Origin of the sequence: Halomonas sp. KHS3 (assembly GCF_000830495.1) — a bacterium.
GTDB classification, from domain to species: Bacteria; Pseudomonadota; Gammaproteobacteria; order Pseudomonadales; family Halomonadaceae; genus Vreelandella; species Vreelandella titanicae.
This window is the reverse complement of sequence record NZ_JWHY01000003.1, coordinates 398,763-450,680: the sequence shown is the minus strand read 5'-3', so window position 1 is coordinate 450,680 and position 51,918 is coordinate 398,763. Positions and strand designations below refer to the sequence as shown.

General features: G+C 54.5%; 41 protein-coding genes and 1 tRNA gene (1 of these 42 cut by a window edge). 21 read left to right on the top strand and 21 right to left on the bottom strand.

Annotated features, from left to right (window positions below):
* Nucleotides 1–189: 189 nt before the first annotated feature.
* From RO22_RS10865 to RO22_RS10845, 5 genes are all read right to left on the bottom strand, one after another.
* Nucleotides 190–1,827 carry a BCCT family transporter gene (locus RO22_RS10865; RefSeq protein ID WP_009288362.1) on the bottom strand — a complete coding sequence of 546 codons (1,638 nt, stop codon included), beginning with the start codon at nucleotides 1,825–1,827 and terminating at the stop codon, nucleotides 190–192.
* A 40-nt stretch (nucleotides 1,828–1,867) separates the two neighbouring features.
* A complete protein-coding gene (locus RO22_RS10860; protein ID WP_027958618.1) occupies nucleotides 1,868–2,290 on the bottom strand; it encodes a universal stress protein in 423 nt (140 codons plus the stop codon).
* Between the two features lie 155 nt (nucleotides 2,291–2,445).
* Complete coding sequence (locus RO22_RS10855; protein ID WP_009288361.1) at nucleotides 2,446–3,321, bottom strand: glycine betaine ABC transporter substrate-binding protein; 876 nt, start codon at nucleotides 3,319–3,321, stop codon at nucleotides 2,446–2,448.
* A gap of 167 nt (nucleotides 3,322–3,488) precedes the next feature.
* Nucleotides 3,489–4,319: an ABC transporter permease gene (locus RO22_RS10850; RefSeq protein WP_009288360.1), complete on the bottom strand. Its 831-nt coding sequence runs from the start codon at nucleotides 4,317–4,319 to the stop codon at nucleotides 3,489–3,491.
* Nucleotides 4,319–5,521 carry a glycine betaine/L-proline ABC transporter ATP-binding protein gene (locus RO22_RS10845; protein ID WP_009288359.1) on the bottom strand — a complete coding sequence of 401 codons (1,203 nt, stop codon included), beginning with the start codon at nucleotides 5,519–5,521 and terminating at the stop codon, nucleotides 4,319–4,321. The genes RO22_RS10850 and RO22_RS10845 overlap by 1 nt, the downstream gene beginning before the upstream one ends.
* Before the next feature lie 396 nt (nucleotides 5,522–5,917).
* Between RO22_RS10845 and RO22_RS10840 the strand changes: the two genes are divergently transcribed.
* On the top strand, nucleotides 5,918–6,355 hold the full coding sequence (locus tag RO22_RS10840) for a hypothetical protein (protein ID WP_035538192.1): 438 nt from the start codon (nucleotides 5,918–5,920) through the stop codon (nucleotides 6,353–6,355).
* A 161-nt stretch (nucleotides 6,356–6,516) separates the two neighbouring features.
* Here the strand turns inward: RO22_RS10840 and RO22_RS10835 are convergent, their stop codons facing one another.
* The 5 genes from RO22_RS10835 to RO22_RS10815 all read right to left on the bottom strand — a co-directional run bounded on the left by RO22_RS10835 (nucleotide 6,517) and on the right by RO22_RS10815 (nucleotide 12,564).
* Nucleotides 6,517–7,917 (bottom strand): sigma-54-dependent transcriptional regulator, encoded by a 1,401-nt coding sequence (locus RO22_RS10835; RefSeq protein WP_027958616.1) that lies wholly within the window; start codon nucleotides 7,915–7,917, stop codon nucleotides 6,517–6,519.
* Between the two features lie 11 nt (nucleotides 7,918–7,928).
* Nucleotides 7,929–9,374, bottom strand: a complete 1,446-nt coding sequence (locus tag RO22_RS10830; RefSeq protein ID WP_022522398.1) for an ATP-binding protein — start codon at nucleotides 9,372–9,374, stop codon at nucleotides 7,929–7,931.
* 50 nt (nucleotides 9,375–9,424) lie between these two features.
* Nucleotides 9,425–10,639: a PQQ-dependent sugar dehydrogenase gene (locus RO22_RS10825; protein WP_411906307.1), complete on the bottom strand. Its 1,215-nt coding sequence runs from the start codon at nucleotides 10,637–10,639 to the stop codon at nucleotides 9,425–9,427.
* A gap of 56 nt (nucleotides 10,640–10,695) precedes the next feature.
* Nucleotides 10,696–11,571, bottom strand: coding sequence for an AEC family transporter (locus tag RO22_RS10820; protein WP_027958614.1), 876 nt, complete (start codon nucleotides 11,569–11,571; stop codon nucleotides 10,696–10,698).
* Between the two features lie 78 nt (nucleotides 11,572–11,649).
* Nucleotides 11,650–12,564, bottom strand: a complete 915-nt coding sequence (locus RO22_RS10815) for a LysR family transcriptional regulator (protein WP_035538178.1) — start codon at nucleotides 12,562–12,564, stop codon at nucleotides 11,650–11,652.
* 214 nt (nucleotides 12,565–12,778) lie between these two features.
* Here RO22_RS10815 and RO22_RS10810 point away from each other — a divergent pair, with 214 nt between their 5' ends.
* Nucleotides 12,779–14,743: a ligand-gated channel protein gene (locus tag RO22_RS10810; protein ID WP_027958613.1), complete on the top strand. Its 1,965-nt coding sequence runs from the start codon at nucleotides 12,779–12,781 to the stop codon at nucleotides 14,741–14,743.
* Nucleotides 14,744–14,897: 154 nt separating this feature from the next.
* Here RO22_RS10810 and RO22_RS10805 read toward each other — a convergent pair whose 3' ends face one another.
* A complete protein-coding gene (locus RO22_RS10805; RefSeq protein ID WP_027958612.1) occupies nucleotides 14,898–17,030 on the bottom strand; it encodes a TonB-dependent receptor domain-containing protein in 2,133 nt (710 codons plus the stop codon).
* Nucleotides 17,031–17,275: 245 nt separating this feature from the next.
* Between RO22_RS10805 and RO22_RS10800 the strand changes: the two genes are divergently transcribed.
* From RO22_RS10800 to RO22_RS10780, 5 genes are all read left to right on the top strand, one after another.
* Nucleotides 17,276–18,232, top strand: a complete 957-nt coding sequence (locus RO22_RS10800) for an ABC transporter substrate-binding protein (protein WP_035538179.1) — start codon at nucleotides 17,276–17,278, stop codon at nucleotides 18,230–18,232.
* 53 nt (nucleotides 18,233–18,285) lie between these two features.
* Complete coding sequence (locus RO22_RS10795) at nucleotides 18,286–19,254, top strand: FecCD family ABC transporter permease (RefSeq protein ID WP_027958610.1); 969 nt, start codon at nucleotides 18,286–18,288, stop codon at nucleotides 19,252–19,254.
* A 38-nt stretch (nucleotides 19,255–19,292) separates the two neighbouring features.
* Nucleotides 19,293–20,390, top strand: a complete 1,098-nt coding sequence (locus tag RO22_RS10790) for an iron ABC transporter permease (protein ID WP_051430522.1) — start codon at nucleotides 19,293–19,295, stop codon at nucleotides 20,388–20,390.
* Entirely contained in the window at nucleotides 20,387–21,202 is an 816-nt protein-coding gene (locus tag RO22_RS10785; protein WP_041158299.1) for an ABC transporter ATP-binding protein, read from the top strand. The genes RO22_RS10790 and RO22_RS10785 overlap by 4 nt, the downstream gene beginning before the upstream one ends.
* 246 nt (nucleotides 21,203–21,448) lie before the next feature.
* Nucleotides 21,449–23,281: an ABC transporter ATP-binding protein gene (locus RO22_RS10780; RefSeq protein ID WP_027958607.1), complete on the top strand. Its 1,833-nt coding sequence runs from the start codon at nucleotides 21,449–21,451 to the stop codon at nucleotides 23,279–23,281.
* A 17-nt stretch (nucleotides 23,282–23,298) separates the two neighbouring features.
* On the opposite strand, the gene RO22_RS10775 is transcribed toward RO22_RS10780, so the two are convergent.
* Nucleotides 23,299–23,889, bottom strand: coding sequence for a hypothetical protein (locus RO22_RS10775; RefSeq protein WP_035538182.1), 591 nt, complete (start codon nucleotides 23,887–23,889; stop codon nucleotides 23,299–23,301).
* Nucleotides 23,890–24,001: 112 nt separating this feature from the next.
* On the opposite strand from RO22_RS10775, the gene RO22_RS10770 reads away from it, so the two are divergent.
* The 8 genes from RO22_RS10770 to avs3b all read left to right on the top strand — a co-directional run bounded on the left by RO22_RS10770 (nucleotide 24,002) and on the right by avs3b (nucleotide 36,677).
* A tRNA-Ile gene (locus RO22_RS10770) sits at nucleotides 24,002–24,078 on the top strand.
* A gap of 216 nt (nucleotides 24,079–24,294) precedes the next feature.
* Entirely contained in the window at nucleotides 24,295–26,685 is a 2,391-nt protein-coding gene (locus RO22_RS10765; protein WP_027958593.1) for a DNA/RNA helicase domain-containing protein, read from the top strand.
* Nucleotides 26,686–26,792: 107 nt separating this feature from the next.
* Nucleotides 26,793–27,149 (top strand): nucleotide pyrophosphohydrolase, encoded by a 357-nt coding sequence (locus RO22_RS10760; RefSeq protein ID WP_027958592.1) that lies wholly within the window; start codon nucleotides 26,793–26,795, stop codon nucleotides 27,147–27,149.
* A 220-nt stretch (nucleotides 27,150–27,369) separates the two neighbouring features.
* Nucleotides 27,370–28,146 (top strand): type IV toxin-antitoxin system AbiEi family antitoxin domain-containing protein, encoded by a 777-nt coding sequence (locus tag RO22_RS10755; RefSeq protein ID WP_027958591.1) that lies wholly within the window; start codon nucleotides 27,370–27,372, stop codon nucleotides 28,144–28,146.
* Nucleotides 28,136–29,056 carry a nucleotidyl transferase AbiEii/AbiGii toxin family protein gene (locus RO22_RS10750; RefSeq protein ID WP_027958590.1) on the top strand — a complete coding sequence of 307 codons (921 nt, stop codon included), beginning with the start codon at nucleotides 28,136–28,138 and terminating at the stop codon, nucleotides 29,054–29,056. Before RO22_RS10755 ends, RO22_RS10750 begins: the two co-directional genes overlap by 11 nt.
* A 6-nt stretch (nucleotides 29,057–29,062) precedes the next feature.
* Nucleotides 29,063–29,458 carry a hypothetical protein gene (locus tag RO22_RS10745; protein WP_152618905.1) on the top strand — a complete coding sequence of 132 codons (396 nt, stop codon included), beginning with the start codon at nucleotides 29,063–29,065 and terminating at the stop codon, nucleotides 29,456–29,458.
* 291 nt (nucleotides 29,459–29,749) lie between these two features.
* Complete coding sequence (locus RO22_RS10740; RefSeq protein WP_041158298.1) at nucleotides 29,750–36,010, top strand: NACHT domain-containing protein; 6,261 nt, start codon at nucleotides 29,750–29,752, stop codon at nucleotides 36,008–36,010.
* Nucleotides 35,988–36,677: an AVAST type 3 anti-phage proein Avs3b gene (gene avs3b, locus RO22_RS10735; RefSeq protein ID WP_027958587.1), complete on the top strand. Its 690-nt coding sequence runs from the start codon at nucleotides 35,988–35,990 to the stop codon at nucleotides 36,675–36,677. Before RO22_RS10740 ends, avs3b begins: the two co-directional genes overlap by 23 nt.
* A 312-nt stretch (nucleotides 36,678–36,989) precedes the next feature.
* On the opposite strand, the gene RO22_RS10730 is transcribed toward avs3b, so the two are convergent.
* Both RO22_RS10730 and RO22_RS10725 read right to left on the bottom strand, forming a co-directional pair.
* A complete protein-coding gene (locus RO22_RS10730) occupies nucleotides 36,990–37,301 on the bottom strand; it encodes an AzlD family protein (protein ID WP_027958586.1) in 312 nt (103 codons plus the stop codon).
* A complete protein-coding gene (locus RO22_RS10725; protein WP_027958585.1) occupies nucleotides 37,298–38,020 on the bottom strand; it encodes an AzlC family ABC transporter permease in 723 nt (240 codons plus the stop codon). Before RO22_RS10725 ends, RO22_RS10730 begins: the two co-directional genes overlap by 4 nt.
* A gap of 174 nt (nucleotides 38,021–38,194) precedes the next feature.
* Between RO22_RS10725 and RO22_RS10720 the strand changes: the two genes are divergently transcribed.
* From RO22_RS10720 to RO22_RS10700, 5 genes are read left to right on the top strand one after another with little or no spacing between them, the layout of a single operon-like run.
* Entirely contained in the window at nucleotides 38,195–39,331 is a 1,137-nt protein-coding gene (locus RO22_RS10720) for a C4-dicarboxylate TRAP transporter substrate-binding protein (protein ID WP_027958584.1), read from the top strand.
* A 56-nt stretch (nucleotides 39,332–39,387) separates the two neighbouring features.
* Nucleotides 39,388–40,017: a TetR/AcrR family transcriptional regulator gene (locus RO22_RS10715; protein ID WP_022522413.1), complete on the top strand. Its 630-nt coding sequence runs from the start codon at nucleotides 39,388–39,390 to the stop codon at nucleotides 40,015–40,017.
* The gene (locus RO22_RS10710) at nucleotides 40,014–40,514 is read left to right on the top strand and encodes a TRAP transporter small permease (RefSeq protein ID WP_027958583.1); all 501 of its coding nucleotides are present in this window, start codon (nucleotides 40,014–40,016) and stop codon (nucleotides 40,512–40,514) included. Before RO22_RS10715 ends, RO22_RS10710 begins: the two co-directional genes overlap by 4 nt.
* A gap of 10 nt (nucleotides 40,515–40,524) precedes the next feature.
* On the top strand, nucleotides 40,525–41,832 hold the full coding sequence (locus tag RO22_RS10705; RefSeq protein WP_022522415.1) for a TRAP transporter large permease: 1,308 nt from the start codon (nucleotides 40,525–40,527) through the stop codon (nucleotides 41,830–41,832).
* Nucleotides 41,833–41,867: 35 nt separating this feature from the next.
* Nucleotides 41,868–43,094, top strand: coding sequence for a metal-dependent hydrolase family protein (locus RO22_RS10700; protein ID WP_027958582.1), 1,227 nt, complete (start codon nucleotides 41,868–41,870; stop codon nucleotides 43,092–43,094).
* A gap of 131 nt (nucleotides 43,095–43,225) precedes the next feature.
* On the opposite strand, the gene RO22_RS10695 is transcribed toward RO22_RS10700, so the two are convergent.
* Together RO22_RS10695 and RO22_RS10690 are read right to left on the bottom strand one after the other, a co-directional pair.
* Nucleotides 43,226–43,939 carry a Crp/Fnr family transcriptional regulator gene (locus RO22_RS10695; protein WP_027958581.1) on the bottom strand — a complete coding sequence of 238 codons (714 nt, stop codon included), beginning with the start codon at nucleotides 43,937–43,939 and terminating at the stop codon, nucleotides 43,226–43,228.
* 199 nt (nucleotides 43,940–44,138) lie between these two features.
* A complete protein-coding gene (locus RO22_RS10690; protein ID WP_027958580.1) occupies nucleotides 44,139–44,849 on the bottom strand; it encodes a Crp/Fnr family transcriptional regulator in 711 nt (236 codons plus the stop codon).
* A 577-nt stretch (nucleotides 44,850–45,426) separates the two neighbouring features.
* Between RO22_RS10690 and RO22_RS10685 the strand changes: the two genes are divergently transcribed.
* Complete coding sequence (locus tag RO22_RS10685) at nucleotides 45,427–47,487, top strand: TonB-dependent siderophore receptor (RefSeq protein ID WP_027958579.1); 2,061 nt, start codon at nucleotides 45,427–45,429, stop codon at nucleotides 47,485–47,487.
* 99 nt (nucleotides 47,488–47,586) lie between these two features.
* On the opposite strand, the gene RO22_RS10680 is transcribed toward RO22_RS10685, so the two are convergent.
* The 5 genes in view from RO22_RS10680 to RO22_RS10660 are tightly spaced (at most 10 nt apart) and all read right to left on the bottom strand, a layout consistent with a single transcriptional unit that may run on beyond the window.
* On the bottom strand, nucleotides 47,587–48,615 hold the full coding sequence (locus RO22_RS10680; protein WP_027958578.1) for a trans-3-hydroxy-L-proline dehydratase: 1,029 nt from the start codon (nucleotides 48,613–48,615) through the stop codon (nucleotides 47,587–47,589).
* An 8-nt stretch (nucleotides 48,616–48,623) separates the two neighbouring features.
* Nucleotides 48,624–49,346: an amino acid ABC transporter ATP-binding protein gene (locus tag RO22_RS10675; RefSeq protein ID WP_027958577.1), complete on the bottom strand. Its 723-nt coding sequence runs from the start codon at nucleotides 49,344–49,346 to the stop codon at nucleotides 48,624–48,626.
* Nucleotides 49,339–49,989 carry an amino acid ABC transporter permease gene (locus RO22_RS10670; protein WP_027958576.1) on the bottom strand — a complete coding sequence of 217 codons (651 nt, stop codon included), beginning with the start codon at nucleotides 49,987–49,989 and terminating at the stop codon, nucleotides 49,339–49,341. Before RO22_RS10670 ends, RO22_RS10675 begins: the two co-directional genes overlap by 8 nt.
* Nucleotides 49,990–49,999: 10 nt before the next feature.
* Nucleotides 50,000–50,665 (bottom strand): amino acid ABC transporter permease, encoded by a 666-nt coding sequence (locus RO22_RS10665; RefSeq protein ID WP_027958575.1) that lies wholly within the window; start codon nucleotides 50,663–50,665, stop codon nucleotides 50,000–50,002.
* Nucleotides 50,666–50,668: 3 nt separating this feature from the next.
* Nucleotides 50,669–51,918, bottom strand: the 3' portion of a protein-coding gene (locus RO22_RS10660; protein ID WP_027958574.1) for an aconitase X. The gene runs 529 nt beyond the window's last position; only the last 1,250 of its 1,779 coding nucleotides appear in the window; its start codon lies beyond the right edge, outside the window — the gene reads right to left on this strand; its stop codon occupies nucleotides 50,669–50,671.

Genomic DNA, 51,918 nt, shown 5'->3' with positions numbered 1-51,918 from the left:
TAGCGTTGCACTACTAGTAACTTGAACGCTTCATTATGTTTCGTCATGAAAAACACCCCAATCGTTGGATGAGCGTCCAACTTTTGGGGTGCAGTTCATTGGGTTGCCCGTTTACTAGCTAAATTTGAACAGTACCAGCAAGCTTTAAACTTATGATTGGTTTAAAACCATGGTCGGTTCAAAGCATCGCTAGACGGCTTTAGGTTCGCTCATCAACCCCTTGATAATGGCATAGCAGGCCACTAGCAGAATGATGGTGAACGGGAAACCGGTAGAAACAGCCATGGTTTGCAGCGCTGTCAGGCCACCGCCTAGCAGTAGCGCAATGGCAATCGCGCCTTCGATGATCGCCCAGAAAACGCGCTGTGGCGTCGGTGCATCGACCTTACCGCCAGCGGTGATGGAGTCAATCACCAACGAGCCAGAGTCAGACGACGTCACGAAGAACACGATGACTAGCACAATGGCCACGAATGAGGTGATTTGTGATAACGGCAGCTGCTCGAGCATTATGAATAGCTGCAGATCAACGCCTGCATCGCGAACGGCCTCAATGCCTTGGCTGACGTACTGATCAATGGCTGTGCCACCAAACGTGGTCATCCATAGTACTGATACAGTGGACGGCACCAGCATCACCGAGACCAGAAATTCACGCACTGTACGACCGCGGGATACCCGCGCAATAAACATACCGACATACGGAGACCAGGAGATCCACCAGGCCCAGTAGAAGGCTGTCCAGCCCTGGCTGAAGTTGGCATCTTCACGACCAAAAGGATTCGATAACGCAGGTAGATGAACCGCATAGTTCCAAAGGTTTTCAAAGAAGCCCGTGGCAATCATCAGGGTAGGGCCAACAGCAATCACAAAGAAAAGTAGCATTGCCGCAAGAATAATATTGATTTTGGAGAGCAGCTGTACGCCCTTATCAACGCCTGCCACGATTGAGCCGATGGCGATCATCGTAATACCGATGATCAACAGGATCATGGTGATATCACTTTCCGGCGCACCAAACAGGTAAGTGAGTCCTGCTGCTGCTTGGGTTGCCCCTAAACCAAGGGACGTAGCCAAACCAAATAAAGTGGCAAACACTGCCAAAATATCAATCACGTGGCCTGGCCAGCCCCATACGCGCTCACCCAAAATGGGGTAGAACACAGAACGCATGGATAGCGGCAGGCCCTTATTGAACGAAAACAGTGCCAGTGAAAGCGCCACTACAGCGTAAATTGCCCAGGGGTGCAGGCCCCAGTGGAAGATGGTTGCGGCCATAGCTAACGCTTCAGCACCGGCAGCATTGCCTTCCGCACCCGCAAGCGGCGCCCAGCTGCCACCGTCAAATGAAGTGCCAAAGTGCGTCAGCGGTTCGTTAACGCCGAAAAACATCAAGCCAATGCCCATGCCTGCGGCAAATAGCATTGAAAACCAACCCATATAGGTAAAATCAGGCTTGGCATCGGCGCCACCAATGCGGATTTTACCTAAAGGAGAGAAGATCAGACCAATGCACAAAATGACGAATATATTCGCCGCTAGAATAAAGAACCAAGACAGATTTCCGGTCAAGAAATCGAAAATGTTTTGATAAATCGGTGCGACGGTCTCTTGCAGTGCCAGAGTTAACACCACAAATAGCAGCACGATAACGGCCGATATACTGAACACCTTACCGTGCAGGTCAAGATTGAGACCCATAGTATTCGTGGTGATGTTGTCTTGGCCGATAACGTAATCGGTATCGATCAGGTTAGCCGGGCCATCTGGGGCGGGTATACCCTCAGAGACCGGCTCATCAGGCTCATTTTTCGGTGTTTTGTCCATAAGTTTACTCCCTTAATTATTTTAAAAACGAAAGGCGGTTTTATTGAGCCAGACGAATTAAGAAGACAGAGGCGTTTGTGTGGGTTGCTACTTTGCCACCATGCGAAGGCATGACAATATCCAAATGCCGCGGCAGATGAGTTGCCATCATTACTAAGTCAGCCCCTACTTCGTCAATAGCTTTCTCAAGCAGTGTGTCGATATTCGCCATAGGGTCTGTTGAGCTATATACCTTGCTGCTTACCGGTTGGCCATGAACCTTATGTCGCTCTTGCGCAAAAGCCTCGAGCTTTTGCGCATACTCCTGGGGAGTGCGGGCGACGCTTGTGGGTGTATTGGCCGTGACGCTGACATAGGTGATATGGGCGTCATATTGTTTGGCAAGGTCGGCTACAACGCTTAACGCGGGTTCAAGTGCTTCAAGGTGGGCAAGGTCTACCGGCACCATAATGTTATTAAACATGCCAAGCTCCCGAAATGACCTGTCACACTATCAAACTGCTTATAGTAGTGTGCTCATAACAATAGGTTGTACAAACTTAAGCAGTTGGGCTGGGGCTTACGAAAGCCCCAGCCCAACCATTGCTAACAAATACAACTTACCTAATCAAAATGGCATTAGCTATCGAGCCATTCTGCTACTACATCTTGGTTATCTTCAACCCACTGCTTCGCGTTCTCATAGGGGTCACTGCCATCTTCCTGGTTCATCAGCATGACCTCGCCCATCTGCTCAGGCGTCCACTCGAAAGCGTCGAGAATGGCATAGGCTCCTGGCATGTCGTCTTCCAGGCCTTGGCGAACTGCGGTGTGAATCTGCTCTGCACCGCCATAGACGTTTTCAGGGTCTTCTAGATATTTGAGATCAAAGCGGGCAAACATCCAGTGGGGCGTCCAGCCAGTAACAACGACATCTTCCTCGTTATTAATTGCACTCGACAGTGCCGCCGTCATGGTGGCACCGCTGCCACTACGCAGATTCAGCTCAAGGTCATAGGTATCCACAACCTCTTCGGTGAGGCTCATTAAACCTGCACCAGGGTCAATACCGATGATCTCGCCGTTAAAGCTGTCGGCGTTATCGTTAAGGTCTGCAATCGAGTCGACGTCAGTATACTCTGGAACCACAAGGCCCAGCTTGGTGCCGTCCAGGTTGGGGCCAAGGTCTTCAATACTATCGCCCAGGCGTTCCATGTAATCGGCGTGAGTGGTTGGCAACCAAGCAGCGACGATGGCATCCGCATCGCCAGTGGAGAGCGCCTGGAACATAGCCGCCGCTGAGAGTGAGGTTAGCTCGACGTCATAGCCCGCTTGCTCAAGTACTGCAGCGACCACGTTAGTTGAAGCGACTTCGGAAGACCACTCTACGTAGGCCAGGTTAACCATGCCTTTCTCTTCTTCAGCCTGCGCCGCGCTGCTGACGGTCACACCAGCACCTGCTAGCAGTGCCAGCGAAGCAAGACGGATACGGAGGTTCAATGTGCGATGTTTCATTCACTTTCTCCCTTGTGTATTAAAATATAAATGTACTGGTTATTAACGTGCATGATGCTTAACGAGCACGGTTGCTGCAAAACACAGCATGGTAAGCAAAGAGCGACTTAGCAAGCTAATGGCTCAACGCAGCCGCTTCTGCTGTTTTACTCTATCGCGCGTTTTCGCTATTGCCGGGTTTTTCTAAGCGATTGCGTCAGGCGGTCAAGCAGCATGGCCAGGATGACCACCGCGATGCCTGCTTCAAAGCCGTCGCCAGGGCGCAAGCGTTGAATTGCGCGCCATACTTCGCTGCCCAAACCATCTGCACCAATCATGGCTGCGATGACTACCATGGAGAGAGCGAGCATTATCGTTTGGTTGATACCTGCCATTACTGTGGGCAATGACAGCGGTAGCTGTACTTTGAATAACTTCTGGCCACGGGTGGCACCGTAGGCATCGGCGGCCTCAATCAGCTCCACCGGTACTTGACGAATACCCAGAGTGGTAAAACGAATAGCCGGGGGCATCGAGAAGATCACCGTGGCAAAAATCGCCGACACCGAGCCAATACCGAAAAATGGAATGGCTGGGATCAAATAGACGAACGCTGGCATGGTCTGCATAAAGTCGAGAATTGGCATAATGACCCGGTAAAGCCGGTTAGACAGCGCCGCGGCAATACCCACAGGTAACGCGATGACAACTGCCACCATGGTAGCGAACACTACCAGCGTGAGCGTTTCAATCATCGGGTTCCAGAGCCCCAGGTTCCAGATCAGTGCCAAGCCCGCAGCAGCGCCTATGGCTAGGCGAGTGCCCGCCAGCTTCCAGCAGAGCAGGGCGATCAAGCCAAGCAGCGCCCACTCGGGTAACCACATCAAGCCGTCATTTAAAACATCGATACCGGTTTGAGTGAAACGAGAGATGCCGCGGGTAACCAAAGAGTATTCGCTGGTCAACCAAGTCAGGCCGCCTTCAATCCAATCACCTAGCGGGATGCGTGGGATATCCATTATTGCTCTCCTGCTCGTGCCAGTTCGTCGAGTACTGCGCCTTTAACCACCACGCCTAGCAGTTGCTCTTGCTTATCAATAACGGCGATAGGGAAACTCTTTTCACTAAACATGGCAAACAGGTTATGCAGTGGCTCATCCATGGGGACTTTGCGGAAATCCTGGGTTAAGTAGGGAATAATCGAATCAGCACCCTCTTCAATGGCCCGGCTGGCGGCATCGGCCTCGAGTAGCCCGATAAGGCGGCGGTTGCGATCAACCACATAAATAGAGTCGATAGCATGGTCGCGCATGCGGTGTAGCGCCGTGCGTGGGCCATCGCTTTCCCGAGCTGTGGAGCGCAGTGGCCGCATGGCGCTCTCGGCGGTCAAGATACGTGCCCGGTCAACGCCTTCGATAAAGCGACGCACGTAGTCATCCGCAGGCTTGGTCAGAATCTCTTCCGGCGTGCCGATCTGCACCACTTCGCCATCTTTCAGCAACACGATACGGTCGCCAATGTTGAGCGCCTCATCCAGATCGTGGGTGATGAAGACCGTGGTTTTTTGCATTTTGGATTGCAGCTGCAAAAGCTCTTGCTGCATGTCTTTGCGAATTAGCGGGTCAAGTGCTGAGAAAGCTTCATCCATTAACAGTACGGTGGCATCGTTTGCCAGAGCACGGGCGAGGCCAACGCGCTGCTGCATACCGCCGGAAAGTTGATTCGGGTAGGCGTCTTCCCAGCCCTCCAGGCCCACTTGCTTAAGCGCATCATGGGCAATTTTATGGCGCTCTGTTTTCTCTACGCCGCGAATTTCCAAACCGAACTCGGCATTTTGCTGCACAGTGCGGTGGGGAAATAGCGCGAAATTTTGAAATACCATAGAGAAGTGACGGCGGCGGCACTCCAGTAACGCTTTCTCTTTTAGCGTCGGGATGTTTTCGCCGTCGATAATGATCTCACCTTCGGTGGTCTCAATTAGACGGTTAAGACAACGGATCAAGGTCGATTTGCCTGACCCCGAGAGACCCATGATGACCAGCAGTTCGCCTTCATAGACATCAAACGAAATATTGGATAGCCCCAGCGTCTGGCCGGATTTCTCCAGAATTTCGGGGCGCTTCATTCCTTGATCACGTAGCTCAATGGCTTTTTGTGGGTGCTTACCAAAGACTTTGCTTAATCCGCGCACTTTAATTTTGACGGGTCGTGTCTCGTCCATCGGCGATGCCTTTTTGTTGAGCTGAATGGGCGTGTGTCGTTATTGCGCCATTCATAAAGAAATAAGAGCTTGAGTCGGATAATTTATTAAAAATTATTATACATAGGTGGGGCCTGTGTGTCACAACGGCTCGCTCAACGGGGCAATTAACGCTACATGTGTCATTTTTTACCCACTCGCGCGGGCTGCCTATAAGTACATAATGGCATTGCTAATGTTTTATAAGACATTGATTATTAATTGTTTATATTGGTTTTTTATGTTTTTGGCACGTAAAGTGATTGTAGTTTAAGTAGAGTGTTGTGAATAACTTGTATGCGTGTACGGAAAGCTGACTGTCGATTTTTCCAGTGAAATGTTTAGAAACAAGCAGCGTAAGTAATGGAGGTGGGTATTATGGATAAGCAACACGACCACATTGAGAGCAAGCAAATTTCCAATCGCCCACGCTGGTTAACGCTGTGCATGATGGCGACAGCGGCAAGTGTAATTGTGTTAGCTGGTTGCGGTGATAACGAAGAAACAGCGCCACCTGCTGAAGAGCCTTCACCATTAGAGCAGGATGCCACCACTCAGCCGGAACCGGGTATGAGTGAAGAGTCAGCGATGGAGCAGGATCCAGGCTTAAGTGAAGAGCCAGCAGCAGAAAACAGCATGACGCAATCTGAAGAAACGATGTCAGAAGATCCTATGTCAGAAGAGTCCATGCCGGATGACACCATGGACGAGCCCGCAGAGGGCACTATGAACCCTGACGACGAGCCTGGCTTTGGTGAAGGAACCGAACCTATGCCTGGCGCTGAGGAAGAGGATGAAAATTCGACCAGTAACTAGTCTTTAGCAAGTGTACCGCTCCCTACGATGGTAAATCGCCTCAGCTGTTTGTTCCCTGCGGCTGCTCCACACGATTTGCCATCCTTTCCGCCCCCGCGCCCGCGGGGGTTTTTTTGTTTGCTTTCTAGCTAGCGCATCCCGCCTTATCAGTATCCTGGTAGTTACTCTTCACTGTCTTCCAGGCGGCGATAGAGCGTCCGACGAGCAATGCCCAGCACTTCTGCGGTGCGTCGTTTGTTGCCACCCGTTGCTTCTAATACCTTGTTAATATAGCGCTTTTCAACTTCTTCTAGGCTAGGCCAGCGGATTGGCGTTGCCGAGGGCACCTGGCTCCCTGCCAGCACTTCGCCACTGACGGTAGGCACCAGTGGGGTACCGCTTTCCACCGTTGATTGTTCGCGCAGCCGTTCGGGCAGATCTTTATGGCTGAGCGAGCCATCTTCGCTCAGGGTAACTGCCCGCATGATGGCGTTTTCCAGTTCGCGAACGTTACCGGGATAGGCATAGTTGAGCAGGTTGTTGAGCGCTTCTGGCTCGATTTGCTCGATCTGCTTGCCCTGGGCCTCGGAGTGCTTGTCGATAAGGGCAAAAACAAGGTGTTCAATATCGGTACCGCGCTCGCGTAGCGGGGGAATGCGCAGCGAGAACGTTTCCAAACGGTAGAACAAGTCGCTGCGGAAATTCTCCTGCTCGATTTCCTTCTCCAGGTTGCGGTGAGTTGCAGCGATGATGCGGACATCTACTGGCTCTTCGCGCTCGCCGCCCACTGGGCGCACGGTTTTCTCCTGCAAGGCCCGCAGTAGTTTAGCCTGCAGATTGATGGGCATTTCACCAATCTCATCTAAAAACAGGCTGCCGCCCTGAGCGCTTTGAAAGAGCCCTTTGCGCGCCTCATTAGCCCCGGTAAAGGCGCCTTTTACATGACCAAAGAACTCACTCTCCATCAAATCTGCGGGAATGCTCGCACAGTTAACCGGCACAAAGGGTTGGTCATTGCGAGGGCTTTCCTGGTGAATGGCGCGGGCGAGTAACTCTTTGCCGGTACCGCTTTCCCCTAAGATCAAAATGGGGGCATCGCTTTTGGCAAGGCGGGAGGCGTCATGAAACAGTGTCTGCATGACCTGGCTTTTACCCACAATGCCGTGGAAATGGCTGATATCCGTGTCGTGGAAAACCGCCAGGCGTTGGCGTTCCAGCACACGAAATACGGCATCGCGGATGGCATCAAGGTCTAACGGCTTGGTTAAAAAGTCGTCAGCCCCTAGCTTAAGTGCCTCAACCGCCTGATCGATGGTACCGAAAGCGGTAATCACAATAATGCCCAGCTCACTGCCTGCTTGGCGGAGCTGCTGGAGTAGCTGAATGCCGGTCATACCCGGCAGTCGCACGTCGGTAATTACCAGTGAGACGGTGGTGTGGCTTAGTAAGGCGATCGCCTCTTCAGCGCTAGGTACGCCGAGCGTCGTGTAGCCTGCATCCTGCAGTTCTTCTTCTAATAACTCACGTATAGCGGCGTCATCTTCAACCACCAACAAAGGTAAAAGGGGATCCTGTTGGGTCACAAACGTTGTCCTCACGCGGATGCGGTTTCACTAATAGGTAGTGTGATTTCAAATCCAGCGCCGCCAAGGGCGCTGTCAAACACGCCGATCGTACCGCCGTGGTCGTTAATAATGCGATGTACCATAGAGAGTCCCAAACCGCTGCCTTGACCGACCGGTTTGGTGGTGAAAAATGGGTCGAACACTTTGTGATGATGGGCACTGGGTATCCCTGGGCCATCATCTTCCACCCACAGTATTAATTCGTGCTCTTGCTGCTGGGCGCGCACTCGAATTCTGTTCACTTCGGGGGCTTGCGCTGCATTGCGCAGCAAATTGGTCAGCACCTGCACAATTTGTTGGCCGTTGGCGAGTAAGTTGGGTGTCGGCGACGGTAATTCAATGTCTAAACGAATATTGCGTGGCTCCAGCTCGTCTTCAACCAAATCGCTGGCATTCATAATAAGCTGATCAAGCGCCAGTTCGCCTTTCTCTACGTTATGTTGGCGGCCTAATTCCATCAACTGGCGCACAATTTCAACGATGCGCTCGACTTCGCCACGAATACGCCCTAGTCGTGCGCGTTCGTCATCGCCAATCACATCGCGGCGAGCCAAACGCTGGGCCTGGCCATTGATCACCGTTAACGGCGCACCTATCTCATGGGCAACGCCGGCTGCCAATACGCCCAGTTCAGCCAGCTTTTTCGATTTGCGCAGGCGCTTTTCAAGCTCAATTTCGCGCCGTTGGCGATTTTCGATCTCTTGGTCTTTTTCGGCCATCGCATCCAGCATGCCATTCAAACCGGAGGCAAGGTGGCGATATTCGATAGGGCCGTCTTCGGTGGCGCGTTGGCTGCGGTCACCTTTTTCTACCAACTGCATTACGTGCAGCAGCCGGTTAAGCGGGCGCTCGATATGGCGGCGAAACCCCCACCAAATACTAAACACGATTCCGGCGGCGCCAATCACAAACACCAACACGGCCACAATACTGATAAAACCCGTGTAGTTCTCAATACCGGTATTTAGCCGATTAACCTGCAGTACCCCATATACAGTGCCATCTTGTGAGCGCAAGGGTGTCAATGCAGAGTAGTAATTCCATCCATCGTGTTGGCGATAGTTGCTATATAAGTCATCGCGCTCAATGATTTGTTGAATCTCTTCACGGCTGAAAATATCTTTGCCTAGGCCCAGCCCGTAAATATCGCGACCTTGGGTATCGAATACATAGGCCCCGTAAATTCGATGGAAGGAGAACGCCGACTGTAGCGCTTCTTCAAGCGGCGTGTTGCTATCTGGCGTAACCGCGTAGCTGAGCGACGAGCTCAGCGTCCGGGTAATAATCTCAACTTCCGTTTGTAGCTTTGAGCGTACGTTATCTTCGAGCGACTTGATTGCCACTAAGCTAAAAACCACCAGGATGACAAACAGCGGCACAATCACAGTCAAAATAATCAAATTGCGTAGTCGCATGGGGCATCCATGGTGGTTTTAATACGTTTTAATATCAGCCAGTGAAAGCGCTACTGGTTCGTTGGCGCTAGGCGGTACAAGCCGCCCTGGGGGGCGTCAGTGAGTAAGTAAATGGCATCATCAGGGCCTTGGCGAACATCGCGAATGCGACCCACTTCGCCTTGTAAAATCAGCTCTTCCTCGGCGACACGGCCCTCTTCCAAGCGCAGGCGCAACAGCTTCTCGCTACCTAGCCCACCGGCTAATAAGTTGCCTTGCCACTCACCAAAGGCGTCGCTAGTCACTTCGGCAAGCCCGGCGGGGGCGAAGCGGCCTTCAAATACATACACTGGGTCAACCATGCCGGGGAGCGAATCTTCGCCAATCGGCTCGTTGGTTGCATAGTCATTGCCCTGGCTGACCTTTGGCCAGCCATAATTATTGCCCGCTTCGATATGATTCAGCTCGTCGCCGGTGCGGGGGCCATGCTCTGACGCCCAGGCTTCGCCGTTACTGAGCACGGCCATGCCTTGAATATTGCGATTACCCATGGAGTAAATTTCATCCAGGGTGGTGTCATCACCAACGAAAGGGTTGTCATCGGGAACGCCACCAGTAGCGGTAAGGCGCAGGGTAGAGCCCGCGTGGTCATCGCTTGCCTGGGCGCGGGGCGGTTCACTGCCGCGATCCCCAAGACTCATTAGCAGGGTACCGTCGGGCAGCCACGCCAACCGCGAGCCGTAATGGCGGCCCGGCCCAGAGGCGCGATCTTGTTCAAACAAGTGTTCGACCTCTCCTAGCTGGGCATTGTGCCATTTTATTCGCGATAATGCTGAACGGCTGTTATTGCCCTCGGGCTTGCTCCAGGTGAAATAGATCCAGTCGTTATCACCCTCGCCATTTCCGCCTTCAAAATCAGGATGTAACGCTACGTCTAGCAAACCGCCCTGGCCCTGAGTACTCACTTCGGGCATGCCTTCCAACGTACTGGCTTCACCGCTTTCGGGGTCGACAAGTTTCAGTTGCCCGCTGCGTTCGCTCACCAAGTAGCGGCCATCGGGTAAAAACGCCACCGCCCAAGGGTGCTCAAAACCATCGGCGATACGCTCAATGGAAAGGTTTAAATGGTCGGTTTCCAGCGATTCCTGGACGATTTCCGCATTTGCCGTGTTAATAGCGCCCGCCAGCACTAGTCCACTGATCCTTGCCCAAGCCCCAGGGGGCAGTGGGCGTTGGGTATGGTTGTTCATGTGAAGCATAGCGTGCCCTCTGGTGACGTTAATCATTGGCATCCTTGCCAGTAGTCTAGCAGTGACCTTTTAGTCACGTGTGGGTTCCACTATTACATGAGCAGGGCGAGTAGCACGGGTAGGTAAAACAGCGCTAACAACGTTGAGCAGAAGACCAAACTGGCGACATAAACGGGTTCGCGCTGGGCACGCTGAGCAAAGAGATAATTGAATACCGCCACCGGCATACACATTTGCAGCACTAAAATGCTCTGTGCCAGTGGCGGAAGGCCCACCCAGCCAGCGATCAACCAGGCGACCATGGCAGCGAGGGGCACGCGCACCAGGCTAAATCCGAGCCCTGAACGCAGGTTCTTCACCTGAATGCTGGCTAGCGATACGCCCAGAGTAATGAGCATGAGCGGTACCGTGAACCCTGACATTAAGTCCACCGTATTCGCCAACCAGGGCGGCAGGGAAGTGTCCGTCAGCAGCAGCGCCATGGAAATCGCAATAGCGTAAACCGTGGGCGTTTTGGCAAGCGTTTTGAGCGGGTTGCCCTGGCTATTAAGCACCGCGCCTAAGGTGAACTGAAACAGCGAGACAGTCACCATCACCGTGATGCCGTAGGCAAACCCGGCACTGCCAAAGGCGTAAAGCACCACCGGTAAGCCCATATTGCCGGTGTTGGGGTACATCATGGGGGCAAGCAGCACTCGCCAACTGCGGCGCAACAGTTTTGCCACCACAAAAGTAGCGGCCCCCATGGTGATAATCACCAGCGCGGCGGCCAACATCGTCTGGCCAAAGGTGGTGGCATCGATATCGGCACCCGCCAGGGATGCTAATACCAGTGAGGGTGTGCCAATGTTAAACACTAGCCGGGTAATGAAGTCGACCGGGTAGGGATGGCCTAGGCGTACCCACAGGTAGCCGAGCCCTGCACCCGCCAGCACGGGCGCCATGACGGCAAAAAGTTCGGCAAGCATTGGCTGTCCTTGGCAATCGTTAGCCGCCCATTGTCGTTAATAAGCGGGCTAACTGGCAAGGCAAACACTCGAATTAACCTAGACGGCGGCGGCTGACGTGCGCCACGGGGCGGGCACCTGGCTGCGTAAAAACTCTAACAGCGCGTGGGTACGGCGTGATTGATGGCCGTAGGCGTAGAGCAACGTGATGGGGAGAGGCACCGGCTCCCAGCCCGGCAGGCAGTTAACCAGTTCGCCTGGATGATGCTGTTCGCGTTTTGCAGTTAACCAGTGTGAGAGCAACCCGATCCCCTGGCTGCGCGCGATGGCATCAATATGCAGGGCAGTAAGGTCTACTCGCAGCCGGGAACGGGGCGGGTTAAAAGCGTACTGGCCATGCTCTTGATGAGTGAGCAGCAGCCCATCAGAGGCAGAACCCAACAGATCTATCCAGGCGTGCTGGTTCAGTTCGTCGGGGTGTTGAGGCGTGCCAGCCGCCGCTAAATAGTGTGGGCTGGCATAAAGCCCGCGGGTTAAATGCCCCAAGCGCTCCTGGTTTAGCCCGCACTCGTGCGTTGGCCCAAGCCAGACATGAACGCTATTGCTGTGCATTTTAGTGGGTGGTGTTTCCCTGGTGTGTAGCGTTAACTCTACCTTGGGGTGGCGGTTTAAGAAGGCATCAATCGTGCCGGGTAACCAGCTGCGTGCCAGGGCACCGTGTACCTCAAGGGTTATTTCGCCGCTAATCTCCTCACGCAGCTCTGCCAGCGCCTCCTGGCTATGGGCCGCCATTGCCAAAAGCTCGGTGCAGTAGTTGTGAAACAGTAACCCCGCCTCGGTAGGAATCAAGCGGTTGGCCTGACGGCGCAGCAGTGGCTGGTTAAGCCGGGTTTCGAGCTGGCTGATACGGCGGCTAAGGGTCGATTTGGCTAATCCGAGCTTTTGAGCGCTGCGAGTCAAACTGCCCGTGGTCATCACATCGGCAAAGGCGGTAAGTTCGTCAAAGTCATACATGGTCAGGCCCACGGAAAAGGGTGAGCGCTAATTGTGCCATTTTTCGGTGCGAATGAAAATAATAGGCATTTGTGTTCCGGTATGCTGAACGTACCGTCTCACCCCAGTGTGCAAAGAGTGTGTAAAAATATTAATGCTAATAATTCGCATTTAATAGAGCGAATGCTGACCCACATTGCTCACACACATTGAACACACTATGAAGGACGAAGTTATGTCTCCCTGTTTGCGCCGAACGCTGCTGGCCAGCGCCATCTCTTCCCTTGCCAGTAGCGCATTATGGGCACAAGAAGCACCCCGTTTAGACGATATGGTGGTCACTGCGTCGGGGTTTGAACAGCAGATTACCAATGCGCCTGCCTCTATCAGTGTGGTTTCCCGGGAAGAGTTAGAGCGGGGCCACTATCAAAGTGTCACCGATGCGCTGCGTGACGTGCCCGGTGTGATTATTACTGGCGGGGGCGCTGGGGATAACGGTCAAGATATCTCCATTCGTGGTATGCCTTCCCAGTACACGCTTATCTTGGTGGATGGGCGCCCGCAGAATTCCCGCGAGTCCCGTCCCAACGGTAGCGCCGGGTTTGAGCAAGACTGGCTACCGCCACTACAGGCCATTGAGCGTATTGAAGTAGTGCGTGGGCCAATGTCGACGCTCTACGGCTCCGATGCAATCGGCGGGGTCATTAACGTGATTACCCGCAAGGTTGCGCAGGAGTGGCACGGTAATGTGCAACTCGACACCATGCTTCAGGAAGACAGCGACTCCGGCGATAGCCGTCAGGCTAATTTTTACCTCAGTGGCCCGCTGGTAGGGGATCGTTTAGGTCTTCAGCTCTATGGTCGCGCCTCTCAGCGCGATGAAGACAATATCCTCAACGGCTATGAAGATAAAAGCCTACAAAGCCTTACCGCACGATTTAGCCTTGCCGCATCAAAAAACCACGACTTCACGTTTGAGGCCGGTATCACGGAGCAGGAGCGCGAATCGCTGGTGGGCAACTCGGCGCCATCAGAGGGCTGTCGCGGTGGTTGTGAGGATAGCTTCAACGACTATACCCATCAGCACGTTGCGCTAACCCACAGTGGCCGCTTCGATTGGGGTACCAGCGAAACCTACCTGCAGCGTGAGCGCAGCGAAAATAAATCGCGGGATATTGAAATCACCAACACCACCGCCAAAACCAGCACGGTCATTCCGCTAGGCATGCATATGGTGACGGTAGGCGCTAACTACGAGGAAGAGTCGCTTGACGATAGTACGACGAATCAATTGCCTGGTTCTGATCGCAGTGAGATTGAGAATAGCCAATGGGCACTCTTTGTTGAAGATGAGTGGATGCTTACCGATTCCTGGGCATTGACCGGCGGTTTACGTGTTGATGATGACGACAATTACGGTAGTCATTTAAGCCCGCGTCTTTACAGCGTGTGGAATATGACGCCTGATTGGACGTTGAAAGGCGGCGTTTCAACCGGTTATCGAGCGCCTAACCTGCGCGAGATTACTCCCGACTGGGGACAGGTCAGCCGTGGTGGCAATATTTACGGTAATCCTGACCTTGAGCCAGAAACCTCGCTCAATAAAGAGCTGGCGCTGTTATATGCTAATGATACCGGGTTGAGCGGCGGTATCACGCTATTCCATAATGATTTCAAAGATAAAATTACCCGTATTGCTTGCCCTATCGATATCTGTACGGATGGCGCTAACGATTATGGTAGCGACCCGACTTACCGCGTCAACGTGGATGAAGCCGTAACCCAGGGCGCCGAGGTCAGTATCACGGCGCCGCTGAACGATGCGCTAGCGCTAACGGCCAGTTACACCTTTACTGATAGCGAGCAAAAAAGCGGTGAGTATGCCGGCGAGCCGCTAACTCAACTGCCACGCCACCAAGTATCGGCCACGCTGAATTGGCAAGCCTCGGCCAAGCTCAGCCAGTGGACAAAAGTGACCTACCGCGGCGAAGAGAGCCAACCGACTACCGGCCCTTCGCAAAGCTCAATCGTGGCCCCTTCCTACACCTTTGTAGATGCAGGTATTGGCTACCAGCTAAATGAATCGACTCAACTGAACGCGGGTATCTACAACCTGTTCGACGAAGCGATTGACTACGACGAGTACGGCTATGTGGAAGATGGCCGCCGGGTTTGGCTAGGTCTCAACGTCGCCTTCTAAACGCTAGGTTCCCGTTATATACGCAATACAGCAGCGGCTATCCAGCGATAGCCGCTTTTTTGGTCGTCCGCAAAGGAGAGAGTAGTCAACAAAAAAGCCCCAGCGCATGGCCGGGGCAGAAATCAGCATTGAAACAGTAGCGAGCTGAGGTCGATTAGAATTCGTAGCGGGCGGATAGCCACAGACGGCGGCCCTCTTCGCTGTTGGCGTACACATTGCCAAAGCTGGTGCCATCGCCGTAGGCGCGGTAGTCGACAAAATCTTTATCAAACAGGTTATAGATCGTCGCGCTCAGATTAAGCTGATTGGTGACCGCATAGTTACCGCCTAAGTGAAACAGTGAATAGGCTTTAAAGTCGCCCAAATCATCAAACGAGGGGGCACCGCGGACGCTTTCGCGGTTACGGTAGCGTTCGCTGCGGTACTCAGCTGAGAGCCAAGTATCCAGCTTTGCCGTTGCCTGCCAGCGTAGGGTGGCGTTAATGGCGTGTTCCGGGGTATCTGTCAGCGGCTCGCCCTTGTTATCGCCACTCTTCTGTTCGCTATCGGTGTAGGTGTAATTGGCGTTGACGCGCCAATCGGGAGCGAACTGGTAGCCAGTAGAGAGCTCAACCCCTTGGGTGATCGCTTCATCGATATTGATATCCTGGCTATACAGGCCGTCAGGAATCAGCGGGTCGTTTTCCACCAGGATATCGCTGCCACTGGCAATCTTATCGTCAAACTGGTTGTGGAAAAGTGTGGCGCTGGCGGTAAAGCCTTGCTGGTTATCGTAATGGGCGCCGATCTCGCTGCTGGTGCTGGTTTCAGGCTCAAGATCTGGGTTACCAATGGTCAGCACGGTGCCTTGGCCGGTGACGCCGTTGATGCCATCGTGCAAGTCATTAAGCGTGGGCGTTTTATAGCCGCGGCTCACGCCGCCTTTTAATGTCCAGTTGGGCGTCGTGTTCCACACCAAGTAGCCGCGCGGGCTGAACTGGCTGCCAAAGGCGTCGTGGTGATCGTAACGGCCGCCTAGGGTCAGGGCCAAGTCGTCCCGCAGCATCCACTCATCTTCAGCAAACAGCGACCAGGTGGTTTGGGCAAAGGTCTCACCGGCCAAGCCGTCGTCAAGCTCTGCATCCCACCACTGCAGGCCCAGCGTGGTCATGTGGTTGCCCAGCGGCATGATGAATTTGCTGTCGAGCACAGTATTGGTGGTTTCCAGCTCCCGCGGCGCACCGCCGATAATGCTGGGAAAGCCTTCGTAAGCAACGCCCACATCACCAGGAATCGTGCGTCCTTTGGTTTCGGTGGTATTGCGCATCAGGCTGGATTCCAACGTACCCGAGGCAAAACGTCCGGTGTGGCCAATGGCGATTTGCTCGCGCTCAAAACGGAGTTCATTCGAATAGCCGGTGGCGCTGCCAGGGTCAGGCGCGCAGCTGCGGGTGCGGCCATCCAGGGTGCCTAGCTGGCACTCATCGTTGTTGTAGCGCTGACGATTGACTTCACCATCCAGCCACAGGTCATGGCTGTCAGAGGGCGTCCAGGTTAGCTTACCGCCGATGTTGTAGGTATCGCCTTCCACCGGGCTGGGGCCGCGCTGGCTAACCTCGATAGGATTGCCGTCACCGTCGGTGTAGGTGAGTTCAGAAGCATCGCGCTCATAAACCCGGCCACGCAGTTGAAGGCCAAGGGTATCTTCCACCAAAGGGCCGCTGGTATACAGGTTGATCTCGCGACGATCGCCAAAATCGCGATCTTCGTTAACGGTGTTTTCGACCCCGATAGAGCCAGTCCACTCGCGGCCAACCCGGCGGGTAATAATGTTGATTACCCCACCCATGGCATCAGAGCCATACAGTGTCGACATGGGGCCGCGGATAACTTCAATGCGTTCAATGCTGGAAACCGGCGGAAAGAAGCTGGTGGAGGTTTCGCCAAACCCATTGGGGGTCACGCTGCCAGCGGTATTCTGGCGGCGGCCGTCAATCAGGATCAGCGTGTAGTCGCTGGGCATGCCACGGATACTAATATTACTACCACCGGTTTTGCCCACTGAGCCGCCGACATCCACTCCCTCAACGTTGCGCAGGGCATCGGCAATACTGGTAACCCGTTGACGCGAGAGCTCTTCGCGGGAGATCACTGAAATGCTGGCGGGGGCATCGACCATCGCCTGTTCAAACCCGCTGGCCGAGACAACGATATTGTCCAGCTGTTGATCTTCTTGAGCGGTGGCTGTGCCTGAAGTAACAGCAAGCGTGACGGCGCTAGCCAGAACAGAGCGAGTAAAGCGTGGCATGTCATTCCCTCTTGGTTACGATAATTATTAGCTAATGATATTAATTATCAAATAAAGGCGGGAGTCTAAAAAGAAAAGTTCCCAAACGCGAGGGGATGATTGAGGAACATTACGTTGCGTGAACTGAAACAGCGGGGTGGTGGAGAGGTTGCAAGAAATGGAACACGCCATTCGATGGAATAGTAGTGCAAGCGCTTTTGAGAATCGTTATTATCCTTGTCAAAGTACCGTATCGAGAGAAACTTATGCTGGTTCAAACGACACCAAGGGTAGCCACCCTCATTAAACGCGGGCGTTTAGGCATGATGGGCATATTGCTAAGTGCCTTAGTGGTAGGCACTGCACAAGCGCGCACGCTGGAAACCGCCTTTGGCGACGTAGACGTTGAGGGAACCCCAAAGCGGGTTGTAACACTTTACGAAGGCGCTTTGGACGCTGCCGTAGCGGCAGGTGTCAACCCGCTAGGCGCTGTGACGACGCGTGGTGGTGACAATGTGGCAAGCTACATTGAAGCGCATCTTGGTGAAAACCCGCCTGCTATTATGGGCGTGGTGCGCGAGATCAATATCGAGGCCGTGCTGGCGCAGCAGCCGGATCTGATTTTGGCGCCCGCCCAGCTTTCTGATGAGCAGTATCAACTGCTGTCACGTATTGCGCCCACGGTGGTGCCACTGACCCAGCCACTGGCACCGGATAACTGGAAAGACGAAGCCCGCCTTTACGGTGAAGCACTTAATCGCCAAGCTGCCATCGCAGAAGCGATTGAGGCCGTTGAGCAACGCGCCGTCGAGGTCGCCGAGGCAGTGGAAGAGGCCGGTGTGGGGGGAAGTGCCTTCTTGGTACGCTGGATGCCCGGTGGCCCCATGGTGATGTCGGAAAACCTTTTTTCTGCAGGTTTGTTAGCCCAAGCGGGTCTGGATGTTCAGGACGCTGGCCTGGTCGGCGAGCGCGGTGTGCATAGCGATGTACTGAGCCTGGAAAACCTTTCCCAAGTGGACGGCGACTGGCTGTTCCTGGCAACGCTCAACGAAGATGGTCAAGCGGCGGTGGACGCCGCCAAGCAGAGCAGCGCCTTTACGCGCCTAAACGTGGTGCAGCAAGACCACGTAGTGCCGGTGGATGGTCAGCTATGGACAAGCGCCAATGGCCCGCTGGCCGCTCAGGCGATTCTTGATGATATAGAGGCAGCGCTGTTGCCGTGACGGTTCCACGTTTTGCAACGCCTAACGTTAGGCGTGCTACGCCCCGAACGCTAATGCTGCTACTACTCACCGCCCTTGTGGCGGTGAGTCTCGTTAGTCTATTAATCGGTGCGGGTAGCGTTGGCCCGGGTAGGGCCCTGGCGCTACTGAGCGGTGCCCAGGACAGTGAAGCACGCTTCATCGTCTGGGAACTGCGCGCACCGCGCACCTTGATTGGTATTGTGGTGGGCATGGCACTAGGCGTCGCTGGCGCCCTGTTGCAAGCGGTCGCACGCAACCCGCTGGCTGAACCAGGGCTTTTAGGGGTTAGTGCGGGGGCGGCGTTTGCCGTGGCGCTGGCCTTAGTGCTGGGTGCCAGCGCCGCCACGTTACGCATTTCAGTCGCGCAGTTAGGTGCGCTGGTGGGCTGCGCGTGCGTATTGAGCGTGGCGCGCTTTCGCGGTGTGGGTAACGACCCCATCCGGCTCGTGCTTGCCGGGGCTGCGTTCTCTGGTCTGCTCGCTTCATTAACCTCATTGATATTGCTTTACGACCAGCGTGCCGCTGATGAAATTCGCTTCTGGGTGATTGGCAGCTTGGCCGGCCGCCGCTTGGATGACCTACTTGCCGTGCTGCCCAGTATGCTGGTCGCGTCAGTGATGGTTGCGCTGATTGCTCGGCCGTTAGCTGCCCTGGCGCTAGGCGAACGAGTGGCCTCTGGTTTGGGCCACCACCCCAATCTCATTCGTTGGTTGGTCATCGCCTGCGTGGCGCTGTTGGTGGGGGCTGCCACCGCTATCGCCGGGCCCATTGCCTTTGTTGGGTTGGTGGTGCCGTTTGTCGCACGGGCCTTTGCCGGGCCTGATATTCGTCGCACGCTATGGTTTTGTCTGCCCATCGGGCCGCTGATCGTCCTCGCGGCCGATATCATTTCTCGGGTGGTGGTCGCTCCATCGGAACTACCGTTGGGCGTACTCACTGCGCTGTGCGGCGCCCCCGTACTGATAGCGGTTGTTCGTGCGCGCCGCCTACCAATGCTGTGAATTCGCTAATGAAAACCACGCAGATAAAAAGCTCGTCTATGCCTTTCTCCCCGGAACACCAGTTCCGCGCGGACGGCAATAACAACGTACCGCCACCGCAAGGTTATTGGCGATTCGCCTGGCGAAGCGGGCACAGTCAGAACAGCCTTTTGTTTGAGCAGCGAGCGGTGGCCGTTAACCTGGGACTGTTTGGCGCGTTACTGCTTGCCAGCGTTATTTACCTAAGCCTGGGCAGCGTTAAGGTCGCCCCTATGGCGGTGCTGCAGGCGCTGTTTGGCAATGCAGATATGATGGCGAGCTTTGTAGTGCAGGAGCTGCGCTTGCCGCGTTTAGCCGCTGCCGCTAGTACCGGGGCGGCCTTCGCGTTAGCAGGCATACTGATGCAAACCCTGGCCCGCAATCGCTTGGCGACGCCGGGTATTATCGGCATTGATAATGGCGCGACAGCGTTTGCAGTGGCCTCCATCGTAGGCCTTGGCGTTTCCATCGCGCCGCCTGCCATGGCGTTAGCAGGGGCAACCACCGCAGCGGTACTCACCTTCGGGCTCGCCGCGGGCAACGGCACCCAGGGGTATCGCTTTATCGTGGCGGGGATTGGCGTGGGCGCGGTGTTTGGCGCGATAACGCAATTGATGCTGGCGCGAGTCGCCATTGATACCGCCAATGCTGCTTATCCATGGACGGTGGGTTCGCTCAATGCCCGCCCCAGCGGCGCACTGCAATTACTGATGCTCGGGTTGGTGTTAGGGCTGGCCACTGCCATGGCGTTAGCCCGTTCGCTAACGCTACTGCGTTTCAAGGATGCCACCGCCAGCGGGTTAGGAGTGAACGTCAAACGTCGCCGGTTGGAAGTGCTGCTGCTATCTGTCGCCTTGACGGGGTTGGCGGTGGCTGTGGCAGGTCCGGTGGGCATGGTGGGGTTGATTGGCCCGGAGATTGCCCGGTCAATGTCGAGTTCTCGTAGCGTGCCGGTTTTGGCGGCAACGCTGGCGGGGGCGCTGGTCATGGTACTCGCCGACTTGGCCGGGCGTACGCTGCTGGCGCCGATCGAGATTCCGGTGGGTATCGTTACCGCCGTGGTCGGAGGGCCCTGGTTACTTTGGATATTAATGCGTCCCCAACGGAGTTTTACATGAGCCAATTCCCAGCGTCGCCAATTCCTTCTCTGGCTACCCAGGCACTGGGCATGAGCTATGGCACCCGGCAGGTGATTGATGGCTTGGATATCACCCTGCCCAGCGGCAAAGTCACCGCCATTGTGGGCCCCAACGGGTGCGGAAAATCGACGTTGTTGGCCGGGCTTGCTCGTTTACACAAACCCGATAGCGGTGCTGTATTGCTGGATGGCGTAGATATCCAGCGCTTGCCCACCCGTCAACTCGCTACGCAACTGGCGCTACTGCCCCAGGAGGCCGTCGCACCGGAGGGGCTCACTGTGACCGAGCTGATTCGTTTTGGTCGCCAGCCCCACCAAGGCTGGCTGCGTCAGTGGTCAGCAGAAGACCAACGCGTGGTGCAGCACGCGCTAGCGGCGGCAGGGCTTGAACAACTCGCTGACAGGCCAATTGATGCGCTTTCCGGCGGCCAGCGTCAACGCGCCTGGATCGCCATGACCATCGCCCAGCAAACCCCGCTGTTGTTGCTGGATGAACCCACCTCCGCGCTGGATCTGGGCCACCAGATTGAAGTGTTCGAACTGGTGAAACATCTTGCCCACCATGGCCGTACCGTGGTGATGGTGCTCCACGATCTCGCCAGCGCCTGCCGCTACGCTGATCATCTCATCGCCATGCGCGAAGGCAAGATTGTGGCGGAAGGGCCGCCCGCTCAGGTGGTGACGCCCGATCTAGTGCGTACGCTCTATCAAGTAGAGTGCACGCTGCTGCTAGACCCCGATACCGGCAGCCCGCTGTTGGCCAATGTGCGCCGCGCCCCGGCGCCAGCTTAACTCCCCAAGCATTAACGCGTTGAGCCTGAGCATTGAATTCATTACGCTAGCGCCTACCTAGGCTTTGTACGAAAAATCGGCGAGCGAAGGTCAGGCAAGGCAAAAAACGGCGAAAAAGCGGAGTTTACGGGGTGTAAATGAGCATTTTGATCGGACTCGCGCACGAGCCGTTTTTTAACGCAGCATGGCCGAGCGCAGGCAGTTTTCGTACAAAGCCTAATTGGCCTACAACAACCTCAGTAAGGAATGCTCGTGGCTCCTTCTCCACTCCGTTCTAAGAATCAGAGCTTTCAAGCCCTGGTGCGGCTACTCCGCTACGCCAAAGGCTATCGTCGGCGCATCATTGCCGCCACCGCCTGTTCGATTATCAATAAGCTGTTTGATATTGCTCCAGAGATTCTGATTGGTGTCGCCATTGATGTGGTGGTCAACCAAGAGCAGAGTTTTGTGGCCAGCCTCGGGTTTGAAACGCCTCAACAGCAGATCACCATGCTGGCGGTGCTGACGTTTGTTATCTGGGCAGGGGAGTCGCTATTTGAGTACCTGTTTCAAATCCTATGGCGCAACTTAGCCCAACGTTTACAGGCGGATATGCGCCAGGATACCTACGAGCACGCTCAACGGCTGGATATGGCGTTCTTTGAATCAAGAAGCTCCGGCCAGCTAGTGGCCACCATGAACGACGACGTTAATCAGCTTGAGCGCTTTCTGGACGGTGGCGCCAACGCGATGGTTCAGGTAGTGGTGACGGTGGTGGTGATTGGCGCGGTATTCTTTGTGCTTTCGCCGCTGATTGCGCTGCTCGCTTTCACACCTATTCCGCTGATCATTTGGGGTGCGTTCTTCTTCCAGCGCAAAGCCGGGCCGCTCTACAGCGACGTGCGTGAAAAAGTCGGTGATTTAGCCAGCCGTTTATCCAACAATCTAAGCGGCATCGCGACGATTAAAAGCTTTACCAGCGAAGACCGCGAAGCCGAGCGACTGCGCGAGGCCAGCGAAGCCTATGTAGACGCCAACAGAAGGGCGATCAAGGTTAGCTCCGCGTTTATTCCCGTGATCCGTATGGCGATTTTGGCGGGCTTTCTGGCCACCTTTACTGTGGGCGGCATGATGGCGCTCAACGGTTCACTAAATGTGGGTGCATACGGTGTGTTGGTATTCCTGACGCAGCGGCTGCTCTGGCCGCTCACCGGCCTGGCTCAGGTGATCGACCTGTTCGAACGCGCCATGGCCAGCACTCGGCGGATTCTTGATCTACTTGAAGTGCCGATTACCGTTAAGGACGATAGCACCACCCCGCTCGCTCAGCCGGTGCGCGGTGAAGTGACCATCGACAATGTGAGCTTTCACTACGCTACCAGTGGTGTTGGCGTGGAAAACATTCATTTGCACGCACCGGCAGGCAACACTCTGGCATTAGTAGGCGCGACCGGCTCGGGCAAATCGACCCTGATCAAACTGTTACTGCGCTTTTACGACCCGGAAAACGGGCGGGTACTCATCGATGGCCAGCCGATTACCGACGTCAGCATGAACTCACTACGCCAGTCGATTGGCCTGGTCAGCCAGGATGTTTACCTGTTTGAAGGCAGCATTCGCGACAATATCGCCTACGGTAAGCCCGATGCCGACGAAGCCGCGATTATCGATGCGGCAAAAACCGCCGAGGCGTGGAGCTTTATCGAAACGCTGCCCCAAGGATTGGATACGCCGGTAGGGGAGCGGGGCGTGCGGCTTTCCGGCGGCCAACGCCAGCGGCTTTCTTTAGCGCGGGCGCTACTTAAAGACCCGCCTATTTTGGTGCTGGATGAAGCCACCAGCGCAGTGGACAACGAAACCGAAGCGGCCATTCAGCGCTCGCTTAAGCGCATCGCCCATGGCCGCACGGTGATTATGATTGCTCATCGGCTTTCGACCATCGTGCATGCCGATGAGATCGTGGTGATTGAGAAAGGCCAAGTGGCCGAGCGGGGCACCCATTCCAGTCTTTTGGCAGCTAACGGCCACTACGCTGCCCAGTGGCGGGTACAAACCGGCGAAGCCCAGGCGGGGGATGTGGAAGCAGTTAGTAGCCTTTAACGACTACCGATTAACTATTACCTATTAACCAGGAGTGCATTGAGAGTGACGGGCACATGCTCGTCAATCTCCTGGTAGCCCAGTAACGACATCACGGTGCGCACCGTGGTGTTGGCCATCAGCGCTCGGCCGTCCATCGCCATGGGCTCCGCGTGTGTCACGCGTATCTCATCCAGGCCTTCGCGGGTAAACCGCAGCGGCACGGATTCCTGTTGGTTTACCATGTCTGATTGAACGCTAAAGGTCAGCGTCTCCACCAGTGATTCGCCAATATCCAAACCGTCCAACCGCTCTGGCGGCATTTGCGCCTCTAGCGTCACCAAGGTGGTGTTCGCCAGCAAACCTATCCACGGTGGCAGCTCACCAAAGCGTTCCAACACATCCGTTTGGCTAAGTTTTAACGGCAAGCGCAGGGTGCCATCGCTGGAGATATCGCCCTGCAGATCGCGCACTTGGTGGTGATGAGTTTGCGGTGTTTCGCCGTTCAACTGAGTAATCGACGCCTGCACCCGCGACTGGCCAGGATCAAGCTGCCAATCAGCGTGTACGGGCAGCGCCAACAATAAGGGGAATAGAGCAACCAATGCTTTCACAGCGCGTCTCCGCATAAAGAACTACTCACCAGACTGCCCAATCCACATAAAGTGCCGTAATGACATCAAGATAGCGCAAAGGGGCTAGCCTCACCCGGCCACATTCGCTATGATATGCACGCTTTTCGGGCCTATAGCTCAGTTGGTTAGAGCAGGGGACTCATAATCCCTTGGTCGTAGGTTCAAGTCCTACTGGGCCCACCAATTCCCCTCTTTCTGTCAGTAAGTTATTGGCTTTTTGAAGCCTTTTATGTCGCTGCCGCAGTATAACTCCCAGCTTTACCTTCCTCTTTTAATTTTTACTCGCCTCTCTATTAGTGTCGCTATCATCGCGTTATCTTGTTGAAATTCGTGCGCGCTAATGGATTTCACAAAGCTTTCGTGCATGCTTCTGTTGAACACATAAGGAATGTCTGGCCGATGCTGGTCTATAGCTCCACTAAACAGCAATTCATCGATGCCGTACGTGCAAACGCCATTAGCGACATAATAGAGAACGAGGTGTCTCGAAAGCTGAGCCGCAACTCGCCTCGCAGTGAGGTGACATCCTGGGAGAACTCCCTTCGTTTCATGATGAGCGTTCTGCTCGACGAGGGCATTCCTGCTTCAGCTGGAGTGGCCATCGAGTACAACATTCCGCTGACCAATCGCCGCGTGGATTTTATCCTGACCGGCAAGAACCACCAGCGGGACGATGCCGCGGTCATCGTGGAACTTAAACAGTGGCAGTCCGTCGAGGTGACGAAGAAGGACGCTATCGTGCGTACCCAGTTGGGTGGCGGAGTGCGCGAGACCAACCATCCGTCGTACCAGGCGTGGTCCTATGGCGCGCTGATCGAGGACTACAACGAGACGGTTCGCTCCGAGTCGATCCGCCTGGTGCCCTGCGCCTACCTGCACAACATGAAGCAGGGGAACGCCATCAATGATCCTTTTTATGCCCACCATACGAGCCGTGCGCCGGTCTTCATCTCGCAGGACGCCTTGAAGCTCTCGAAGTTTCTGAGCCAGCACATCAAGTACGGCGACAGCAACGACATCATGTATCGCATCGAGCACGGTGTGATCAAGCCAAGCAAGAACCTGGCGGATGCTCTGGCCTCAATGATGCAGGGCACCGCCGAGTTCCTGATGATCGACGAGCAGAAGCTGGTCTATGAAACCGCGCTTGATCTTGCGCATCGGTCGGCCAACGGCAACAAGCAGTGCCTGATCGTCAAGGGAGGGCCCGGCACCGGTAAGTCAGTGGTGGCCATCAACCTGTTGGTGGAGCTGACGAAGCGCGAGATGATGACGCAGTACGTATCGCGTAACTCGGCGCCGCGCGAAGTCTTCAAGAAACGCCTGACCGGCACTCGCAAGAAAACGCATATCGATAACCTGTTCAAGGGTTCCGGAAGCTATGTCGATACGCAGGCAGACACCTTTCACGCCTTGATCGTCGACGAGGCTCACCGCCTTAACGAGAAGTCGGGTATGTACCAGAACCTGGGCGAAAGCCAGATCAAGGAGATCATCAAAGCGTCGCGGCTCTCGGTGTTCTTCATTGACGAAGCACAGCGGGTGACCCTCAAGGATGTAGGCACGGTCGAGGAGATCAAACGTCGAGCTCGCGATGCCGGTGCCGAGATTCAGGAACTGGAGCTGGCTTCACAATTTCGCTGTAACGGATCCGATGGCTATCTTGCATGGCTCGACTATGCGCTTCAGGTTCGCACGACGGCCAATACGGATCTGGAAGGCATCGATTACGACTTTCAGGTATTCGATGACCCGAGCGCGTTGAAAGCGGCCATCCTCGACAAGAATCGCAAGGCCAACAAGGCCCGGATGGTAGCGGGCTACTGCTGGCCCTGGGCGAGCAAGAAAGACAAGCAAGCCATGGATATCGTTTTTCCCGAGCATGGCTTTGCCGCCCAGTGGAACCTTGATGATGACGGCATGCTGTGGGCCATTGCCGATACCTCCGTCGAGCAGGTCGGCTGCATTCACACTTGCCAGGGGCTCGAGTTCGACTATGTGGGCGTCATCATCGGCGATGACTTCGTGATTCGTGACGGGCGCGCGGTGACCGACGCACGCGAGCGCGCAGGGCAGGACCGTTCTGTGCATGGCTACAAGAAGCTGCTCAGGGAAGAGCCCGAGCATGCACGCGCCCTGGCGGATCAGATCATCAAGAATACCTACCGTACACTGATGACGCGGGGGCAGAAGGGCTGCTACGTCTATGCCACGGATCCCGAAACCCGTGAATACTTCGCGGCTTTCGTTCAAGCGCAAGCATTGAGCGAGCAACCAGTTGAGGCAAGTAATTCCAATGGGCTGGAAGGCTTGGACCTTCCCGTCGTCGTGCGCGAAGAGGCCGATCCGTTCGAGCGCCATGTGCCCGTGTACGATTTGAGCATCGCCGCCGGTGAGTTCAGCGAGATGCAAATCGCCGACGCCGAGCACTGGGTCGAGCTGCCGGACTTCATGCGCGCGAGCCCCGACCTGTTCGTCAGCCGGGTGGTTGGGGAGTCGATGAATCGGCGCATCCCCAATGGTGCCTGGTGCCTGTTTCGTGCCAACCCAGGCGGCACGCGGCAGGGCAAAGTCGTTGTGGTGCAGCATCGCGCCATCGAGGACCCGGATCATGGCGGCAGCTTTACGGTAAAGCTGTACCAGAGCGAGAAGATCGAGGAATACGGAGAGTTCGTAAACCATCGCATCGTGCTCAAGCCCCAGACCAACGCCTTCGGCTATAAGGACATCGTGCTCGAGGACGAGCTTGAAGACCTGAAGGTCATCGGCGAATTCCTTTCTGTGCTGTGAGCGAGTGGGCGGCCGGATGGTCGCCTATACCGATGCTGGCTGGATAGCGGGCGACAGAGCAGGCATACTCACCGCTATCCGATACCGCAGAACCAGGTGAGCCCAAGATGTCAGACCCGTTCAAGCAACTCCGTGACGCAATGGATCAGTTCGTCACCGAGCGTGACTGGGATCAGTTCCACTCGCCCAAGAACCTGGCCATGGCGTTGACGGTGGAGGCAGCAGAGCTGCAGGAGTGCTTTCAGTGGCTGACCGAGGCGCAGTCCAGGGAGCTGGATGAGCAGCAACTGGCTGCCGTGCGCGACGAAATTGCCGATGTTCAGCTCTATCTGATTCGGCTGGCGGGCAAGCTGGACTTGGATATTGAAGCGGCATGCCGGGCGAAGATGGAGAAGAATGCGGAGAAATATCCCGCCGACCAAGTGAAGGGAAGTGCGAAAAAGTACACGCACTATCAGGGTTGACGTGATGTGTGGCCGCTTTGTCCCCTGTAGCGGCCTTCTCTGCCTGGCTTCGTCCCTCAAGCTTCCTCCCGCTAAATTTGGGCTTAAGCAGGAGCGGAGACTCAGCCTCCGGTTTAATTTCTGTCATAAAAGCGGCCTTGAATGGCGATTTTGAGCTTGAAGATAAACTAACGTGGTTTATTATTTACTCTAAAGACGGAATTTAAGGCCGCTTTTTCACGTGAAAATAAACCAATTGCTGCACAAAATCCCGTATGGCGCGGTCGTGACGACCGCTTGGCTGGCGTCACACGGCGTCACATCTGATCAGGCGCGTAAGCTGGCCAGCAGTGGCTGGCTGCAACGCGTGGGGCACGGTGCCTACTGCCAAGCGGGGGAGCCTCTTACCTGGGAGAGCGCTGTCTTCGCCCTGCAGGCGAGCGACCACACGGGCTTACCACCGCTTTGGCCGGGTGGTCAGACGGCCCTGGCACTGCATGGTTTTGCCCACTATCTACCCATGGGGGAGAGCACGACGTACCTGTATGGCAAGGAGGCCGCTCGGCTGCCCCGGTGGTTGAATGATGCCGAGTGGGCAGGGCGGATGGTGCTCCACTCTGAAAAGGGCCTGCCAGCGCAGCTTCCCGGCAGCTTTACGGACTACGCGCCGGATGGCAGGGCCTTCAGCTTGCAGGTATCGACCCCAGAGCGAGCCGTCCTGGAGTGGATCGCCGTTACGTCGAATGAGTTGCTGTTCAGTAGTGAGCTGGTCGACACCTTCGTCGGGCTCAATACGCTGCGTCCGCGCCGGCTGCAGGCATTGCTGGAGGGGTGCCGTTCGGTGAGAACCAAGCGGGCCTTCCTGGTGCTGGCTCGACACGCTGGGCATGCCTGGTACGGTCGCCTGGAACCTCGCCGACTAGATCTCGGCAAAGGTAAGCGGCAACTTTGCCAAGGCGGCAAGCTGGACATGGAGTATCAGGTAACGGTGCCGGAGGCGTTCCAGCATGTCGATTGACGCTCGCTACCACGAACAGGTCAGCCTGTTGGTATCACTGCTGCCTTTTCTCAATGACGAGCCGTGCTTTGCCCTGAAGGGCGGTACGGCCATCAACCTCTTCGTACAGCCATTACCCCGTTTATCGGTCGATATCGACTTGGCCTACCTGCCGCTGGAGCCCCGTGACGAGGCATTGCGACGCTGCCGCGAGGCGCTGCAGCGCCTCGCACAGGCCTTCAGCGCTCGGCTGCCAGACGTGCGGGCCGAACTTCAGGATAACCGCCGAGACGAGCTGAGGATCCTGGTGCGCCGAGGGCGTAGCCAGGTGAAGGTGGAAGTATCGCCGGTACTGCGAGGCACCCTGCACCCGCCTCAGGAGCGCGATGTAGTTGAAGCAGTAGAGGACGATTACGGCTTCGCTGCGGTGCGGGTGGTGTCACTGCCGGATCTCTATGGCGGCAAGATCTGCGCCGCGCTGGATCGCCAGCACCCCCGTGACCTTTTCGATGTGAAGCTGCTTCTGAACCAGGGCGGCTTGGATCGCAGCGTGTTTGAAGGCTTCCTGGTCTATCTGCTGGGGCATCCCAGGCCCTTGAACGAAGTGATTAATCCTAGGCTGAAACCACTGGATGACGTTTACCGGCAGGAGTTTGTCGGGATGGCCAGGGGTGACCTGCCATTGCAGGAACTGGAGAGCGCCCGCGATGAGCTACTGTCGCGGCTGGGTCAGCTGATGACGGATGAAGACGTTCGCTTCCTGCTGTCTTTTAAGCAGGGAGCGCCTGATTGGGCGCTGCTCCCGCTGCCGGGCGTCGAACGGCTGCCTGCTGTGCGCTGGAAGCTCGCCAATATCCTGAAGATGGGGGCTGACAAGCACCGTCAGTCACTAGAGCTGTTGGAGCTGGCCTTGGGCAGGCTTCGACAATGATGCGGTGTGCCCTGGCGGATTAACAGCCTAATAGACTTCTCCTTATATCCTTGCAGCGCTAGGCTGTTACGCATAATTACGCTACGCGTAGGGGGCATGGTGGACAGCTGGGAAGCTCAGTTCCAGCGGGACATTATCGAGGCCATGACGGCCTATGGTCGAAGGGCCAGCATGGCCGGCGGCTACGACCTTAAGGTAGGGGCCGTCAGCGAGGTGGGCTCAGGTAAGCCCCATGACCCCGAGAAGCAGCGCTTGGCCGAGATAATCGTTCGGCTCAACGACCTCTGCGGCGCCGAGGCCGGTGACGACGACAAGCTGCAATTCGCCAACGGCATCGCCGATCGCAACGAGCGTGACGAGGCAATGATGGCCCAGGTTGGCAGCCACAGCGAAGACCTGTGACGCACGGCCTATTCCCGAAGAGGGGTACCACGCCGTGCTCGGCGATCTCAGCCACTACGAGAAACTCAGCATACCGTTGCTAGAGGATAAGGAAACGGGTAGGCAGTTTTCGCTGTTGATACTCAAGTTGCTGTTGGAGAGGTCGAATCGAGATGGATTTCCGCAAAATCTATATGTTGGATGAATAAATATCATGGCTGCTTTCTATCTAAACAGATGTGGTTATCCTACTAAGATGTCAATCTGTCGTTATGCTATTCACTATGATTTTAATGTGTGGGGAGACGTTTGATGTCTGGGCATGAATTAGTCCGACCGAGCCGGGATGGCGATCAATTTCATTACCACTGGGCTGCTCGTCAATGTCTTAAACTCCTCCCCGGGCAGACTGATCTCGTTGCTATAACCATTGAGGGTGCTTCGGCGAAAGAGGACGAAAGTGACGAGATTGAAGCTGGTGAACAGCTTATTGATGTTGGTTTGTATTTTGGTGCAGAAAGTCTTCATAAAGCTCGGCTTATCCGTTATATCCAACTCAAACATTCCACGCGAGCTGCTAATGAGCCTTGGACGGCAAGCGGACTGAAAAAAACAATTAAGGGCTTCGCTGAACGTTACGTGCAGCTTGTGGAGCGCTTTAATGATGCAGATGTGATACAGCGGTTTCGGTTTGAGTTCATAACAAATCGCCCGATCGAAACCAAGGTCAGGGAAGCCTTAGCAGACCTCGCGTCAGGGAATGCAGCTCAACATCCGAATCTACATAAAGTGCTTATCGAATACGCTGGGATCGATAAAACTCAGGCAGCGCAATTTTTCAAACTTTTCTTCACGAAGGGTGGCGAGGGAGCTCTCTGGGAACAGCGTCATTTATTAGCCTATGATATCAGCGCTTACCTGCCAGATGCGGACTATGACGCTCCAATCCAGTTGAAAGATCTCATCACTCGCAAGGCAACAACAGAGTTTGAATCAGATCCATCGATCCACCGCCACGATGTCCTGCGCGCGCTAAAGGCATCCGAGGAACAGTTACAACCTGCGCCTTGCCTAATCTCAGACCAGGCGGGTACCTTGCCTCGTGAACAGGAGCAGGAGATTCTTCAGGCTCTTCTTGCTGCCGAGCATCCCATCGTTATCCATGCAGATGGCGGCGTGGGAAAATCTGTGCTTGCCGCTCGATTGGTGGCATCGATGCCGATTGGCTCTGAGGCCGTTCTCTATGATTGCTTCGGCGATGGTCTATATCGCAGCTCAATTAATTTTCGGCATCGACACCGTGATGCTCTAGTACAGATAGCTAATGAACTAGCTGCTCAGGGTCTGTGTCATCCGCTGATACCGACCGCCTATGCCGACACAAAGCAGTATATGCGTGCTTTCTTGCACCGCCTAAAACAAGCAGTTGAGCTGTTGCGGGCGAGCGCTCCCGAAGCACTCCTTTGCTTGATTATTGATGCCGCCGATAATGCAGAAATGGCTGCTGAGGAACAAGGAGAGCCATCAAGCTTTGTTAGAGACCTTATTCGGATTCCGCTGCCAGATGGGATTCGTCTGGCATTTACTTGCCGGACACATCGTCGTTCGCGTCTTGGTGCATCGCCTGAAGCGCATGAGATAGAGCTTCGTCCCTTTAGCGAGAACGAAAGCGCACACCATCTTCGTAGATTCTATCCTGCAGCGACCGGTCATGACGTTGCAGAATTTGCTATTCTCAGCAGTTCGAACCCGCGCGTCCAGGCATTGGTGATTTCTCAAGGCTTACCACTGCAGGAAATGCTTAGGCGGCTTGGGCCTGAACCGACAACGGTAGATCGTACGATCGGCGAATTACTCGAAGTCGAAGTTGCACGACTGCGTGACCTAGAAGGGAGCGTTGAAGCATCACAGATTGACGTAATCTGCCAAGGGCTTGCAATTCTTCGTCCCTTGGTACCAGTCACTGTTCTAGCAAAACTATCCCAGACCTCTGAGAGCGCTGTCCGAAGCTTTGCTCTAGGGCTAAGCCGCCCGTTACTGGTAAAAGGCGATAGTCTCCATTTTCGCGACGAGCCAAGCGAAACTTGGTTTCGTGAGCGGTTTAAGCCCGATGCGACAGCACTTACTCATTTTCTTGAATGTTTGCGGCCGCTCGCTGCACAGAGTTCCTACGCCGCGGCAATGCTACCGCAGCTACTCTTGGAAGCTGGGAGGATGGATGAACTGGTAGAGCTGGCCCTTTCTGGAGAGAGGCTTCCTACTGTAAATCCACTTGAAAAGCGGGATGTCGAGCTACAGCGACTAACTTTCGCTTTGAAAGCCTGCCTTCAACAGAGGCGCTATGTAGCAGCGGCGAAACTTGCCCTAAAGTGTGGCGCGGAGTGTGCTGGGGAACAACGCCAGAATAATCTCATTCAAGAGAACACTGATCTAGTGGCCCAGCTTATGGCTCCAGATCGTATTGAGGAGATTGTTTCACAGAGAGTTTTCAGTTCGGGTTGGATGGGCTCTCGTCATGCCTATGATGCAGGCCTTCTCTCCGGACGCGATGAGTTTTCTGCAGTTGCATTTAGCCGGCTCCGTATGGCCATGGATTGGCTGGAGGCTTGGGCCCGCCTGCCCCAAGAGGAACGTGAACAGGAAAATGTAAGTCATGAGGACAGGGTAGAGCTTACTCTAGCAATACTGCGTCTGCGGGGAGGCGAGGCGGCAGCCCAATTTGTGAGAAGGTGGAGACCTCGACATTTTGCTTTCGATGTGGGACGCCGCTTGGGGCGAAGACTTATCGATTTGGGGCAATATGAGCAACTTAATGTTCTTGCTGAGTCTAGCGGGAATGATGTGTGGCTGCTTTTGGGACTTATCAGCGAATCAAGTGTAGTGGGCCACCGAATCACCACAAAACCTTTGATGCGGCTGCTGCGGCTGCTCGGTGATCGGCGTGTTAAGCTGCATGAATATCAAGAGTGGAACGAAAAATGGACGGTTCTTTACGCCGTCCGATCCGCAGTGGAACTCGCCTTACGTGTGCTACCGCCAGAGCCGAGTGTATGGGTAGCGATTATTCAACGTTACCTTCCTCCTGAACCTCCCGCGGACTTGGCTAGTCGTTTCGGGTTTGATCGTGCACCGATGCTCCGTGCCTACGCTCTTGAAGCCGCTCTACGGGGGGAAAGACTCGCCCTGATCGATGTTGCGCCCTCTGAGGTGCGTGAGCAACTGGACTCGCGGAATCAGTATGGGCGCAGCCGAGATGCCGATATCTTCCAGCAGGAAGTCGGCGGCCTCTTGCCTTGGGTTGTGCTCTCCGCTGAGATCATCTGTGATCGCTTCCCTTCAGATTGGTCTATTGCAATCGCGGAAGCTCTTAATCAGAGTAACGCCTCAGCATCCCGAATGTATCGGCAAGACCAAAGTCTGCGGCAGGCTGTTGCGCTAGAATGGTTAAGACTCTTGCGGGATGCTGGTGTCGCCAAGGCTCCAGAATTAGAATCATTTAAGTCATGGCTATCTCAACAAAAAGATCCGCTTTGGCCAGATACCTTGATAGCTTTGTGCCGCATGGCTGCTCGTGCAGAGGGGTTCGAGTCATTGGCATTGGATTTCGCGGCAGAGGCTTACCAAGCACTGGAGGCTGTACGAGAGGACGCAGAGTCGCGCGCTGAATCGTATCTCAAACTCGCACGCGCAATCTTGGCGGTGAGTCTAGCCGAGGCCGGGGTCTTTTTTGATCGCGCAGTTGATATTGCAAGTCGTATCGGTGATGAGAACCTTCATCGTTGGGCGGCATTCTTACATCTTGCCAAAGCTGCAGGAGAGCATAATAATCCCCGGCCACGGACAGCCTACCGACTATCACGCGTTGCAGAGCTCACATATGAGTATGTAACACGTGACAAGCACTTCGACTGGGACGGCACTGCTGAAGCCTTGACTGACCTCTGTGCATCCTCGGCTTTATCTATCCTCAGTCAGTGGCGCGATCGCAGATTCGGTGATCCAGAGCGCCTGCTGCCACTCGTAATCTACCGCCTCATGGCACAAGGCAGCCTTCCGGTTATAACGCCCATAGCCTTCGGGGGGATTGAGGCCGGTTGGGATCGTTTATCGGACTTGAAGCGTGTTGTTGCGGAGGAAGTCGATTCTGTTCGGCGTTACGTGTCTGCCCATATCTCCTATCGCTACATTCGGGTGCAGCCATTGAGATGCGAGACCTTGCTCGAACTCAGTGAGTTGAGTAAAACATATGATCTCAAATTTCCCGACATCCACCGCCTTCTTGCTGCCACACACAATGGCGACTCAACGAATGAAAAGGATATATCGAAGCCTTGCCATTCCCCCGTGGCGAAGGAGCGACGCTCACCTGACTGGGACACCATCTTCCAAGGAATCGATTTGGCCGATGCTGACTCACTCCAATCGGCCTATGCTGCTATCAGTACCTATGATCCTCCGTACGAATTCAACGCTTTCTTCCAAGAAGCATTCGCACGAGTGAGGATTGGCAGGGAACCTGAACTGGTTCACGCCATCGCCGCCTCGCCAGATTTCGGAATATTTAAATTGCGATATTTGCTGGATACAATACTCTCGCAGCCACTGAAGCAGTTGTCTTTCCAGAAGGCCGTGCGAGATGCGGTGCTATCAGTATGCCGTCGCGAGCCTGAGCGAGTCCAACGGCGCGGATGGGGCGTCCTGATACCGTTTGAGAAGCTCCACAAAGATGGTCTTGTGGCCGATCAGGATGTGGTCCAAGCCACTCTCGAGGGGTTCGCTTTACAGGTGGATGTCCTAAGTGCGGGCGACTTCTTCCAGTTGGTTGATCCTCTCGTATCCTGTCTCTCACCGGAACAGGCTGATGAAGCACTGAACTTTGGAATGGACCTTCTTGAGGATATGCTTCGGTTGGAGGATGGTAACGGGCCCTGGCGTACTGAGCTGCAACCGCCTCAGTCCTTGATTTCCTCCTTAGCTGGCTACATCTGGGTGGGGTTAGGTTCACCGATAGTTTCAGAGCGTTGGCAATGCGCACACGTAGTAAGGTCTATGGTTGAACTGGACTGGGCCGAGTTTCTAAAGGTGCTCATCGACTGGGCGAATACCGATGTACCGCTTCCCTTTATTGATCAAGAATTACCGTTCTATGTTTGGCACGCGCGACAATGGCTTCTAATCGGTCTTGCACGTGGTGGACTTGAAAATGCATCGGCCCTAAGGTCGTCTGTGCCATTTCTACGATTTTGGCTGCGTGAAGAGCATGTCTTGATACGGGAGCTCGCAAGTCAGGCGCTTCGAACCTTGATGGTCGCTGGTGAGTTGGATGCTAACGAGTTCGATGATCTTGATACTGTTAACTGGCCTATTTTGCCAGAGAAGGTTTTTAATGGCTGGCTGGATCCTATTGAGGACAAAGCATTCAAAGTCGATGAAGCACTCAGCGATGACGAGAAGTATTACTTTGGCATGGACATTGGCCCGTACTGGTTTGCCCCCCTTGGGCGAGCATTCGGCCTCAGTCAGGAGGCTATCGAGAGACGTGCACGTCATGCCCTAGGGGAACATATGGGCTGGAATGGTGGGAGTAGATGGCAGGAAGACTCTCGTTTGCTGAGGAGAATTTTCGGTGACAGAGAAACATCTCACGCGCACGGTAGCCTGCCTACAACAGATGACTTATGCGCTTACCATGGGTATCACGCCATGATGCTAGTGGCTGCGGCTCTACTGAAAGAACAGCCTGTGCGACGCCAAGCTGACGAATCTATAGATGAGTTTCGCGATTGGCTGTCGAGTTATCTTCTGACCCGCGCCGATGGAAAATGGCTTGCCGATCAACGAGATCCTCGGCTCGTCAAGGAGCCCCCGTCACCTGAAGGCTACAACGACAAGCTATGGTGCTGGAGCGTAACGGCAGACTATCTTGATCAAATGCTAGTGACTGAAGATAGCATGACTGTTCTCAAGGGGCACTGGAATGGAGGCGAGGATGGTTATTATGAGACGGTTTCCGTCGGCAGTGCGCTGACTTCTCGAGTCGGAGCTGAGGCGCTGGTAGCGGCTCTTCAAACAGCACCTGAGCTAGGTCATTTTACCCTTCCCAACGCTAGATTCAGCGAAGATATGGAAGCTGGAATCCTGAAGCTTAAGGCCTGGGTAACGGACGAGAGTGACCCAGCTAGGCTAGACGAAGGTGATCCATGGGCTAAGAGCTTACACTTTCCTGGACCTAGGCCTTCTGATGATGAGATTAAGAAGATGGGGTTGGTTGCGTCAGAGGATGGCCGTACCTGGCGAAGTGGGATTGAATGTTTGCTTCGCAGTGAGACATGGACCCGCACTCAGGGATATGGGCAAGAGATGGAGACAATCCCAGGTTGGAGGCTCAGCGGCAATAGAGGTTTTCTAAAGCGACTTCTCAATGCACACCCTGATTATTGTCTTATTCTGAGCGTTGAGATTCGACGTCGGCCACCTCGGCACGACAGAGGAAATGATGAGTTTGGTCGATATCCACAGCCGTATGCTCGCTATTATCTGATGGAGGAAGATGGTGTCCCTCACGCGCTCTAAAGCTGTATTAGAACTTGGTAAAAAGTTGGTTGATCAGCTTGATTTTAAAGATGACCTTTTGGCATCTTGGATGGCTCATTATTTAGCACAGCGGATTGATATGGCCGAAAAGGCCCCTGCTGAGGCCAAAGAAAAGGCTCATGTTGACTGTGCGAAGGCAATTCTAGAGCTATGGAAATATCGAGATACCATTCCAAGGCATCTTCGACCATTGGGAGAGCTTGAACCGGTGCTAAGGGTGCTCGCATCTCTGGATGTGGAACAAACCGATTACCGTTACTATCCCCAAGCACTTCGAGAGGCAGCGACTGCGGATGTAGACGAAGAAACCAAGCAGTGGCTCGATCTCGCGATGGGGATAGACTACACAGCTCGCTTACTAATCCAGTTCGCACTGCGCTCTGCGTCACATCAGGCAGCTTCTAAAGCTGAGCCTTGGGTTGAGCTAGCTCGCCAGGCCGGCGCAGAAGAAGGAGCCGAGAGGCCAATCGTGAAGTTGATCTTAGGAAACAACGAAGCGGGAGAAACTGATAAAAACAAGCAAGATGCTGCTCTGATAGACAAGTTGTCCCGGCTAGAGGGATTGGCTGATTTGGCGAGCCATCTGGCAAGTGAACTCCGAGCCGAGTTAGGCTCTGGTGATGAACAAGGACATAATTTGAGTTGACGATAGGCGTGTAATTTCAGTACACCAGCGGTACACACACCAGCTTCGTATGGTACCCTCAAACTTCGCTAAGCTACTGATTCCAAAGAACTGTACCTTTCGCTCGATTACGGTTGCTTTTCCTTGTGTGTCAGTAACTTATTGTTTTAAAAGCGAACTCATAATCCCTTGGTCGTAGGTTCAAGTCCTACTGGGCCCACCATTTCTATATTTACCTATTTCAAAAGCAGGGAGTAATTAGTCCCTGGAGCTGCGGTATATCTGATTCTAGTTACGCCCTGCGCACGTCTAAAACTTTCAAGTCCCCCAATATTACCCAACCCACCACCGCCAACCCGCAGCACAAAGCATGCCCATTGCAATCGATACCAACGGATTCCTCATCACTACCGCCACCGTACCCGCCGCAATGGCCGCGAGCCGAACGCCACCGTCACCATGCACGATAATAGGCGTAATGACGGCAATCAGGACTGAGCTAGACATGGCATCGACGAATCGCCTAACGCGTGGGCCTAGCGGCACACGTGACATGATTAGCAGCCCCAGCACTCTGGAGCCATAAGCAATTACCACCATTAGCGTGATGGCTATCAACGACTGCCATACGGGCGATGGGATCATGAGGCGCTTTCCCTGAACCAGCGTCCAGGCAACAATACGGCCACCACGCCACCGGTAATGGCACCCACCATCACATGTAGGTAAGGCGGCAACCACCAGTACGCCATTAATGCACTAGCCGCTGCTGCCAGCCAGGGTAGGGCCATTGCCGCTCTTGGGTTTCCACCAACAACGATCATCAGCAGAAAGCACAGCATGATCACATCAAGGCCGAAGCGTTCAGGCTCGGTAATGCCTCCGCCAAAGGCTAACCCTACCGCCGTGCCGACGACCCAGGCGCCCCACAACGCGATCCCACCACCTAGAAGAATGCCCAAGTTTCGCTCACCGCGCTGATACTCGCCCAGCGCCATTGCCCAGTTGGAGTCGGTTAGCAGTATCACCATAGCGAATTGCTGGCGTTGAGGTAACGCCTTGAGCCAGGGATAGAGCGCCGCACTCATTAGCATATGCCGGGTATGAATCGCGAGTGTGACCGCTGCCAGAGCAAGCAGTGGCAGAGGCGAATGCCACATCTCTAGGGCAGCAAATTGCGATGGAGCCGCGAAGACAAACAGGCTCATTAGCATCGCTTCCCAGCCGGCCAACCCTTGGTGCACGGCGGCTACGCCAAACGCCAATCCAAACGCGATCGTAAAAACCGCTAAAGGCAGCATCATGCGAATCCCTCGCCAGGTACCCGCAATATCCAGCCGAGTAGGATTTTCTTTTATTTTCATTGCTTAACCTTTCTATGCGAAGCAGGCCGTATCAAAAACAAACAGACCTGCTTGTTTTTTTATTATTTGAAGTCTAGATTGAATTATGTACACGCGCCACAGCTGGTGACGTGTCAACAAGATGAAACAATACAACAGAAAAAAACAGCCGATTAAATCGGCCCAGGAAACTATATGAACTTCACTCGTAATACGCTGACACTCGCCGTTGGAGCGCTGGTCTTGCCTGTTGTTGCTTCTTCGGCCCATGCCGCAACTTCCTTTATTGCCAATTCGTTCTACGACCAACAACATCCCCACTCCCGTTACGGTTACATCGAGTGGGCAGAAATGGTCAAGGAACTCTCGAACGGCGAACTGCAACCCGAGGTTTATACCGGCACCGTACTGCTGGCACCACGGGCTAACCTGCAGGGTATCCAGGATAACGTGGTTCAGGTTGCTCACCATGCGGCTATCTACACGCCTTCTGAAATGCCGGTCGCGAATGCCGTGCAGGAATTGGGGTTTAACTATGATGACCCGCTGATTGGCATACTGGCGGTGACAGACTTCAGCCTTAATAATCCCACTCAGCTAGCCGAGTGGGAGGAGCTGGATATTGTCTACCTGGGCGCCTATAACACGCCTTCCTATGTGCTGTTCTGCCGCGAGCCAGTCCGAAACCTGGAAGAGCTACGCGGTAAACGTATTCGTACGGCTGGCTCGACTGTTTCCGCCTGGGTCGAGCAAGCCGGGGGAACGCCCGTCAATGTGCCTTCCAGTGAGATGTATAGCGGCCTCGATCGTGGCTCGTTGGACTGTGCCTCTAATGCGGCTAACGACTTGATTGACCGGTCATTGTGGGAGGTTGCCGAGCACACCACGCTGCTGCCTACCGGCATGTATTGGTCTGGCCCTCAGTGGGGCTTCAATTCGGGCTTCTGGGCTAGCCTCAACGATGAGGAACGTGATGTCTTCAAAGAAGCGACTGCCAAGGCAATGACCCGCATGATTGTCCAGTATCTGGGCGCTTCTGAAGCCGCACTGGAAGAAGCCGCTTCTCATGGCAACAACATCTACGAGCCCGAAGAGGATCTGATGGCTTCCGTGGAGGCTTTCCGCGATGAGGCCTTGGCCAATGTCTACGATAAGGCCCGCGATGAGTATGGCGTTGAAGACCCCGAGGCGCTGATTGATGATTTTATCGCGACCTACGAAAAGTGGGATGCCTTAATCAGCGAAGTTGATCGCGAAGACGAAGAGGCCCTGGCCGAACTGGCCATGGAAGAGATCTACAATAAGCTTCCTGCTGACTACGGAATTTATTAACGCTGCAACACTGAGGCCGCCGCATTGAGGCGGCCTAGGCCAAATAAGGGTTCGCTATGACGAAGCGACAGAATCAAGAAGAACGCTCACGCCAAACCCAGGCTCGGGTGACGCAAGCGACTATCGAGTGCATTCTCGAGAAGGGCATTCGTGCCACTTCAACCGTGGATGTCGCACGTCTGGCGGGCGTTTCCCGTGGCGCTTTAGTTCACCACTATCCTTCCAAGACATTATTGATGCAGGCGGCGCTTGAGGACTTGCTGAGTCGCGAAGTCGAAAGCGTAAGAGAGATGGCCGTGAAGGTTAAAGCAGGCGAGCTTAACTTTGACAACTTACTGAAAGCACTGCATGAGCACTTCAAGGGTGACCTTTATATGGTGACCCTTGAATACCTCACTAACGCGCGTACCGACCCCGACATAATGAAAGTGTTAGTGCCGCTGGCAGCCAATTTCAATGACTCTTTGGAGCAGATTTGGGAGCAGTTAGTCGCCAGCGCCAAGCACACGTCACATCAGAATCGCGTCGCCCTGAATGCCACCTTGTGCATGATGCGGGGTATGGGGGCGCAAAGCATCTGGCGAGATGACCCCGAACTCTACCGCGATATGCTGCTGTTCTGGAAAGAGACCCTGTTAGAACTGGGCTTTTCTGCCCCGGATGCGCAGAGGAGTGAGCCCGCATGATGGCCAAACACTTCGAATCACTGAGCCAGTGGGTTGCCAAAAGTGCCATGGTGCTGGCGGCCCTCTTTCTGGTGCTTATGGCACTGCATGTCTCACTCGATGTTGGGCTGCGCTACTTATTCGGAAAGTCGTTTACCGGCACCTTGGAGTTTGTCTCTTTTTACTACATGGTCGCCGTCGTCTTTCTGCCGCTCGCCTATGTCGAACTTCAGCGCGAACACATCAGCGTGGATGTGCTTGTGGGAAGGCTCCCGCCGGTAGCCCAACTGACACTCTACCTGTTCGCCAGCACCCTTGGGCTCCTCTATTTCGGCATGCTCTGTTACCAGAGCTATCTAGATGCAGTGCGCGCTACGGTTCGAATGGAAACGGCCATGGCCAATTTCACCTTCTATCTATGGCCCAGTCGCTGGGCGTTACCGGTTGGCTTCGCAGCCATGTGCCTGGCCATCATCGCCAACATGATTAAGGCGCTGCAACAACGCCAAGCCCTGTAGGAGTTTCCTAATGAGTAATATCGAGATAGGTGTGGCAGGCATTGCCATCGCCTTGGCCCTGATCGCCCTGCGCGTACCAATCGGCGTGGCACTGGGTTTGGTGTCGATTATCGGCATTGGCGAAATGACCAGCATGCGTGTGGCCTGGGGGATGATTTCGGCCACTCCGTTCGACTTTGCAGGCACCTGGGAACTGACCGCGGCACCTATGTTCCTGTTTATGGGCTATTTGTGTACCAGCACCAATATGACTCAAGGCCTGTTTCATGCCATGCGCCTTTATCTGGCGCGCTTGCCAGGCGGCCTGGCTGTTTCCAGTGTTATGGCCTCTGCCTTCTTTGCTGCAGCCTCCGGCTCTAGCGTCGCAACATCGGCGGCCATGTCGCGGATTGCCGTGCCCGAAATGCTCAAGCATAACTACGACAAGGGGCTGGCCACCGGTACCGTCGCCGCCTCTGGAACACTCGGCTCGCTGATTCCCCCAAGCGTGTTGCTGGTGCTCTATGGTGTTTATGCCCAGGTGTCGGTGGGTCAACTGTTTATGGCGGGATTCATCCCCGGTGTGCTTTCGGCGCTGCTTTACATCGCCATGATTATGGTGCGAACCAAGCTTAACCCCAGCCTGGCGGGCAACACCGATGTACGCTCTAGCTGGGACGAGAAGTGGGATGCCTTTAAGCATATCTGGCCGTTGCCGTTGCTGATCGGCTCAGTTCTTGGCGGGATTTTTCTGGGTGTTTTCTCACCTACCGAAGCGGGGGCGGTGGGTACCTCCATTGCCGCTCTGATTGCCTTGGCACGTCGCACGCTAACCTTTTCAGCCATTCGGGAAGCACTGATCCGCACGGCGGTGAGCACGGCAAGCATCTTTATTATTCTCATTGGGTCGCTGTTTTTCACCCGCTTTCTAGCCATGAGTGGTGTGCCCGCTGCTTTCTCCGAAATAATCCTCGGCGTCAGTACCGAGACCTGGTGGATCATTCTCGCGGTGGCAGTGATCTATCTTGTGCTGGGTATGTTTATCGACTCCATAGGCTTACTGCTCCTCACTCTGCCGTTAATTCTGCCCTTAGTGGAAGGCGCAGACCTCAACTTGATCTGGTTCGGCATCATCGTCGTAAAGCTGCTTGAAGTGGGGTTGGTCACTCCGCCTATCGGGCTCAATGTGTATGTCATCAAAGGTGCCTTGGGCAATAGCGTCACACTGTCTGAAGTCTTTAAGGGCGTCGCCTGGTTCATCGTTATGGATATTGTTGCCCTATTGCTAATCGTGCTGATTCCAGCGCTTTCGCTTTACCTTCCGCAAAAGATGTTTTAACGCCACCCTCACAAGAACACTCACAAGGAATACTCATGACAACGACACGCTTTATAAATGCCAACGTTATCGACACGCGCAACGGAAAAGTACTCGCCAACCAGCAGGTGCGTATTCAGGATGGCCGTATCGTCGATGTGAGCGATTCGCCGCGAGAGGGCAGTGATGATCACGTCATCGATATTCAAGGCCACTTCCTGATGCCCGGACTGGTTGATTCGCATGTACACGTCACGGCAATTACACCCAATTTTGCTCTGCTTGAGACGCTTTCGCCTTTCTATGTCGGTGCCAAATCAAGCGAGCTGCTGGAAGCTATGTTGATGCGCGGATTCACGACCGTGCGCGATGCTGGCGGTGCAGATTACGGGCTCGCCAAGGCTGTCGATGAAGGCGCTCTGGTCGGCCCGCGCATCATGTACGCAGGGAATGCACTCTCTCAGACAGGTGGCCATGCCGATATGCGTGGCCCAGGCCAACAAACCTTTGAAGGCTGCTTCTGCTGCGCGGGTCTAGGTCGTGTTTGCGATGGTGTAAGCGAAGTACGCCGGGCCGCACGGGACGAGATCAGAAAGGGGGCCACCCAGATCAAGATTATGGCGTCTGGCGGCGTTTCTTCACCTACCGACCGTATCGACAGTACGCAATTTTCGCTTGAGGAAATTGATGCCATTGTGGAAGAAGCCACCGCCGCCAATATTCATACCATGGCACATGCCTATACGGCGCGCGCTATCAACCGGCTTATCCCCAGAGGCGTCAAGACCATTGAGCACGGCAACCTTATGGACGAGGAGAGCTGTCGGCTATTCCTTGAGTACGACGCTTACCTAACGCCGACTCTCTGCACTTACGATGCCTTAGCGAAGGAGGGCGTCGAAGCGGGCATGGCCGAGCACCTACAACGCAAGGTTTATGATGTGCTGGATGCTGGCGGTAAGGCACTGGAAATGGCTCAACAATACGGTGTCAAGATGCTATACGGCTCTGATCTTCTTGGCCGGATGCAACGCCATCAACTCAACGAATTTCATTTACGCAAAGATGTAGTGCCCACCGACGAGCTGATTCGTGCAGCCACTAGCCACGCCGCCGACGCTTATGGTCACACCGGCGATTTTGGCGAGATTATCCCAGGCGCAAGGGGAGACGTAATCGTGCTTAAAGACAATCCTTTGGACGATATTAATGTTCTTACTCAGCCCGATGAGCAGCTCATGCTAATTATGAAAGGGGGAGTAGCTTACAAAAATGTTCTGTAGTCAGGCTTAATGCTGCTTAATAAAACGCTGCGTAATGAAGAGGCCAGCCAATGGCCTCTTTACCTAGCCCGTTGGTGTTACAGAGGAAGGGGGCTTATTAAATGCTTGATCAAGCGTTACGCTTCCTTTCTTTATATCACCGGTAACATTTTGGCGTATAACGCGCAATCATCGCTATAGCAATCGCAGGACGCCTCGATTAGGCCTAGTCGATCAAGCACCGTGATGGTTCCACGCTGGTAACGGATTAGGCCACGCGCCTGCAGGGCTATCGCCGCCAGGGTAATGCCTGCACGTCTAACCCCGAGCATCATGGCCAGAAACTCATGAGTCAGATTCAACTGATCGGTACCCGCGCGATCCTGAGTTATCAGCAGCCAGCGGGCGAGGCGCTCTTCAATCCGGTGGAAGTGATTACACGCCGCGGATGTCGCCAGTTGCTTCATCACGACATAGATATATCGCTTTAGTCGCTGATGTAATACTGGGCTACCGGGTAGTAGCTGCTGAAAGCTTTCAGCAGTCATGCGTAGAGCCGAACCAGCCCCTTGAACCAGCGCGAGTAGCGGCGCCTCATCAATGCCTAGTGCTAATGAGCTACCCAGCATTCCTTCCCGGCCCGCCATCGCGACTTCCAGTCGTTTGTCAGTATCGATGACGACAATCAGTGAGATGAAGCTATCGATGGGAAAATAGACGTGGGTAAATGTCTCTGTGGGCTGTAGCAGTACTTCACCAAAGCTAAGCTCCACGGTGTCGCAGGCAGCCATAAAGGCATTTCGCTCGACTTCCGGCAGCTCAACAAGGAGTTGATTGGCAGCGGGAACGTTCAAAATAGACGTCATGTGCCTCTCCGGTTATAAGAACCTGGCAAACGGCACAATGAAGGTGTAAATCATTTTGATGTCGGCTGCAGATAGGCCATCATCAGCGTTATTGACGGACTATGCGCATATTAACATTGGGTAAATCACTCGTCGGCACGCTAGCGTACATAACGTTGGAATGGTGTTTACGGGTAGATTGATAGTAGGGATTGAATTATTACATTACGTCATGGTGGTTGAGTAGGCGGTCGTACTCGCGCTTAACCACCGCGTAACACTCGCAGACCCGCTTCTCTAGCCCAGGCCTGTCAATGATGGTGATATGCCCGCGGTTGTAGGAAATCAGCCCTGCTCGCTGGAGTTTCCCTGCGGACTCGGTCACGCCTTCGCGCCGCACGCCCAGCATATTGGCAATTAACTCTTGGGTCATAATCAATTTATCGCCCGGTAGCCGGTCGAGGCTGAGTAGCAGCCAGCGGCATAGCTGCTGATCGACGCTGTGATGGCGGTTGCATACCGCTGTCTGTGCCATCTGCGTCAGCAAGGCTTGGGTATAGCGCAGAAGTAGTCGCTGCATAGGGCCCGCGCGATAGAATTCGTTTTTGAGTAATTGCCCCTTAAGGCGGTAAGCCTTCCCTGCACTCTGCACAATCGCTCGGCTGGGGGTGGTCTCTCCGCCCATGAACAACGAAACGCCTACCACTCCTTCATAACCCACTACGGCAATTTCCGTCGAGGCACCATCTTCCATTACGCACAGCAGTGAGACGATAGAATCCAATGGGAAATAGACATGGCTCATTTGCCGGCCGGATTCGCTGAGTGACTGACCCAAGGACAATGTAACCTGCTCAAGATGAGGCAACAGATGCGCAAGGTCTTCTTCGGGTAATAAGCCAAGCAGAGCGTTCTGCTGGAGTTCTAGCATCGCACCTCTCCCCCTGTTGTTGGCTGTTGCGCGGCTTTTGATCAAAATTGTCTGAGTAAGATGTTCTTTTCTAATGCTTTTTACTGTTATCACAAATTTTTATACAGATATCGTTTTTAGTATAGGCTATCGGCAGACCAACTCAGTACGCTAACGTACATAAGCCTCTTGGAACAGGCTTAGAAACGACGTGTTGTATAAGAGAGAATCGTTGGAGAGGGATAGTTATTGCAGGAGTTTTTCACCCCCATGTTCGCCAGCGCACAGCCAACAGATAGCTAACTGTTTAATGTAGGTATAAGTGTGGCAACGGAAATGCCTAAACAGGACGTTGCACTTTGCGCTGCAGGGAACGCAGCGCCTCTCTTCTCAAATCTCAACTGCTAAAGCATCTAAGCAGTTGAGATGCATTGGGTACAGTCTGTTGGTATCGCCTTCAGTCAGCGTGGAAAATCCCCGCATTAGGCCATTGAAAGCAACTATTCAAAAGCGCTATCATGAATGCTAATAACAACGATTATCATGATGCTTATTTCTCTGCTTCCTCTTTGCTCCTAATTCCAACTGAGACTCTATCATGCCTCGTCTGCCGTTTGCCCGTCGTCCTTTGGCGCGCTCAATTTCCGCACTGATCCCCGTCACTGCGGCGCTCTTTTGCGCATCTGCCTATGCTCAGGAAGAAACCACTTCCAACGATACCGTGGTGGTTACGGCCACGGCGCTGAAAGTCGATACCCCGCTAGTAGAGACACCACGCCCGGTATCGACTGTGAGCCGTGAAGAGCTCAATGAACGTAACGTCCAGCAACTCGACGAGACGTTTCGATATCGCTCTGGCGTGCTTTCCGGTCATTATGGTTCGGACAACAACACGGATTGGTTCAAAATCCGGGGGTTTGACCAGGCAACCTATCTGGATGGCCTTCGTCTCTATCGCACCGGTTACTATCAGTGGTTACCTGAAACTTATGGCCTGGATAGAGTCGACGTTTTTAAGGGGCCCGCATCGATCCTATATGGCGAAGCTCCTTCTGGAGGACTGATTAACGCGGTAAGCAAGCGTCCTACCGATGAGCAAAGAGGTGAGGTCGAAATTCAAGCAGGCAACCGTGATCACCGCCAGTTGGGTTTTGATACCTCGGGCCCAGCCACAGAAAGTGGGGATGTACGCTATCGCGTCGTTGGGCTATATAAGGAGCGGGACGGTGATTTAAATGACACCGAAAATGAGCGTTACTACTTTGCGCCGAGCCTTGAGTGGGATTTATCCGACGATACGCAGCTTACGCTACTTGCAAGCTTCCAGAAGGACGACGGCGTCCCGGTCAATCCTTTCAAACTTCCCTATGGTACGGTAGACAATACGCCTTTTGGTAAGGTAAACCCGCAAACTAACTATGGCGCGCCCGACTACGACAAGGACGAACGTACTCAGACGGCCGTCGGCTACGAATTCAAACATCAGCTCGATGATACTTGGAAATTCGAGCAGGATTTCCGGTATAGCCATCTCGATCTGGATCTTCGCAGTACTTATGTCCTAGGACAAACGGGCGATGGGCAGACCGCTTCGCGGGGCCATTTGCAGCGTGATGGTGAGATTGACAGTTTTACGATTGATAATCGTATGGTGGGTCAGTGGTACACAGATCGTACTGAAAATACCTTGCTGTTCGGGATGGACTACCAGGATCTAAGTCTTGATGGTCAGGAATTCGATAGTTTTGGTTACGATGTTGTCGATATTTTCAACCCGCAGGGCGATATTGCTCCAGTCTCCAGCGATCAGTTGACTCAGCGCCAGATCGATAAAGAGCAGCTAGGTGTTTATCTACAGGACCAATTGCGTATCGATGACCGTTGGGTACTGTTGGGAGCAGTTCGCTACGACCAGGCAGAAACTGACAACGCCAATCGAACTACTGGAGCAACTGAGCGGGCCGATGATAATCAGGTCTCTTGGTCCGGTGGTGTGATGTATCTCGGAAACCATGGCATTAACCCCTACCTTAGCTACACGGAATCTTTTGAAACGCAAACCAGCGTTGACGATGGTGGAGATCTTTACGAACCATTGGAAGGCGAGCAGTGGGAGCTTGGGGTTAAGATTGCTCCTCCTGCTTGGGATGGCTATGTAACCGCCGCAATCTTTGACCTAGAGCAACGCAATAGCTTGGTGACTTCAACAACAGGAGGTCGTCAGGAGCAGAGTGGTAAACAGACATCCCAAGGGTTTGAGTTAGAGGGTGTTAGCTATTTGACCGACCAACTGCAACTAACTGCTGCTTATACTTATACTGATGCTGAGGATGAAAACGGTCAGCGTAAGAGCCTAATTCCACGTCATCAAGCATCGGCCTGGATTGACTATGACTTTCAAGGCACCGCCGTGGATGGTTTGAAAGTCGGCGCTGGTATTCGCCATGTCGGCGAAAGCTCAGGTGGGTCTACTATCGATGTAGCCAGTTATACCGTGGGCGATGCCATGGCGAGCTATGACATCAATGAAAGTTGGACGGCTCAGCTCAACGTTAATAACGTCACCGATGAAGAATATGTGGCGAGTTGCGAATCTGATTTCTGGTGTTACTACGGTGAATCCCGCAGTGTGATTGGCAGCGTGAAATATAGCTGGTAAGGCTTTTCGGTCTGACTGTCTCGGTTTCTCAGCCACACGACCTGAGGCTTTAGCAGGTGGTGTGGCTTATGAACGAACAACGATTGTTAGGCATTTATTTTAGCTTGTCGGCCAAGTGTCTGAGAGTCGATATCCTTCCGGCCATGGGTCGCTAGGGTCGAGTAAATGCTGGTGAGTTCCAGTAATCCAGGCGCGTCCGGCTAGGCTAGGAATAATGGCTGGGCGACCCGCTATATCGCATTGGCTTACGATTCGACATTCAAACTCCGAACCGATAATAGATCGGCCGATAAAGGGCTCCCCAACTTTCAATTGACCTTTCGCGTGCAGCACCGCCAAGCGTGCAGAACAGCCTGTGCCGCAAGGGGATCGATCAATCTTACCAGGACGAATCACCACCGCATTCGTGGCGGTTGCTACACCGCTTTCGTGGCTCACCGGTGCCGCTATTTGGCAAAAAGATATATGTGACCATTCTGGATTCAATGGATGCGTAAACCCCAGCTGTTCATTGGCAGCATGGGTGATCTTAAGTCCGGTGGCGACTAGATCGGCTGCTTCATCAGCATGCAGTGAAAACCCCAGCTGTTGGGCGTCGGCAATGACGAAGCTATCGCCCCCGTAGGCGGTATCGACTTGCAGCGATCCTATACCTTCAACCTCGATCCAGCGGTCAGTTTTGTCGGCAAAGGACGGTACGTTATGCACTTCAACTTTCTCGGCCTTGCCGTCTCGGCACTGCGCGGTAATCTCAACCAGACCACCCGGCGCTTCTAGTACCAAATGGGTGACAGGCTCCGTCATAGGCAGAATGCCGCTATCGAGCAGCACAGTCGCGACACAGAGCGAATTAGAACCGGACATCGGTGGTGTATCGGCAGGTTCCATGATGATCCATGCCATCTGGGCGCGAGGGTCTTTTGACGGCACCAGTAGATTGACGTGTCGAAATACGCCCTCGCGTGGCTCATTGAGCATAAAGTTGCGTAGGGTTTCATCGCGTGCAATCCAACGCGATTGCTCCCATAACGTATCGCCAGGTGGTGGTGCGACGCCACCTACGATGACGTCTCCGACTTCTCCCTCGGCATGACAGCTGACAACATGAATGACTTTGCTTGAACGCATGTAAACCTCTAGACCACTGACTTGAGAAAGGCGGCTGTTTCCGGCTTCTGCGGATTATCGATCACTTGATCTGGAGGGCCGATCTCATGAATGAGGCCTTCGCGGAAAAAGGCCACACGGTCGGATACGTCACGGGCGAAAGGGATCTCGTGGGTGACCAGAATCATGGTCATGCCGTCTTCGGCCAGTAGGCGCATAGTATCCAGCACTTCCCCTACCAACTGAGGATCAAGTGCCGAGGTAGCCTCGTCGAAAAGCATATAGTCCGGTGACATGGCCAGCGCACGGGCAATCGCCATACGCTGCTGCTGGCCGCCAGAGAGCTTGCCGGGAAACACCTTAAGCTTATCGGCAAGGCCCACATGGGTGAGTTGCTTTACTGCCAGCTCTTCGGCTTCAGCCCGGCTCTTGCCCAACACTTTACGCGGCGCCAGCATGACGTTCTCCAGCACATTCAGGTGCGGAAAGGCATTCCACTGCTGGAAGACAATGCCAATTTTCTGCCGCAGCTTATTAATGTCGGTGTCCTTGGCATGCACCTCAGTGCCGTCGACCCTAATTGATCCGCCTTGGATATTTTCCAGCCCATTGATACACATCAACAAGGTTGATTTCCCCGAGCCGGAGCCCCCTACAATGGAGACCACTTCGCCCTTTTGAACGGTTAGGTCAACGCCCTTGATCACTTCCAGGTCTTTAAACGACTTATGTACTTTTTCAATCTCAATCATTCTGCTGCCACCTTTTTTCCACTTGGGCACCTAGGCGGGAGACCACCAAGCTGATGAGGTAATAGATGAGCCCTGCAATACATAGCACCAGCAATGGCTCCTGAATGCGTGTGACGATGGCCTGGGAGGCACGGAGCAATTCAATGATGCCGATCCACATGACCAGCGCGGTATCTTTCATGGCCGAGAGGGAAAGGTTGAGCCAGCCGGGAAAGGCTACCCGGGTCGCTAGCGGCATCACCACATAACGCAGGTCTTGCCAGTAGGTCATGCCCAGCGAGCGACTGGCCAAACGCAGGTTCTGGGGCACCGATAGCACGCCGCTGCGAACAATCTCGGTGCAGAAAGCGGCCACATACACGCCAAGTACCACACAGCCCACGGTGAAAGCGCTCCAATCCAGGCCCACAATACTCTTGAGCGAATTGAACAGCACAAACTGGATCAGCAACGGCACGCTGCGAAAGATATCTAGAAACCACCCCAGCGGAATCGTTGCTCTGGGCAGTAGCGCGCGGAGTAGCCCACAGGAGACGCCCAGAAAGGTACCGAGCAGCATCGACCAAAACGTCAGTAACAGAGTGACCCAGGCCCCTTGAAGCAGAAACAGCAGGTCGTTCCAGGTGAAGCTAGTTGAAAACATAGTCAGGCCCTCAATAGCGGAATAGCCGCCAGGCCAGCAGCCGGGCTATCACTACAATTAGTTTGGCGATCAGGTAATAGAGCACCGCTGCCAGCGCAAATAGCTCAAAGGTGCGGAACGTTCTGACGTTGTAATCCTGAGTCACTCCGGTGAGATCGTTATTCAGGCCAACGATAACGCCCAACGAGGTCATTAATACCGCCCACACCATTTGATTGGTGATCGGGTAAAAAACGATGCGCAGTAGTTGCGGTACCACCACCAATCGATACGCCTGGAAGCTGCTCATCCCCAAGGAGCGGGCCGCACGAACCTGGGTATCGGGAATCGCTTTAAGGCCGCCGCGAAAATTTTCAGCTAAGTAACCCGCGTTATTAAAGGTAATACCCGCTAGTAGGGCTGCCCATGAACTAACGTGCATACCGATAGCGCCAAGACCGAAATAGACGATATAGATCTGGAACAGCGCAGGCGTATTGCGGGCGATCGACACCCAGGTACCCGCGACCGCCCGCGTTACCGGGTTAGGCGTTTCTCGCATCGCCAGTAACGCCAGGGCGATTAAGACGCCGAAGATCATCGATAGCGCTGCGGTCTCAAAAGTGACAACCGCACCATCGAGCATATCCGGCAGGGCCCTAAAGGCAGTTCGCCACTGGAAGGTATAATCAAACATGGCTTAGTGTGCTCCTTGACGAGTCGCAACGGCCGTCAGCCAGGAGGGGAGGCGACCACTGGCCTCTCCACTACAGGCGGTCTCGACGCACTCGGCGAGATTGCCGAAGTGCACCTGGCGACCGACTAACCCTGGGGCGTAGTGGGCGTATTTACCCGAATTGGTCATGATTGTGCGCGCCGTTGGCGGTACTACGGGCTCACCTAACATGCACCAGCAGGTATCGTTGATAAGCTGTGCTCCGAAGCGCTCCAGGGTGGTGATGTATCCTGCCGTGCTGGCGTCGTCATACACCGCTCGTCCCAGCGTGACCGCCATGGCGACATCCGGATGTTTGCGACGTCCTGAACAGAGCGCCGCCAGCGCCGCGCACTCGCTCAACGAGAAGTGGGGATTGCCCAAGGAGATGAGGTCTACCTGGGATGCTTCAGCATGATCCAGCTCGTACCAACGGGTGAGTAGATCAGTTGGCTCGATGGTTAGATGACGTGAAGTCGGGAGGTCGCCGAGGGCCTGGGATTCCCGCATCGCTTCTGGAGTAATATGGCTGATATGGAACATCGGCGCGGCTGAGGTGGTGGCGAAGGCTGCACCGAATGCTTTGAGATCATCGCGACTGGGCGCTGTGTCCTCTAGGCCGCAAAGTAAGGGGATCTCGCTGCCGCAAAGCAACCCCACGTGATACCCCAGCAATGGCCAGAAAGCGTCATCCAGGGAATCGAGAGGCTTGATGTCGATACGCAGCGTGGCAAAACGCCCCTGGTCTTGATGTGCCCCTATAAAGGGCGCACGCCCCGTCAACGCGATGCAAATATCCAGATAGTCCGGATATTTCAGCGTTCGGGCCGCCAGCACACTATTGGCGTATACAACGGCGTTAGACTCGGCCCACACGATTTGCTCGCCAGCTTTGGGAGCGCTGTCGAGTAGATAGGGCGCACAGGTGTAACTGAGTTGCGCGCCCATGGCCATGTAGGCGTTGCCTAACGCACTGGCAGGTTCGCCGAAAGCGGGGTCGATGCCCTGCGCCCGCCAGCGGCACTGATCAACAGATATAGAATTGAGTGTGGTCGGTACGCGGACCTGGGCACCCCATTCCACTAACTGTTCAGCGAAACGCAAACTGGCTGGGCCGGTATAAATGCAGCCATCAATATGCGCTTGGCTGATGTCAATCAGTTGGTCAGCGCCTTGAAGCTCGGCCATTCGTAACACAATGCGCATCGCCTCTTGAGCTGCTTTGCCATAGTGAC

Bases quoted from the DNA above. Each gene is read 5' to 3' on its own strand.
- RO22_RS10865 (WP_009288362.1), bottom strand. From the start codon at position 1,827: ATGGACAAAACACCGAAAAATGAGCCTGATGAGCCGGTCTCTGAGGGT.
- RO22_RS10860 (WP_027958618.1), bottom strand. From the start codon at position 2,290: ATGTTTAATAACATTATGGTGCCGGTAGACCTTGCCCACCTTGAAGCA.
- RO22_RS10855 (WP_009288361.1), bottom strand. From the start codon at position 3,321: ATGAAACATCGCACATTGAACCTCCGTATCCGTCTTGCTTCGCTGGCA.
- RO22_RS10850 (WP_009288360.1), bottom strand. From the start codon at position 4,319: ATGGATATCCCACGCATCCCGCTAGGTGATTGGATTGAAGGCGGCCTG.
- RO22_RS10845 (WP_009288359.1), bottom strand. From the start codon at position 5,521: ATGGACGAGACACGACCCGTCAAAATTAAAGTGCGCGGATTAAGCAAA.
- RO22_RS10840 (WP_035538192.1), top strand. From the start codon at position 5,918: ATGGATAAGCAACACGACCACATTGAGAGCAAGCAAATTTCCAATCGC.
- RO22_RS10830 (WP_022522398.1), bottom strand. From the start codon at position 9,374: ATGCGACTACGCAATTTGATTATTTTGACTGTGATTGTGCCGCTGTTT.
- RO22_RS10825 (WP_411906307.1), bottom strand. From the start codon at position 10,639: ATGATTAACGTCACCAGAGGGCACGCTATGCTTCACATGAACAACCAT.
- RO22_RS10820 (WP_027958614.1), bottom strand. From the start codon at position 11,571: ATGCTTGCCGAACTTTTTGCCGTCATGGCGCCCGTGCTGGCGGGTGCA.
- RO22_RS10815 (WP_035538178.1), bottom strand. From the start codon at position 12,564: ATGTATGACTTTGACGAACTTACCGCCTTTGCCGATGTGATGACCACG.
- RO22_RS10810 (WP_027958613.1), top strand. From the start codon at position 12,779: ATGTCTCCCTGTTTGCGCCGAACGCTGCTGGCCAGCGCCATCTCTTCC.
- RO22_RS10805 (WP_027958612.1), bottom strand. From the start codon at position 17,030: ATGCCACGCTTTACTCGCTCTGTTCTGGCTAGCGCCGTCACGCTTGCT.
- RO22_RS10800 (WP_035538179.1), top strand. From the start codon at position 17,276: ATGCTGGTTCAAACGACACCAAGGGTAGCCACCCTCATTAAACGCGGG.
- RO22_RS10795 (WP_027958610.1), top strand. From the start codon at position 18,286: ATGCTGCTACTACTCACCGCCCTTGTGGCGGTGAGTCTCGTTAGTCTA.
- RO22_RS10790 (WP_051430522.1), top strand. From the start codon at position 19,293: ATGCCTTTCTCCCCGGAACACCAGTTCCGCGCGGACGGCAATAACAAC.
- RO22_RS10785 (WP_041158299.1), top strand. From the start codon at position 20,387: ATGAGCCAATTCCCAGCGTCGCCAATTCCTTCTCTGGCTACCCAGGCA.
- RO22_RS10780 (WP_027958607.1), top strand. From the start codon at position 21,449: ATGCTCGTGGCTCCTTCTCCACTCCGTTCTAAGAATCAGAGCTTTCAA.
- RO22_RS10775 (WP_035538182.1), bottom strand. From the start codon at position 23,889: ATGCGGAGACGCGCTGTGAAAGCATTGGTTGCTCTATTCCCCTTATTG.
- RO22_RS10765 (WP_027958593.1), top strand. From the start codon at position 24,295: ATGCTGGTCTATAGCTCCACTAAACAGCAATTCATCGATGCCGTACGT.
- RO22_RS10760 (WP_027958592.1), top strand. From the start codon at position 26,793: ATGTCAGACCCGTTCAAGCAACTCCGTGACGCAATGGATCAGTTCGTC.
- RO22_RS10750 (WP_027958590.1), top strand. From the start codon at position 28,136: ATGTCGATTGACGCTCGCTACCACGAACAGGTCAGCCTGTTGGTATCA.
- RO22_RS10740 (WP_041158298.1), top strand. From the start codon at position 29,750: ATGTCTGGGCATGAATTAGTCCGACCGAGCCGGGATGGCGATCAATTT.
- avs3b (WP_027958587.1), top strand. From the start codon at position 35,988: ATGGTGTCCCTCACGCGCTCTAAAGCTGTATTAGAACTTGGTAAAAAG.
- RO22_RS10730 (WP_027958586.1), bottom strand. From the start codon at position 37,301: ATGATCCCATCGCCCGTATGGCAGTCGTTGATAGCCATCACGCTAATG.
- RO22_RS10725 (WP_027958585.1), bottom strand. From the start codon at position 38,020: ATGAAAATAAAAGAAAATCCTACTCGGCTGGATATTGCGGGTACCTGG.
- RO22_RS10720 (WP_027958584.1), top strand. From the start codon at position 38,195: ATGAACTTCACTCGTAATACGCTGACACTCGCCGTTGGAGCGCTGGTC.
- RO22_RS10715 (WP_022522413.1), top strand. From the start codon at position 39,388: ATGACGAAGCGACAGAATCAAGAAGAACGCTCACGCCAAACCCAGGCT.
- RO22_RS10710 (WP_027958583.1), top strand. From the start codon at position 40,014: ATGATGGCCAAACACTTCGAATCACTGAGCCAGTGGGTTGCCAAAAGT.
- RO22_RS10705 (WP_022522415.1), top strand. From the start codon at position 40,525: ATGAGTAATATCGAGATAGGTGTGGCAGGCATTGCCATCGCCTTGGCC.
- RO22_RS10700 (WP_027958582.1), top strand. From the start codon at position 41,868: ATGACAACGACACGCTTTATAAATGCCAACGTTATCGACACGCGCAAC.
- RO22_RS10695 (WP_027958581.1), bottom strand. From the start codon at position 43,939: ATGACGTCTATTTTGAACGTTCCCGCTGCCAATCAACTCCTTGTTGAG.
- RO22_RS10690 (WP_027958580.1), bottom strand. From the start codon at position 44,849: ATGCTAGAACTCCAGCAGAACGCTCTGCTTGGCTTATTACCCGAAGAA.
- RO22_RS10685 (WP_027958579.1), top strand. From the start codon at position 45,427: ATGCCTCGTCTGCCGTTTGCCCGTCGTCCTTTGGCGCGCTCAATTTCC.
- RO22_RS10680 (WP_027958578.1), bottom strand. From the start codon at position 48,615: ATGCGTTCAAGCAAAGTCATTCATGTTGTCAGCTGTCATGCCGAGGGA.
- RO22_RS10675 (WP_027958577.1), bottom strand. From the start codon at position 49,346: ATGATTGAGATTGAAAAAGTACATAAGTCGTTTAAAGACCTGGAAGTG.
- RO22_RS10670 (WP_027958576.1), bottom strand. From the start codon at position 49,989: ATGTTTTCAACTAGCTTCACCTGGAACGACCTGCTGTTTCTGCTTCAA.
- RO22_RS10665 (WP_027958575.1), bottom strand. From the start codon at position 50,665: ATGTTTGATTATACCTTCCAGTGGCGAACTGCCTTTAGGGCCCTGCCG.